At 63.2% G+C, this 55,596-nt stretch carries 58 protein-coding genes and 2 tRNA genes (2 of these 60 running past the window's edge); 45 read left to right on the top strand and 15 right to left on the bottom strand.

The window, feature by feature from the left end; genetic code table 11:
• The 21 genes from rlmE to hemG all read left to right on the top strand — a co-directional run.
• Positions 1-574: the 3' portion of a 23S rRNA (uridine(2552)-2'-O)-methyltransferase RlmE gene (gene rlmE, locus R5R73_RS17505; RefSeq protein WP_322528186.1), read on the top strand. Its footprint begins 104 nt before the window's first position; only the last 574 of its 678 coding nucleotides appear in the window; its start codon lies beyond the left edge, outside the window; it ends in the stop codon at positions 572-574.
• 90 nt (positions 575-664) lie between these two features.
• Positions 665-2,632 carry an ATP-dependent zinc metalloprotease FtsH gene (gene ftsH / locus R5R73_RS17500; RefSeq protein WP_071230943.1) on the top strand — a complete coding sequence of 656 codons (1,968 nt, stop codon included), beginning with the start codon at positions 665-667 and terminating at the stop codon, positions 2,630-2,632.
• Positions 2,633-2,762: 130 nt separating this feature from the next.
• Complete coding sequence (folP, locus tag R5R73_RS17495) at positions 2,763-3,644, top strand: dihydropteroate synthase (protein ID WP_322528185.1); 882 nt, start codon at positions 2,763-2,765, stop codon at positions 3,642-3,644.
• Positions 3,641-5,026 carry a phosphoglucosamine mutase gene (gene glmM / locus R5R73_RS17490; RefSeq protein ID WP_322528184.1) on the top strand — a complete coding sequence of 462 codons (1,386 nt, stop codon included), beginning with the start codon at positions 3,641-3,643 and terminating at the stop codon, positions 5,024-5,026. The genes folP and glmM overlap by 4 nt, the downstream gene beginning before the upstream one ends.
• A gap of 79 nt (positions 5,027-5,105) precedes the next feature.
• Complete coding sequence (gene tpiA / locus R5R73_RS17485) at positions 5,106-5,855, top strand: triose-phosphate isomerase (RefSeq protein WP_071230940.1); 750 nt, start codon at positions 5,106-5,108, stop codon at positions 5,853-5,855.
• 4 nt (positions 5,856-5,859) lie between these two features.
• Entirely contained in the window at positions 5,860-6,240 is a 381-nt protein-coding gene (secG, locus tag R5R73_RS17480; protein WP_071230939.1) for a preprotein translocase subunit SecG, read from the top strand.
• A gap of 82 nt (positions 6,241-6,322) precedes the next feature.
• Positions 6,323-6,409, top strand: a tRNA-Leu gene (locus R5R73_RS17475).
• 134 nt (positions 6,410-6,543) lie between these two features.
• Positions 6,544-6,620 (top strand) — tRNA-Met (locus tag R5R73_RS17470).
• A 176-nt stretch (positions 6,621-6,796) separates the two neighbouring features.
• A complete protein-coding gene (gene rimP, locus R5R73_RS17465) occupies positions 6,797-7,258 on the top strand; it encodes a ribosome maturation factor RimP (protein WP_322528183.1) in 462 nt (153 codons plus the stop codon).
• 106 nt (positions 7,259-7,364) lie between these two features.
• A complete protein-coding gene (nusA, locus tag R5R73_RS17460; RefSeq protein ID WP_322528182.1) occupies positions 7,365-8,858 on the top strand; it encodes a transcription termination factor NusA in 1,494 nt (497 codons plus the stop codon).
• Between the two features lie 27 nt (positions 8,859-8,885).
• A complete protein-coding gene (gene infB, locus R5R73_RS17455) occupies positions 8,886-11,417 on the top strand; it encodes a translation initiation factor IF-2 (RefSeq protein WP_071230936.1) in 2,532 nt (843 codons plus the stop codon).
• Between the two features lie 67 nt (positions 11,418-11,484).
• Positions 11,485-11,922, top strand: coding sequence for a 30S ribosome-binding factor RbfA (rbfA, locus tag R5R73_RS17450; protein WP_071230935.1), 438 nt, complete (start codon positions 11,485-11,487; stop codon positions 11,920-11,922).
• Positions 11,922-12,854 carry a tRNA pseudouridine(55) synthase TruB gene (gene truB, locus R5R73_RS17445; protein WP_322528181.1) on the top strand — a complete coding sequence of 311 codons (933 nt, stop codon included), beginning with the start codon at positions 11,922-11,924 and terminating at the stop codon, positions 12,852-12,854. The genes rbfA and truB overlap by 1 nt, the downstream gene beginning before the upstream one ends.
• A 150-nt stretch (positions 12,855-13,004) precedes the next feature.
• Positions 13,005-13,274, top strand: coding sequence for a 30S ribosomal protein S15 (gene rpsO / locus R5R73_RS17440; RefSeq protein ID WP_071230933.1), 270 nt, complete (start codon positions 13,005-13,007; stop codon positions 13,272-13,274).
• 200 nt (positions 13,275-13,474) lie between these two features.
• A complete protein-coding gene (locus R5R73_RS17435) occupies positions 13,475-14,911 on the top strand; it encodes an ethanolamine ammonia-lyase subunit EutB (protein ID WP_322528180.1) in 1,437 nt (478 codons plus the stop codon).
• On the top strand, positions 14,908-15,726 hold the full coding sequence (gene eutC / locus R5R73_RS17430; RefSeq protein ID WP_322528179.1) for an ethanolamine ammonia-lyase subunit EutC: 819 nt from the start codon (positions 14,908-14,910) through the stop codon (positions 15,724-15,726). The genes R5R73_RS17435 and eutC overlap by 4 nt, the downstream gene beginning before the upstream one ends.
• A gap of 129 nt (positions 15,727-15,855) precedes the next feature.
• The gene (betC, locus tag R5R73_RS17425; RefSeq protein WP_322528178.1) at positions 15,856-17,370 is read left to right on the top strand and encodes a choline-sulfatase; all 1,515 of its coding nucleotides are present in this window, start codon (positions 15,856-15,858) and stop codon (positions 17,368-17,370) included.
• Between the two features lie 184 nt (positions 17,371-17,554).
• Positions 17,555-19,144 (top strand): ABC-F family ATPase, encoded by a 1,590-nt coding sequence (locus tag R5R73_RS17420; RefSeq protein WP_322528177.1) that lies wholly within the window; start codon positions 17,555-17,557, stop codon positions 19,142-19,144.
• 179 nt (positions 19,145-19,323) lie between these two features.
• On the top strand, positions 19,324-19,737 hold the full coding sequence (gene rnk, locus R5R73_RS17415; protein WP_071230928.1) for a nucleoside diphosphate kinase regulator: 414 nt from the start codon (positions 19,324-19,326) through the stop codon (positions 19,735-19,737).
• 292 nt (positions 19,738-20,029) lie between these two features.
• Positions 20,030-21,373, top strand: a complete 1,344-nt coding sequence (locus tag R5R73_RS17410) for an aryl-sulfate sulfotransferase (RefSeq protein WP_322528176.1) — start codon at positions 20,030-20,032, stop codon at positions 21,371-21,373.
• 105 nt (positions 21,374-21,478) lie between these two features.
• Complete coding sequence (gene hemG, locus R5R73_RS17405; RefSeq protein WP_322528175.1) at positions 21,479-22,906, top strand: protoporphyrinogen oxidase; 1,428 nt, start codon at positions 21,479-21,481, stop codon at positions 22,904-22,906.
• A gap of 44 nt (positions 22,907-22,950) precedes the next feature.
• Here the strand turns inward: hemG and R5R73_RS17400 are convergent, their stop codons facing one another.
• The 5 genes from R5R73_RS17400 to R5R73_RS17380 form a co-directional block, all read right to left on the bottom strand.
• Entirely contained in the window at positions 22,951-23,748 is a 798-nt protein-coding gene (locus R5R73_RS17400; RefSeq protein ID WP_071230925.1) for an HAD-IIA family hydrolase, read from the bottom strand.
• Between the two features lie 125 nt (positions 23,749-23,873).
• Positions 23,874-24,806: a glyoxylate/hydroxypyruvate reductase A gene (locus R5R73_RS17395; protein WP_322528174.1), complete on the bottom strand. Its 933-nt coding sequence runs from the start codon at positions 24,804-24,806 to the stop codon at positions 23,874-23,876.
• A gap of 20 nt (positions 24,807-24,826) precedes the next feature.
• A complete protein-coding gene (locus tag R5R73_RS17390; RefSeq protein WP_322528173.1) occupies positions 24,827-26,464 on the bottom strand; it encodes a gamma-glutamyltransferase family protein in 1,638 nt (545 codons plus the stop codon).
• Positions 26,461-27,564, bottom strand: a complete 1,104-nt coding sequence (locus tag R5R73_RS17385; RefSeq protein ID WP_322528172.1) for a serine hydrolase — start codon at positions 27,562-27,564, stop codon at positions 26,461-26,463. The genes R5R73_RS17390 and R5R73_RS17385 overlap by 4 nt, the downstream gene beginning before the upstream one ends.
• Positions 27,565-27,617: 53 nt before the next feature.
• Positions 27,618-28,082 (bottom strand): DUF2501 domain-containing protein, encoded by a 465-nt coding sequence (locus tag R5R73_RS17380; protein ID WP_071230922.1) that lies wholly within the window; start codon positions 28,080-28,082, stop codon positions 27,618-27,620.
• Positions 28,083-28,363: 281 nt separating this feature from the next.
• Between R5R73_RS17380 and R5R73_RS17375 the strand changes: the two genes are divergently transcribed.
• The 10 genes from R5R73_RS17375 to R5R73_RS17330 all read left to right on the top strand — a co-directional run bounded on the left by R5R73_RS17375 (position 28,364) and on the right by R5R73_RS17330 (position 37,959).
• Positions 28,364-28,552 (top strand): hypothetical protein, encoded by a 189-nt coding sequence (locus tag R5R73_RS17375; RefSeq protein WP_071230921.1) that lies wholly within the window; start codon positions 28,364-28,366, stop codon positions 28,550-28,552.
• Between the two features lie 208 nt (positions 28,553-28,760).
• Entirely contained in the window at positions 28,761-29,969 is a 1,209-nt protein-coding gene (gene ubiM, locus R5R73_RS17370) for a 5-demethoxyubiquinol-8 5-hydroxylase UbiM (protein WP_210766251.1), read from the top strand.
• A 79-nt stretch (positions 29,970-30,048) separates the two neighbouring features.
• A complete protein-coding gene (gene gnd / locus R5R73_RS17365) occupies positions 30,049-30,951 on the top strand; it encodes a phosphogluconate dehydrogenase (NAD(+)-dependent, decarboxylating) (protein ID WP_322528171.1) in 903 nt (300 codons plus the stop codon).
• Between the two features lie 347 nt (positions 30,952-31,298).
• Entirely contained in the window at positions 31,299-31,523 is a 225-nt protein-coding gene (gene nrdH / locus R5R73_RS17360; RefSeq protein ID WP_071230919.1) for a glutaredoxin-like protein NrdH, read from the top strand.
• Positions 31,524-31,618: 95 nt separating this feature from the next.
• Positions 31,619-32,023: a class Ib ribonucleoside-diphosphate reductase assembly flavoprotein NrdI gene (nrdI, locus tag R5R73_RS17355; protein ID WP_071230918.1), complete on the top strand. Its 405-nt coding sequence runs from the start codon at positions 31,619-31,621 to the stop codon at positions 32,021-32,023.
• Positions 32,005-34,182: a class 1b ribonucleoside-diphosphate reductase subunit alpha gene (nrdE, locus tag R5R73_RS17350; protein ID WP_139284247.1), complete on the top strand. Its 2,178-nt coding sequence runs from the start codon at positions 32,005-32,007 to the stop codon at positions 34,180-34,182. Before nrdI ends, nrdE begins: the two co-directional genes overlap by 19 nt.
• Before the next feature lie 107 nt (positions 34,183-34,289).
• Complete coding sequence (gene nrdF, locus R5R73_RS17345) at positions 34,290-35,270, top strand: class 1b ribonucleoside-diphosphate reductase subunit beta (protein ID WP_071231161.1); 981 nt, start codon at positions 34,290-34,292, stop codon at positions 35,268-35,270.
• A gap of 342 nt (positions 35,271-35,612) precedes the next feature.
• Positions 35,613-36,374, top strand: a complete 762-nt coding sequence (locus R5R73_RS17340) for a hypothetical protein (RefSeq protein ID WP_071230917.1) — start codon at positions 35,613-35,615, stop codon at positions 36,372-36,374.
• Positions 36,375-36,540: 166 nt separating this feature from the next.
• Positions 36,541-37,161, top strand: coding sequence for an NUDIX hydrolase (locus R5R73_RS17335; protein WP_071230916.1), 621 nt, complete (start codon positions 36,541-36,543; stop codon positions 37,159-37,161).
• Positions 37,162-37,269: 108 nt separating this feature from the next.
• Positions 37,270-37,959, top strand: coding sequence for a tellurite resistance TerB family protein (locus R5R73_RS17330; RefSeq protein ID WP_322528170.1), 690 nt, complete (start codon positions 37,270-37,272; stop codon positions 37,957-37,959).
• A 124-nt stretch (positions 37,960-38,083) separates the two neighbouring features.
• Here the strand turns inward: R5R73_RS17330 and R5R73_RS17325 are convergent, their stop codons facing one another.
• Positions 38,084-39,337 (bottom strand): methyl-accepting chemotaxis protein, encoded by a 1,254-nt coding sequence (locus tag R5R73_RS17325; protein ID WP_071230914.1) that lies wholly within the window; start codon positions 39,335-39,337, stop codon positions 38,084-38,086.
• Positions 39,338-39,430: 93 nt separating this feature from the next.
• On the opposite strand from R5R73_RS17325, the gene R5R73_RS17320 reads away from it, so the two are divergent.
• The gene (locus R5R73_RS17320) at positions 39,431-39,664 is read left to right on the top strand and encodes a hypothetical protein (RefSeq protein ID WP_139284246.1); all 234 of its coding nucleotides are present in this window, start codon (positions 39,431-39,433) and stop codon (positions 39,662-39,664) included.
• Here R5R73_RS17320 and R5R73_RS17315 read toward each other — a convergent pair.
• On the bottom strand, positions 39,661-40,896 hold the full coding sequence (locus tag R5R73_RS17315; RefSeq protein ID WP_071230913.1) for an MFS transporter: 1,236 nt from the start codon (positions 40,894-40,896) through the stop codon (positions 39,661-39,663). The two genes, R5R73_RS17320 and R5R73_RS17315, sit on opposite strands and share 4 nt — an antisense overlap.
• A gap of 129 nt (positions 40,897-41,025) precedes the next feature.
• Between R5R73_RS17315 and R5R73_RS17310 the strand changes: the two genes are divergently transcribed.
• Positions 41,026-41,586: a TetR/AcrR family transcriptional regulator gene (locus R5R73_RS17310; RefSeq protein ID WP_071230912.1), complete on the top strand. Its 561-nt coding sequence runs from the start codon at positions 41,026-41,028 to the stop codon at positions 41,584-41,586.
• Between the two features lie 177 nt (positions 41,587-41,763).
• On the opposite strand, the gene R5R73_RS17305 is transcribed toward R5R73_RS17310, so the two are convergent.
• A complete protein-coding gene (locus tag R5R73_RS17305; protein ID WP_110633982.1) occupies positions 41,764-41,982 on the bottom strand; it encodes a hypothetical protein in 219 nt (72 codons plus the stop codon).
• On the opposite strand from R5R73_RS17305, the gene mntP reads away from it, so the two are divergent.
• From mntP to R5R73_RS17290, 3 genes are all read left to right on the top strand, one after another.
• Complete coding sequence (gene mntP / locus R5R73_RS17300) at positions 41,981-42,562, top strand: manganese efflux pump MntP (RefSeq protein ID WP_071230911.1); 582 nt, start codon at positions 41,981-41,983, stop codon at positions 42,560-42,562. The two genes, R5R73_RS17305 and mntP, sit on opposite strands and share 2 nt — an antisense overlap.
• Positions 42,563-42,662: 100 nt before the next feature.
• Positions 42,663-42,815, top strand: coding sequence for an alternative ribosome rescue factor ArfA (arfA, locus tag R5R73_RS17295; protein WP_083387240.1), 153 nt, complete (start codon positions 42,663-42,665; stop codon positions 42,813-42,815).
• Positions 42,816-43,011: 196 nt separating this feature from the next.
• Positions 43,012-43,623 (top strand): cyclodeaminase/cyclohydrolase family protein, encoded by a 612-nt coding sequence (locus tag R5R73_RS17290; RefSeq protein WP_071230909.1) that lies wholly within the window; start codon positions 43,012-43,014, stop codon positions 43,621-43,623.
• Positions 43,624-43,652: 29 nt separating this feature from the next.
• Here R5R73_RS17290 and R5R73_RS17285 read toward each other — a convergent pair whose 3' ends face one another.
• The 3 genes from R5R73_RS17285 to rhtA form a co-directional block, all read right to left on the bottom strand.
• Positions 43,653-44,258, bottom strand: a complete 606-nt coding sequence (locus tag R5R73_RS17285; protein ID WP_071230908.1) for a LysE family translocator — start codon at positions 44,256-44,258, stop codon at positions 43,653-43,655.
• Positions 44,259-44,374: 116 nt separating this feature from the next.
• Positions 44,375-45,211, bottom strand: a complete 837-nt coding sequence (locus R5R73_RS17280; protein ID WP_071230907.1) for an AraC family transcriptional regulator — start codon at positions 45,209-45,211, stop codon at positions 44,375-44,377.
• Positions 45,212-45,331: 120 nt separating this feature from the next.
• Complete coding sequence (rhtA, locus tag R5R73_RS17275; protein ID WP_071230906.1) at positions 45,332-46,225, bottom strand: threonine/homoserine exporter RhtA; 894 nt, start codon at positions 46,223-46,225, stop codon at positions 45,332-45,334.
• On the opposite strand from rhtA, the gene R5R73_RS17270 reads away from it, so the two are divergent.
• Positions 46,224-46,895: a helix-turn-helix domain-containing protein gene (locus R5R73_RS17270; RefSeq protein WP_247643230.1), complete on the top strand. Its 672-nt coding sequence runs from the start codon at positions 46,224-46,226 to the stop codon at positions 46,893-46,895. The two genes, rhtA and R5R73_RS17270, sit on opposite strands and share 2 nt — an antisense overlap.
• Before the next feature lie 142 nt (positions 46,896-47,037).
• Positions 47,038-48,210, top strand: coding sequence for a class C beta-lactamase (ampC, locus tag R5R73_RS17265; protein WP_071230904.1), 1,173 nt, complete (start codon positions 47,038-47,040; stop codon positions 48,208-48,210).
• 122 nt (positions 48,211-48,332) lie between these two features.
• On the opposite strand, the gene mqo is transcribed toward ampC, so the two are convergent.
• Entirely contained in the window at positions 48,333-49,937 is a 1,605-nt protein-coding gene (mqo, locus tag R5R73_RS17260) for a malate dehydrogenase (quinone) (protein WP_071230903.1), read from the bottom strand.
• A gap of 196 nt (positions 49,938-50,133) precedes the next feature.
• Between mqo and R5R73_RS17255 the strand changes: the two genes are divergently transcribed.
• The 6 genes from R5R73_RS17255 (at position 50,134) to R5R73_RS17230 (ending at position 53,349) form a co-directional block, all read left to right on the top strand.
• Positions 50,134-50,274 (top strand): hypothetical protein, encoded by a 141-nt coding sequence (locus R5R73_RS17255; protein WP_170835850.1) that lies wholly within the window; start codon positions 50,134-50,136, stop codon positions 50,272-50,274.
• Positions 50,271-50,795 (top strand): DUF6438 domain-containing protein, encoded by a 525-nt coding sequence (locus R5R73_RS17250; RefSeq protein ID WP_071230902.1) that lies wholly within the window; start codon positions 50,271-50,273, stop codon positions 50,793-50,795. Before R5R73_RS17255 ends, R5R73_RS17250 begins: the two co-directional genes overlap by 4 nt.
• Positions 50,796-50,926: 131 nt before the next feature.
• Positions 50,927-51,100 carry a hypothetical protein gene (locus R5R73_RS17245; protein ID WP_157957066.1) on the top strand — a complete coding sequence of 58 codons (174 nt, stop codon included), beginning with the start codon at positions 50,927-50,929 and terminating at the stop codon, positions 51,098-51,100.
• Positions 51,101-51,298: 198 nt separating this feature from the next.
• Complete coding sequence (locus tag R5R73_RS17240) at positions 51,299-51,835, top strand: gamma carbonic anhydrase family protein (protein WP_071230901.1); 537 nt, start codon at positions 51,299-51,301, stop codon at positions 51,833-51,835.
• A gap of 203 nt (positions 51,836-52,038) precedes the next feature.
• Positions 52,039-52,365, top strand: coding sequence for a thioredoxin family protein (locus tag R5R73_RS17235; protein WP_071230900.1), 327 nt, complete (start codon positions 52,039-52,041; stop codon positions 52,363-52,365).
• A gap of 51 nt (positions 52,366-52,416) precedes the next feature.
• Positions 52,417-53,349 carry a DUF808 domain-containing protein gene (locus tag R5R73_RS17230; RefSeq protein WP_322528169.1) on the top strand — a complete coding sequence of 311 codons (933 nt, stop codon included), beginning with the start codon at positions 52,417-52,419 and terminating at the stop codon, positions 53,347-53,349.
• Positions 53,350-53,391: 42 nt separating this feature from the next.
• Here the strand turns inward: R5R73_RS17230 and R5R73_RS17225 are convergent, their stop codons facing one another.
• Entirely contained in the window at positions 53,392-53,967 is a 576-nt protein-coding gene (locus tag R5R73_RS17225) for a gamma-glutamylcyclotransferase (protein ID WP_322528168.1), read from the bottom strand.
• A gap of 206 nt (positions 53,968-54,173) precedes the next feature.
• On the opposite strand from R5R73_RS17225, the gene R5R73_RS17220 reads away from it, so the two are divergent.
• On the top strand, positions 54,174-54,824 hold the full coding sequence (locus R5R73_RS17220; RefSeq protein WP_322528167.1) for a hypothetical protein: 651 nt from the start codon (positions 54,174-54,176) through the stop codon (positions 54,822-54,824).
• Between the two features lie 4 nt (positions 54,825-54,828).
• Here the strand turns inward: R5R73_RS17220 and R5R73_RS17215 are convergent, their stop codons facing one another.
• The gene (locus tag R5R73_RS17215) at positions 54,829-55,101 is read right to left on the bottom strand and encodes a hypothetical protein (protein ID WP_071230896.1); all 273 of its coding nucleotides are present in this window, start codon (positions 55,099-55,101) and stop codon (positions 54,829-54,831) included.
• Positions 55,102-55,201: 100 nt separating this feature from the next.
• Positions 55,202-55,596, bottom strand: partial view of a nucleobase:cation symporter-2 family protein gene (locus tag R5R73_RS17210; RefSeq protein WP_322528166.1) — the end only. The gene runs 991 nt beyond the window's last position; only the last 395 of its 1,386 coding nucleotides appear in the window; the start codon falls outside the window, past its right edge; its stop codon occupies positions 55,202-55,204.

Below are 55,596 nucleotides of genomic sequence, written 5' to 3'. Positions count from 1 at the left end.
CGATCGCTACGTGCAGCAGTCATGGAAAGACGGTTATCGTTCGCGTGCAAGCTATAAGTTGCTGGAACTGGACGAGCGTGACAAGTTATTACGCACAGGCATGACGGTGATCGATCTAGGTGCTGCTCCTGGCGGCTGGAGCCAGATTGCCGCGGAAAAGGTCGGCAGCGAAGGTCTGGTGATCGCCTCCGATATCCTGGAAATGGATGCGCTGGCGGGCGTCAGCTTCATCCACGGCGATTTCACCGAAGAAAGCGTACTGGAATCGATTCTGGCAGAGCTTGGCGGACGCCCCGTCGATCTGGTGCTTTCCGACATGGCGCCGAACATGAGCGGCATGGCGGCGATCGACCAGCCACAGGCGATGTATCTGGTCGAGCTGGCGCTCGATCTCGCGAAACAGACATTGTCGCCCGGTGGCTATTTTCTGGCCAAGGTATTTCAGGGCGAAGGATTCGATGACTACCTGCGTGATCTGCGAGGCAGCTTCCGCAAGGTGGTAACGCGCAAGCCGGAGGCATCACGGGCCCGTTCTCGCGAAGTCTATCTGCTGGCGCAAGGATTTCAGGGCTAGGCTTGCAAGCGTGGTTGAACGCCCCCATCTGGTGTAGTGTCAGATCACGGCAAGCGCAGGCAGCAAGATTCGTACTACGAGGGTGGTGTCTTGAACGACATGGCGAAGAATTTAATTCTCTGGTTGGTCATCGCGGCTGTGCTGCTGACGGTGTTCAACAACTTTAGCGTCGATAGCTCGCCGCAGACGACGAGCTATTCACAGTTCGTGCAGCAGGTCCAGAACGACCAGGTGCGCAGCGTGACCATCGATGGCTACACCATCAATGGCGAGCGCAAGGACGGCACGCAGTTCCAGACGATCAGACCGGCGGCGCAGGATCCCAAGCTGATGGACGATCTGCTGGCGCATGACGTCACCGTGGTCGGCCAGAAGCCCGAAGAGCAGAGCCTGTGGACGCGCTTGCTGATCGCCAGCTTCCCGATCCTGCTGATTCTGGGCATCTTTATCTTCTTCATGCGCCAGATGCAGGGTGGCGGCAGTGGCCGAGGCGGCCCGATGAGCTTCGGCAAGTCGAAAGCCAAGCTGCTGAGCCAGGATCAGATCAAGTCTACCTTCGCCGACGTCGCGGGCTGTGACGAAGCCAAGGAAGAGGTCGTCGAGCTGGTCGACTTCCTCAAGGATCCGTCGAAATTCCAGCGTCTGGGCGGTCAGATTCCGCGCGGCGTGCTGATGGTGGGGCCGCCGGGTACGGGCAAGACGTTGCTGGCCAAGGCGATCGCTGGCGAGGCCAAGGTGCCGTTCTTCAGCATCTCCGGCTCCGATTTCGTCGAAATGTTCGTTGGCGTGGGCGCTTCCCGCGTTCGTGACATGTTCGAACAGGCCAAGAAGCAGGCGCCGTGCATCATCTTCATCGACGAGATCGATGCCGTCGGTCGCCATCGTGGTTCCGGCATGGGCGGCGGTCACGACGAGCGCGAGCAGACGCTGAACCAGTTGCTGGTCGAAATGGACGGCTTCGAGGCCAACGACGGCATCATCGTCATTGCCGCCACCAACCGTCCGGACGTTCTGGATCCGGCGCTGCTGCGTCCCGGTCGTTTCGACCGTCAGGTCACCGTGCCGCTTCCCGACATTCGGGGGCGTGAGCATATTCTCAACGTTCATCTGCGCAAGGTGCCGATGGCCGATGGCGTGCAGGCGAGCATCATCGCCCGCGGTACGCCGGGCTTCTCCGGCGCCGACCTGGCCAATCTGGTCAACGAGGCAGCGCTGTTCGCGGCTCGCCGCAATCGCCGCACCGTCGGCATGGAGGAGCTGGAGCTGGCCAAGGACAAGATCATGATGGGCGCCGAACGTCGCTCCATGGTCATGTCGGAGAAGGATAAGCTGAATACCGCTTATCACGAGTCAGGGCATGCCATCATTGGCCTGATCATGCCGGAGCATGATCCGGTCTATAAGGTCACCATCATTCCCCGTGGCCGAGCGCTGGGCGTGACCATGTTCCTTCCCGAGGAGGATCGTTACAGCTACTCGCGCCAGCAGATCATCAGCCAGCTCTGCTCCCTGTTCGGCGGTCGTATCGCGGAAGAGATGACGCTGGGGCCGAATGGAGTGACCACCGGTGCTTCCAACGACATCAAGCGTGCTACCGAGCTGGCGCACAGCATGGTCGCCAAGTGGGGGCTGTCCGAAGAGATGGGGCCGTTGATGTACGACGAGGACGAGTCCCATCAGTTCCTCGGCGGGCCGGGCCAGGGCGGCGGCAAGCTGACCTCCGGCGAGACATCGACCCGTCTCGATAAGGAAGTGCGTCGCATCATCGACGAGTGCTACGCGATGGCGCGCAAGATCCTCGAGGACAACCGCGACAAGCTCGATCTGATGGCCGAGGCGCTGATGCAGTACGAGACCATCGATGCCGCGCAGCTCAAGGACATCATGGAAGGCCGCAAGCCGCGTCCGCCGAAGGATTGGGGCGACGACGGGCCGACTTCGGGTTCCGGTCGTCCTGTCGATGACCCGGAGCCGCAGCCGAGCGGTGAAGGTTCGCCGGATGACGAGTCGGGAAATCGACGGCCTTCGGATCCGCTGGGCGGGTCATCGGGGCTCTGATGTGGCCCATTGACGAAATGAAATGACAGACTTGCAGCGGGGCGTCAGAGATGGCGCCCCGCTGTATTTCGGACGGTTGCACAACACTCTCGGCCTGCCTAGAGTGAACGCTTTTTGAGCGACGACTCCCATGACAGATTCGGTATCCACTGGCGTCCAATTACGCTGTGGTCATCATCATCTCGACCTTTCACGCCCCCGCGTCATGGGCATTCTCAATGTGACGCCGGATTCTTTTTCGGATGGCGGTCGACACGACCGGCTGGATGCTGCTCGCCGTCATGCCGAGCGTCTGCTGCAGGAAGGTGCGACCATCATCGACGTGGGCGGCGAGTCGACACGGCCGGGGGCCGAGCCGGTGACGCTGGAAACCGAACGGGAGCGCGTGTTGCCCGTGGTCGAGATGCTGGTGTCGGAGTTCGATGCGCTGGTTTCGGTCGACACCAGTGCGCCCGAACTGATGCGGGAAGTCGCCGAAGCCGGTGCCGGCATGATCAATGACGTGCGCTCGCTGATGCGCCCAGGCGCGCTCGAGGCGGCGGCGGACACTGGTCTGCCCGTGTGTCTGATGCACATGCTGGGAGAGCCGCAGACGATGCAGCAGGCGCCGCACTACGATCGCCCCGTCGAAGCGGCCGTCGCCGATTTCCTGCGCGAGCGTGTCGCGGTTTGCGAGGCGGCGGGCATTGCGCGGGAGCGGCTGCTGCTGGACCCGGGTTTCGGCTTTGCCAAGACTCTGGAGCACAACCTGCGGTTGCTCAATCGCATGGATACGCTGGAAGCGCTGGGACTGCCGTTGCTCGTGGGAATGTCGCGCAAGAGCATGATCGGACAGGTACTGGAGCGCCCCGTCGATCAGCGCTTGCCTGGCGGGCTGGCGTTGAGCGTGATGGCGGTCGAGCGGGGCGCTAGAATCATCAGAGTGCATGATGTTGCGCCCACGGTCGATGCCATCAATATGGCTTGGGCAGTACTTCAGGAACGACCAGCTTCAGGAGCGAGGCGATCATGAGTAGACGTTATTTCGGTACCGACGGGATTCGCGGCACCGTTGGAGAGTATCCTATCACCGCCGACTTCATGCTGAAGCTGGGCTGGGCCATGGGCCGAGTGCTGGCGCGCAAACTGAGCAGCCATCAGGTTCGGCAGAAGTCCGCCCAGTCGACGCGGCCCAAGGTGATCATCGGTAAGGACACGCGCATTTCCGGGTACATGTTCGAATCGGCGCTGGAAGCGGGGCTTTCGGCTGCCGGGGCCGATGTCTCGTTGCTGGGGCCGATGCCGACACCGGGCATTGCCTATCTGACACGCACGTTCCGAGCCGATGCCGGGATCGTGATTTCGGCATCGCATAATCCCTATCAGGATAACGGCATCAAGTTTTTCTCGGCGGAAGGGCTGAAGCTCGCCGACGAGGTCGAGACCGAGATCGAGAACGAGCTCGACAAGCCGCTGGAGACCATGGCGCCGAACCAGCTCGGCAAGGCGGTCCGTATCAATGACGCCGCCGGACGCTACATCGAGTTCTGCAAGTCCACGGTTCACAATCGCCTCGAGCTGCACGGTTTGCGAATCGTGCTGGACTGCGCCCATGGCGCGACCTATCACATCGCACCCAACGTCTTTCGCGAGCTCGGTGCCGATGTCAGCGTGATCGGCGGCGAGCCCGACGGTCTCAACATCAATCAGAACGTGGGCTCGACGCATACCGAACGCTTGAGCGAGGCGGTTCTGGCGCGCCAGGCCGACCTGGGTATCGCGTTCGACGGCGATGGCGATCGCGTCCTGATGATTGATCGGCACGGAAAGCTGGTAGACGGCGACGAGATCCTCTATATCATCGCTCGTGACCTGCACGCTCGCGGTAAATTGAATGGCGGCGTCGTGGGCACGCTCATGACCAATTTCGGCCTGGCGGCAGCCTTCGAGAAGCAGGGGATTCCCTTCGAGCGGGCCAAGGTGGGGGATCGTTATGTCGTCGAACGTCTGCTCGCCAACGACTGGCTGCTGGGAGGCGAGGCCTCCGGTCATATCGTCTGCCGCAACGTGCAGACCACTGGCGACGGCATCGTTTCCGCGCTACAGGTGCTGGCAGTGATGGTGCGGGAAGAGGTGCCGCTGGAGCAGTTGCTGGAAGGCTTCGAAAAGGCACCGCAGTCGCTGGTCAACGTGCGCCTGCCGAGCAACTATGATGCCAGAACCTTGCTGGACAGCGAGGCGCTGCGCCAGACGGTGAGCTCGGTCGAGGATGAGCTTGGCGGCAGTGGTCGAGTGCTGTTGCGTCCTTCGGGCACCGAGCCGCTGATCCGAGTCATGGTAGAGGGGCGGCCGCGCTTCGACGTCCAGGCCATGGCGCAGCGAATTGCTGATAGTGTCGAAACTCTGATTGCCTGAGCCGACCAGATAGCCAAGAGCACTTGTTGTCTTGCTGTCAAGGCTCTTATACCATGTCGCACCACCGACAGGAGGTTGCATGCGCAAGCCGCTGATCGCGGGTAACTGGAAGATGAATGGCTCGGCGGAATTGATCGAGACGTTTGGCCGAGCATTCGCCGAGACGGATCTGGCGTCGTCGGTCGATGTCGTGATCCATCCTCCGTTTCCCTATCTCGATGCTGCACGCCGCGCCTTTGCGGATACGTTCGTCGGCCTGGGAGCGCAGACGCTCAATCCGTTGCATTCCGGTGCCCGGACCGGGGAAGTCAGCGGGCAGATGCTCAGCGAGTTCGGGGTCGAGTACGTATTGGTCGGCCATTCCGAGCGTCGCCAGCTCTATCATGAGAGTGATGAACAGGTTTACGAGCGCGTGATAGCGGCGCTCGGCGCAGGGCTCAAGCCGATTCTCTGCGTGGGTGAAACCCTTGAAGAGCGTGATGCCGGCCGATCCGAGGATGTCGTGCTGCGCCAGGTGGGGTACGTCATGGCCCGGCTCGAGCCGGGGCAGCGCCAGCAGATGACGATCGCCTACGAGCCCGTCTGGGCCATCGGCACCGGGCGTACGGCGACGCCAGAGCAGGCTCAGCAGATGATGGCTGCGATTCGCGGCTATCAGGCCGGTTTCGATCGTGAACTGGCCGATGCATTGCGTCTGCTCTATGGCGGCAGCATGAACGCGGGTAACGCCCAGGAGTTGCTCGCGCAGCAGGATATCGACGGCGGCCTGATCGGCGGTGCGTCGCTCAAGGTCGACGATTTCATAGCGATTTGTCAGTCAGCAGGTTGATTTCATGCAGATAGCGATTTTGTTGGTTCACGTTCTGGCCGCCATTGCACTGGTGGTGCTGGTCCTGTTGCAGCAGGGCAAGGGTGCCGAGGCCGGTGCAGCTTTTGGTGGCGGATCCTCGCAGACCGTCTTCGGCTCACGCGGCAGTGGCGGGTTCCTGTCCAAGCTGACCGGCGGCCTAGCGGCGCTCTTTTTCGTCACCTCTCTGGGGTTGGCCTATTTCGCGACCAGCGCCAGCAGCGCGCCGCAGAGCGGTATTCCCGATGCGCAAGTGATCGAACAGCAACATAATGGTGCGCCGACCCTTGACGACGGCGACCAAAGCGGGAATAATGCTGCGCCAGCACTCGAGGAAGATGGCGGTCAGAAATCGTCAAATCCTTGAGTGGAAAGGAAATTCACAGCCTTCGATGAAACGGTTGAAAGCAGTGAATTGGTGTGGCGCCTAGGCGCTGCACGCCCCTGATGCCGAAGTGGTGGAATTGGTAGACACGCTATCTTGAGGGGGTAGTGACCTTACGGTCGTGCGGGTTCAAGTCCCGCCTTCGGCACCATCGTCAAGTCTTCCGGTCGAGCTGATTCGGACCTCTTAACGATACGCAAGACGATTCTTGTGAAAAGAATCAGGCGATATCGCGGCCTTCCTTGACCCATCCCAAGGTCGTTCCTATAATCGCCAACCTGATGTTGCGGGGTGGAGCAGTCTGGTAGCTCGTCGGGCTCATAACCCGAAGGTCGTCGGTTCAAATCCGGCCCCCGCTACCAAGTTTTTATGAAAGGCCCCTTCCTGAGAAGGGGCTTTTTGTTAGCAGCTTTGTCATTGTCAGCGCATTGTCGTTGTTAACGGCGCTGCTGACGTCATTGCCAGTCAGCCACCTAGCACCTTGCATTTCTCTCAACTCCCGGTCAGGTGCCTGATGCAACTGCTGTAGGAGTCGTTTGTGGTCACCAAGGACGCAGCACTGTATGCGATCATCGAGCCGGTGGTAACTGCCATGGGCTTTGAGTTGTGGGGCCTCGACTATCTGGCTCAGGGCAAGCATTCCAAGCTGATGATCTATATCGACAGCCCCAACGGGATCTCGGTTGACGATTGCGCCGACGTCAGCCGCCAGGTCAGTGGTGTCATGGATGTCGAAGATCCGATCTCGGGCAACTACAACCTGGAGGTGTCTTCTCCGGGACTCGATCGCCCACTCTATACGCTCGATCATTTTTCGCGCTTCAGCGGTCACGTGGTGCAGCTCAAGTTGCGCACGGCGTTTGACGGTCGACGCAAGTTCCAGGGGCGCCTGGCCGGCATCGACGGCGACGAAGTGCTGCTGCATATCGACTCGGAAGAGTACTGCTTTCCGATAGAAAGCATCGATCAGGCTCGTGTCGTCCCGCAGTTCGACGATTGATTCGACCACCTATCATTTGGTGACCCAGTTATTCGTGGCTGACTCAGGATTCGACACCGATTCAGTTATTCGAGATCAAGAACCGGTTTTTCGGCGAGGCATAGGCATGAGCAAAGAGATACTGCTGGTCGTTGACGCCATCTCCAACGAGAAGAGCGTGCCCCGAGACGTCATTTTCGAGGCTGTCGAAGCGGCGTTGGCCAGCGCGTCGCGCAAGCGTTTCGAAGGTCAGGACGTCAGTATTCGCGTCCAGATTGATCGCCGCACCGGCGAGTACGATACTTTCCGTCGCTGGGTCGTGGTCGAGGACGAAGAGTACCTCAGCGAAGATCGTGAAATTCCGCTCTCCGAGGCAGAAAAGCGCGAGCCGCCGCTGGTGGTGGGCGATGTCGTCGAAGAACAGATCGAATCGGTGGCTTTCGGGCGTATCGCGGCGCAGACAGCCAAGCAGGTCATCGTGCAGAAGGTGCGCGAAGCCGAGCGTGCCCAGATCGTCAGGCATTACGCCGAGCGAGAAGGCGAACTGGTCGCGGGTATCGTCAAGAAAACGACACGTGACGGCCTGATCATCGACCTCGGCGAGAACGCAGAGGGCTTCTTGCCGCGGGGCGAGATGATCCCCGGCGAGCGCTACCGCATGAACGAGCGGGTACGGGCCCTGTTGTGGAAAGTCGATGCGGAAGCGCGCGGTTCCCAGCTCATCCTGTCCCGGACCAAACCGGGCATGCTGGTCGAGCTTTTCAAGATCGAAGTGCCGGAAATTGCCGAACAGCTGATCGAGATCAAGGGGGCCGCCCGCGATCCGGGGGCGCGCGCCAAGATCGCGGTCAAGACCAATGACAGGCGCATCGACCCGGTCGGTGCCTGTGTCGGCATGCGTGGTTCACGCGTGCAGGCGGTATCCAACGAGCTGCGTAACGAGCGCGTGGATATCATTTTATGGGACGACAACCCTGCGCAGTTGGTGATCAACGCCATGGCGCCGGCGGAAGTCGCTTCTATTCTCGTCGATGAAGATGCCCATTCGATGGACGTCGCCGTCGGCGAAGACAACCTCGCTCAGGCCATCGGTCGTAGCGGCCAGAACGTCAGACTCGCCAGCGAGTTGACGGGGTGGACGCTCAACGTGATGACCGTTGACGAAGCCGAGGGCAAACGCGAGCAGGAAGTCGACAGCCTGGTCGAATATTTCATCAACCATCTCGAGATCGACGAAGACGTCGCCCGTATCCTGGTCGAGGAAGGGTTCACGACGATCGAAGAGCTGGCCTACGTGCCGCTCGAAGAGATGCTGGAGATCGAAGAGTTCGATGAGGATCTGGTCGAGGAACTTCGTGCAAGAGCCAAGGATGAGCTTCTCAACTTGGCCATCGCGACGGAAGAGCAATTGGATGGCGCTCAGCCCGCCGAAGACCTTCTCACGATGGACGGCATGGACCGCCACCTGGCTTTCATTCTTGCCAGCCGTGGCATCGTCACCATGGAGGACCTCGCAGAACAGTCCATCGAGGATCTGAAGGATATCGACGACGTGGACGAGGAGCGCGCAGCGGCACTGATCATGACTGCCCGTGCGCCTTGGTTTCAGAGCGAAGAGTAACGTGGTCACGGGTTCAGGAGGGTCGTAATGTCAGACATGACCGTAAAAGAGTTTGCCGGCAAGGTGGGACGCGATGTGTCCCGCCTGCTTGAACAGATGAAGGATGCGGGTCTGCCGCATCAGAAGGAAAGCGACGCCGTCTCCGAAGAGGACAAGCAGCGTCTGCTCGATCACCTGACCAAGAGTCACGGTGGGGGACGCGGTCCGCGTAACCGCATCACATTGACGCGCAACACCCGCAGCAAGATCCGCTCGGGCGATCGCGGTAAGACCATTGAAGTGCAGGTGCGCAAGAAGCGTACCTATGTCAAGCGGGAAGAACCGGCCGAAGAAGCGCCGGTCGAAGAGACTGGTCCGCGTCAGTTGGTTGGCGACATGGCCGATCAGGCGCAACAGCAGGCCGCCGAGCAGGCCAGTGCCCAGGCTGCGGCGGCGAGCGAAGCGGCTCAGAATCAGACCGCAGGTCAGGAAAGCTCCAACAAGGCTGCCGCGCCGGCGCCTCAGCCCCAGGCACCCGGGGATGACATTCCCGATGAGCCGCAGGTCGAGGACGACGAGCCGACTTCCAACAGTCAGCCGTTCGTCGAGCCGCCGCCCAAGGAGCCGCGCACCGAAAATCGTCGCGCCCATCCGAAGAAGGACAAGGAGCGTGATCAGGGTCGCCGTGGGCGCCGTGATGACGACGACGACCGTTCCGAGCGTCGCCGTGGCGGCGGGGCCAAGAAGGTCAAGCGTGCCGAGCGTCGCGGTAGCCGTCGTGGTCGTGGCGACAACCAGCACGGCTTCCAGAAGCCGACCCAGCCGATCGTACGCGAAGTCGCGCTGCCGGAATCGATCAGCGTTGCCGAACTGGCCGACAAGATGTCGATCAAGGCCAACGAAGTGATCAAGGCCATGTTCAGCATGGGTGCGGCGGTGACCATCAACCAGACCATCGATCAGGATACTGCCGCGATCGTGGTCGAGGAGATGGGTCACAAGCCGAAGCTGGTCAAGGAAGATGCGCTCGAGACCGAAGTGCTCGAAGGCATCTCCTACGAAGGTGACGAAATCACCCGCTCGCCGGTCGTCACCGTCATGGGTCACGTCGACCACGGCAAGACCTCGCTGCTCGACTTCATCCGTCGCACCAAGGTCGCGACTGGCGAAGCCGGTGGCATCACCCAGCATATCGGTGCCTACCACGTCGAAGGCGAACATGGTGGCGTCACCTTCCTGGATACGCCGGGTCACGCAGCGTTTACCGCCATGCGTGCTCGTGGTGCCCAGGCGACCGATGTCGTCATCCTGGTGGTGGCCGCCGACGACGGTGTCATGCCGCAGACGATCGAGGCGATCGAGCATGCCAAGGCTGCCGGCGTACAGCTGGTCGTCGCGATCAACAAGATCGACAAGGAAGGTGCCGACCTCGACCGGATTCGCAACGAGCTGTCACAGCACGGCGTGATCTCCGAAGAGTGGGGCGGCGACACCCAGTTCGTTCCGGTCTCGGCGAAGACCGGCGAAGGCATCGATCAACTGCTGGAGTCGGTGCTGCTGGTCTCCGAAGTGCTTGAGCTCAAGGCCGTTCCGGAAGCGCCGGGTAAAGGCGTGGTGGTCGAGTCTCGCCTCGACAAGGGGCGCGGTCCGGTTGCTACCGTGCTGGTCCAGAACGGTACGCTCAAGCGTGGCGACATCGTCCTTGCCGGCCTGCACTACGGCCGTGTGCGGGCGCTGACCAACGAACTCGGCAAGCAGGTCGAGTCGGTCGGCCCGTCCATGCCGGTCGAGATCCAGGGTCTCGACGGCACGCCGGAAGCCGGTGAAGACTTCATGGTCCTGGCCGACGAGAAGAAGGCGCGTGAAATCGCCAACTTCCGTCAGGGCAAATACCGTGAAGTTCGCCTGGCGCGTCAGCAGAAGGCCAAGCTGGAGAACATGTTCAGCCAGATGGGCCAGGACGAAGTGGCCAAGGTCAATGTCGTCCTCAAGGCCGACGTCCAGGGCTCGCTCGAGGCGATTCGCGGTGCGCTGGAAGAACTTTCCACCGATGAAGTGCAGGTGGCGGTCGTCTCTTCCGGGGTCGGCGGTATCACCGGTACCGACGCCAACCTGGCGCTGGCCAGTGAAGCGATTCTGGTCGGCTTCAACGTCCGTGCCGATGCTTCCGCCCGTGAGATCGTCGAGCGTGAAGGGCTGGATCTGCGCTACTACAGCGTCATCTACCAGCTGATCGACGAGGTCAAGCAGGCCATGAGCGGCATGCTGGCGCCGGAGTGGAAGGAAGAGATCGTCGGTGTCGCCGAAGTGCGCGACGTGTTCAAGGCGCCGAAGATCGGTGCCATCGCTGGCTGTATGGTCATCGAGGGCTCCGTCCACCGCAACAAGAAGATCCGCGTCCTGCGCGACAACGTGGTCATCTACGAAGGCGAGCTGGAATCCCTGCGCCGCTTCAAGGATGACGTCAACGAAGTCCGCAACGGCATGGAGTGCGGTATCGGCGTCAAGAACTACAACGACGTTCAGGTCGGCGACAAGATCGAGGTCTTCGACCAGGTCAAGGTCGAGCGTACCCTGTAAGCGACAGGATCCCGCCGGCGTCTAGGTTTTCACGAAATAGGCGCCTGCGGGATCTCGAGAGGCAACGATGCGCGAATTCAAACGAACCGATCGGGTCGCCGACCAGCTGCAGCAGGAACTGGCCGTGCTGATCCAGCGCGAGATCAAGGATCCGCGTCTGGGGATGGTCACGGTCAGCTCGGTCACGGTCAGTCGGGATCTCGGCTACGCCGATATCTACGTGACGCTGCTGGGCGAGAACGATCCGGCTCGGGTCAAGGAAAACCTGGCCGTGCTCAAGCGGGCTGCCGGCTTTCTGCGTTCGCAGATCGCGCGCCGCATCAAGCTTCGTCACGTACCCGAGCTGCGTTTTCACTACGATGAAAGCGTGGTACGCGGGCACAAGCTGTCGGCACTGATCGACGAGGCCGTCGCCAGCAACCGCCCGCAGGAGAGTGACGAAGCGGCGCCGCAGGATGAAGCGCGGGAAAGCGATCCTCGAAAAGAGGATGGAGAGCCACGCTGATGGCACGCCGTCGCAAGGGGTTGCCCATCAACGGCGTGCTGCTGCTCGACAAGCCCAAGGGCGTATCGAGCAATCATGCACTCCAGCGTGCCCGGCGGCTGTTTCAGGCGCGCAAGGCGGGCCATACCGGGACGCTGGACCCGATGGCGACCGGGCTGTTGCCGGTCTGCCTGGGCGAGGCGACCAAGTTCTCCGCCCATCTGCTCGAAGCCGACAAGGTCTACCGCACCCGGATCCAGTTTGGTGCAGTGACCGATACCGGAGACGCCGAAGGCGAAGTGGTGGAGCGTCGTCCGTTGCCCGAGACGCTGGATCGTGACGCCGTCGAAGCCGTGCTCGAACGCTTTCGCGGCGAGATCGAGCAGGTGCCGCCGATGTACTCGGCGCTCAAGCATCAGGGCCGCAAGCTCTACGAGCTCGCGCGCCAGGGTGAAACGGTAACGCGTGCGCCTAGGCGCGTGACGATATATGATATGCGCCCGCTCCAGTGGGAGTCCGATGGTGTCTGGTTGCAGGTTCGCTGCAGCAAGGGCACCTATATACGGACGCTGGCCGAAGATATCGGCGCAGCACTCGGCTTCGGCGCGCATATCACGGCATTGGAGCGCCTGGAAACGGGTCCCTTCGACAGTGCAACGCGGCTCTCTTTCGAGACGCTCGAGGCGATGAGCGACGAAGAACGGCTGGCACAGCTGTTGCCGGTCGATGTCATGCTCGATCATCTGCCGACGCTCAGCGTGGCGGAGACGGTGGCCCAGCGCTTGCTGCTGGGGCAGCGGGCGTCGGTAGCGGATACCGAGCTGGCGCCGGGCACGACGGCAAGATTGTATCGCGACGAATCCTTTCTGGGATTGGTCGAACTGACCGCGCCGGGGGAAGTCACGCCCCGGCGTCTGGTCGACACGACAGCATTGAATGCGGTCCAAACCTGAGCCGGGATCGAAACCCGACAGGTGAAGCCGATCGATCTGTCAGCATCGATTCGATGCACCCCGTCCCCGTGACGGTCAACCGGGAGGCTGCAAATATGCGTGGTCTCCGACATTCATCATTCAGGCATATTGCTTGCTGGAGAGTTTTTCATGGCATTGACTGCTGAAAAGAAAGCCGAGATCGTCAAAGAGTTTGGTCAGGGCGAAAGCGACACCGGTTCCCCGGAAGTCCAGGTTGCACTGCTGAGCGCCAACATCGACGGTCTGCAGAGCCACTTCAAGGATCACAAGCAGGATCACCACTCTCGTCGTGGCCTGATCCGCATGGTCAACCAGCGCCGTAAGCTGCTGGACTACCTCAAGGGCAAGGACTTCGATCGCTATCAGTCGCTGATCAAGAAGCTCGGCCTGCGTCGCTAAATCGCTCGGCCGTCGAATCCGGCGGCTCATGCATCCGCGACAACCGATGGCCTCGTGCCATCGGTGACAAAAGCCCTACCGACCCCGTTCGGTAGGGCTTTTTCTTTGTCTGGAACTCCGCATTTCCTGTCTCGAGCGAAGTCTTGCTCATGGCATAAACTGAGACGACCGTATAAAGACAACGATCACGGGGTTTCTCCATGGCCGAACATGCAATCGACATCGGCGGTCGTCGCTACCGCTTCGACAGCCTGGGCACGTTGATGGCCGCCGCTTCGCCGCGCCGTTCCGGTGACGAGTTGGCCGGCATCGCTGCCAGCAGCGCGGAAGAGCGGGTCGCCGCCCAGATGGCGCTGGCGGAACTGCCATTGACCACCTTTCTGGAAGAGCCGCTGATCCCCTACGAGGAAGACGAGGTCACGCGGCTGATTCTCGATCGTCATGATCGTGCCGCGTTCGCGCCGGTTGCCTCGCTGAGCGTCGGCGAATTCCGCAACTGGCTGCTCTCCGAGCACGCCGATGGTGAATCGCTGAAGGCGCTGGCCTCCGGCCTGACGCCGGAGATGGCCGCAGCGGTCTCCAAGCTGATGCGCGTGCAGGATCTGGTGCTGGTAGGCCGAAAGTGCGAGGTCATCACGCGCTTTCGCAACACCATCGGCCTGCCCGGACGGCTGTCGACGCGGCTGCAGCCCAATCATCCCACCGACGACGCTTCCGGCATCGCGGCCAGCATCCTCGATGGCCTGCTTTACGCCAGCGGCGACGCCGTGATCGGCATCAACCCCGCCACCGACAATACCTCCACGGTGGTGACGCTGTTGAAGATGCTCGACGAGATCATCTCCCGCTACGAAATCCCCACCCAGAGCTGCGTGTTGGCCCATGTCACCACCGCCATCGAGGCGATCGAGCGCGGCGCACCCACCGATCTGGTATTCCAGTCGATCGCCGGCACCGAGGCTGCCAACCGGGGTTTCGGCATCGACCTGGCCCTGCTGCGGGAGGGGCGCGAGGCGGCACTGTCGCTCGGTCGCGGAGGTCTGGACAGCAACGGCCTGAACAATAACGTGATGTACTTCGAGACCGGCCAGGGCAGCGCGCTCTCCGCCAATGCCCACCACGGTCTCGACCAGCAGACGCTGGAGGCGCGCGCCTACGCGGTCGCGCGGGAGTTCGAGCCGCTGCTGGTCAACACCGTGGTCGGCTTCATCGGCCCCGAGTATCTGTTCGATGGCAAGCAGATCATCCGCGCCGGGCTGGAAGATCACTTCTGCGGCAAGCTGCTCGGCGTGCCGATGGGCTGCGATATCTGCTACACCAATCATGCCGAGGCCGACCAGGACGACATGGACATGCTGCTCACCTTGCTGGGGGCGGCGGGCTGCAACTACATCATGGGCATTCCCGGCTCCGACGACATCATGCTCAACTACCAGACCACCTCGTTCCACGACGCGCTCTATCTGCGCCAGGTACTCGGTCTGCGCCCGGCGCCGGAGTTCGAGGCCTGGCTCGAGGCCAGCGGCATCTACCGTCACGGCCAGGGCATCGCCTTCGATCGAGACTTGCCGTCACGCTTCCAGCACGTGTTGGGGTCAATGGGCTTGGGCACGGTTGATACGGGAGCAGCACGATGAACGACGAGGATTTCCACGATGGCGATGGGGGTATCACCGTCACCAACCCCTGGCAGCGGCTGCGTGAACTCACCGACGCCCGGATCGGATTGGGTCGAGCCGGCGGCAGCCTGCCGACGTCAGCCCAGCTGGCCTTTCAACTCGACCATGCCCGGGCCCGGGATGCCGTACACATGGCGCTGGATACCGAACGCCTGATGCCGGAGCTGGACGCGCGCTTCCCGCTGGCGCTGCGTCTGCACAGCCGCGCCATTGACCGCGACGAGTACCTGCGCCGGCCGGATCTCGGCCGGCAGCTGTCCGAACAAGCGAAGCAGGAGCTTGCCCAGCTCTCGCTCGAACCCTGCGATGTCTCGATCTGCATAGTCGACGGCCTTTCCGCGCGGGCGATTCACGAGCAGGCCATCCCGTTTCTCGACGCCGCGCTACCGGAGATCGAACGGCTGGAGCTGTCGCTGGGGCCGGTCGCGCTGGTGGAGCAGGGCCGGGTCGCGATCGGCGACCCCATCGGCGAGGCGTTGGGCGCCCGCATGAGCGTGGTGCTGATCGGCGAGCGTCCCGGACTCAGCTCGCCGGACAGTCTCGGGCTCTATTTTACCTGGGCACCCCGGTCGGGCCGGCGCGACAGCGAGCGGAACTGCATCTCCAACATTCGCCCGCGCGGTCTGAGTTACGCCAATGCCGCCAGGCTGCTGGCTTATCTGATGCGCGAGGCACAGGTGCTGGGCGCCTCCGGCGTTGCATTGAAAGACGACAGCGAAGTCGACTCCCACCTCGGCGATGGCCGGCAGGGCAACTTCCTGCTGCCGCCCTAGACTTGGCCCACGTTCAGCCCAAGCCTGCCTTGGCCTCAGGCGTCGAATTGATCGTTTGTGCTAATCCATGCGTGGCGCGCAAGCTGGGCGTATCTCGAATGTCCAATACAACGACGCAGGGAGGGGAGCATGACGCGACCGAATATTCTGGTGCTGATGGCGGATCAGGTGAACGGCACGCTGTTCAAGGATGGGCCGGCGGATTTTCTGCACGCGCCCAACCTGAAGAAGCTGGCCAGGCGGGCGGTCAATTTCAACAACACCTACACGCCGAGCTATCTGTGCGCGCCGGGTCGGGCGGCCTTCATGTCGGGACAGTTGCCCTCGCGTACCGGCGTCTACGACAATGCCGCCGAATTTCGCTCCGCCGTGCCGACCTGGGCTCATCATCTGCGTCGCGCCGGCTACTCCACCTGCCTCTCGGGCAAGATGCACTTCGTGGGGCCGGACCAGTTGCACGGTTTCGAGACCCGGCTGACCACCGACGTCTATCCTGCCGACTTCGGCTGGACGCCGGACTATCGCAAACCCGGCGAGCGCATCGACTGGTGGTATCACAATCTGGGCTCGGTCACCGGCGCCGGCGTCGCCGAGATCTCCAACCAGATGGAGTACGATGACGAAGTCGCCTTTCATGCCGAGCAGAAACTGTTCGACCTCTCCCGCGGGCACGATTCGCGGCCGTGGGCGATGTGCGTGAGCTTCACCCACCCGCACGACCCGTATGTGGCGCGGCGCAAGTTCTGGGATCTCTACGAGGATTGCGAGCATCTCGAGCCGGAACAGGACGTGGTGCCGTTCGGCGAGCTCGATCCGCACAGCCAGCGGATCTTCGAGGCCAACGACTACACCAAGTTCGACATCCAGCCGGAAGACGTACGCCGGGCGCGGCGGGGGTATTTCGCCAACATCTCCTACATCGACGACAAGGTCGGCTCTATTCTGGACGTGCTCGAGCGCACCCGGATGCTTGACGACACCATCATCGTGGTGACGTCCGATCACGGCGACATGATTGGCGAGAAGGGGCTGTGGTTCAAGATGAGCCCGTTCGAAGGCTCGTCGCGCGTACCGCTGATGATCGCCGCGCCGGGGCTGGAGCCGCGCTCGGTGGAGACGCCGGTGTCGACCATCGACATCAACGCGACGCTGGCCGACCTGGTGGGCATCGATCTCTCCGAGATCGAACCCTGGACCGACGGCGAGTCGCTACTGCCCCTGGCTCGCGGCGGTACGCGCGAGGCGCCGGTCTACATGGAGTACGCCGCCGAAGGCACGCAGGCACCGCTGGTGACGATTCGCGAAGGCAAGTGGAAGTTCAATCACTGCGAGATCGACCCGCCGCAGCTGTTCGATCTCGAGACCGATCCCCACGAGACCCGCAATCTGGCCGAGGACCCGGACTACGCCGAGACACTGGCGGAATTCCAGGCCAAGGTTCGCGAGCGCTGGGACATGCAGCGCTTCGATGCCGAGGTCCGCGAAAGCCAGGCGCAGCGGCTGATCGTCTACCAGGCGCTGCGTAATGGTCACTACTATCCGTGGGATCACCAGCCGTTGCAGGACGCCTCCCAGCGCTACATGCGCAACCATATGGATCTCAATATCGTCGAGGCGTCCCAGCGCTTCCCGCGTGGCGAGTGACATCGTGGCCGCTGGGTGCCGCGGCGTGAATCATTTCGCTCGCGGCGTATGAGCGGCCACCGCATCCGCGTATAATCCAGCTAATACGAACGTCCAAGACGGAAGTCGAGTTCGCCTCGGCTTTCGTCGTTGTATCGATACTGTCGTCGCTCCATTCACGCCGTTTCCCGCGAGATTCCCCGCTGTGCTCTCTACTGCCAACATCACCATGCAGTTTGGCCCCAAGCCGCTGTTCGAGAACGTATCCGTCAAATTCGGCGGTGGCCATCGCTACGGCCTGATCGGCGCCAACGGCTGTGGCAAGTCCACCTTCATGAAGATTCTGGGCGGTGACCTGGAGCCGACCGGCGGTCAGGTGATGAAGGACGTCACCACGCGGCTGGGCAAGCTGCGCCAGGATCAGTTCGCGTTCGAGAACGAGCGCGTGATCGATACCGTGATCATGGGCCACGAGGAGCTGTGGGAAGTCACGGCGGAGCGTGAGCGCATCTATTCCCAGGCGGAGATGAGCGACGAGGACGGCATGAAGGTCGCCGACCTGGAAGTGCGCTTCGCCGAGCTCGAGGGCTACACCGCCGAATCCCGCGCCGGCGAGTTGCTGCTGGGGCTGGGCATTCCGCTGGAGCAGCATTATGAGCCGATGAGCGTGGTGGCGCCGGGCTGGAAACTGCGCGTGCTGCTGGCCCAGGCGCTGTTCTCGGACCCCGACGTGCTGCTGCTCGACGAGCCCACCAACCACCTGGATATCAACACCATCCGCTGGCTGGAAGAGATCCTGCGGGCGCGCAGCTCGACGATGATCATCATCTCCCATGATCGCCACTTCCTGAACAGCGTCTGCACCCACATGGCGGATCTCGACTACGGCGAGCTGCGGCTGTTCCCGGGCAACTACGACGAGTACATGATCGCCGCGACCCAGGCCCGCGAGCGCCTGCACGCCGACAACGCCAAGAAGAAGGCGGAGATCGCCGAGCTGCAGCAGTTCGTCAGCCGCTTCTCGGCCAATGCGTCCAAGGCCAAGCAGGCCACCTCGCGCCAGCGCAAGATCGACAAGATCCAGCTCGAGGAGGTCAAGCCCTCCTCGCGTGTCAGCCCGTTCATCCGCTTCGAGCAGAGCAAGAAGATCCACCGTCACGCGCTGACGGCGGACAAGCTCTCCAAGGCGTGGGGCGACAACGTGCTGTTCGAGCGTTTCGGCCTACAGGTCGAAGCCGGGGAACGGGTGGCGATCATCGGCCCCAACGGCATCGGCAAGACCACGCTGCTCAACTGTCTGGTCGGCACGATGACGCCGGATGCAGGCGAGGTGAAGTGGACCGATGCGGCGGAAGTGGGCTACTTCGCCCAGGATCACGCGGCCGACTTCGAGGGCGGCGAGACGCTGTTCGACTGGATGCGCCAGTGGACCACCGAAGGCGAGCAGACCGTGCGCGGCGCGCTGGGGCGGATGCTGTTCTCCAACGACGATATCGGCAAGTCGGTGAAGGTGATCTCCGGTGGCGAGCAGGGGCGGATGCTGTTCGGCAAGCTGATCCTGCAGAAGCCCAACGTGCTGGTGATGGACGAACCCACCAACCACCTCGACATGGAGTCGATCGAGGCGCTCAACCTGGCGCTGGACAACTACCCGGGCACGTTGATCTTCGTCAGTCACGACCGGGAATTCGTCGGCTCGCTGGCCACACGCATCATCGAAATGAAAGAGGATGGTATCGTCGACTTCAGCGGCAGCTACGACGACTATCTGCGCAGCCAGGGTGTTTACGGCTAGGGGACGGGCCCTGGTGACAATGCTTTTGTAGACTTGACCAGCCGAGTCTTGCGGCATAGCTTCAAGTCAATTTGACACGTAACGGTCCTCCGCTTTCGGGCGGAGGGCCTTTTTTATGGAACAAGGCCCTGCCCGTGACGAGGCCTTGATTCTGGCGCCGAAAGCAATGAGGTTTGCATATGTCGAGCGAGACTTATCTCATCATCAACCGGCTTGATGCCGAACGTTTGCGACGTTTGATAGAGCATGCCGATGACAAGGATCTCGAGGTGGCCGAATATCTCGATGCCGAGATCGAGCGGGGCGACGTGGTCGAACCGGAGGACGTGCCCCATGATGTGACGAGCATGAACAGCAGGATAAGCTTCACCGATCTCAGCCGCGGTACTCAATTGACCAGAACACTGGTTTATCCTCAATCGGTCGCCAAGCATGAGGATGGTCTGTCAGTGTTCGCCTCGATCGGCGCCGCGCTACTCGGGGTGCGGGTCGGTGATACCACCAAGGGGCCCCTGCCGGGTGGCCGCGAAGTTGAGCTACGGGTGGACGAGCTGCTTTACCAACCCGAGCGGGCAGGGGAATTTCACCGTTGAGCGAGCCAGGGGCGAGTCGTCGCAAGTATGGTTTCCAGCGGTGACTGGATCGCGAATCGACTATGTTGAGGCTTGATCGAAGCACTGACGCTGCAGGCCGGCTTTCTGCCCAACTGCTGCGTGGAATCGACCATGCGCACCGGCTACGAGAAAGGCCGTTAGCGATAGTTTGCTATCATCATCATCGGCCAAGCTGATATCGCCGACACACCGAAGTGTCGGCCAAACCCGCGCATGGCGGGACTCGACGAAGGAGCGACGAGCGATGATGTCACGGACAGGATCCGTTTCGATGTTACTGGGTGCCCTGTTGACGGCAACGGCAACCGCAGCGGTCGCCTTGCCCAGCAGCTTTCCCACCGGAACGACCTACTATGATCCCGAGCGGGCCTACAACGGCTTCGTGCTGTTCCCCGGCGGCGACGGTAAGACCCACCTGATCGACATGAACGGCAACGAGGTCCACCGCTGGGACTACGAAAGCTTCCCGCCGGTGGCCTTGAGTGCCGACCAGGCCAACGGCGAGAAAGGCCACCTGCTGGTGCAACTGGCACGGGCGAAAGAACTTCCGGAACACGCCAGCCCCGGCAACGGGTTGACCAATGCCACGGTCGCCGAGGTGGATTGGGACGGCGAAGTGCAGTGGCAGTGGGGCAGCCAGCAGAGCCCGGTCTATCAGCACCATGACATGCGTCGCCTGCCCAACGGCAACAACCTGGTGATGACCGCCGAGATGCGCGAACTCAACGGGTTCGACTATCCGATCATCGAGAACGGCATCGAGGAGGTCGACGACGACGGCCGGGTAGTGTGGGAATGGATGGCGGGCGACCATCTCGGCGAGATGGGGTTTTCCGACGCCGGCCTGCGGTCGCTCAAGGACTCCGAGGATCCCGACTTCCTGCATCTGAACACGGCGGTGCCCGTCGGGCCCAATCACTGGTACGACGCCGGCGACGAACGTTTCGCGCCGGACAATATCCTGGTCAACTCCCGCAACGCCAACGTCACGTTCATCGTCGACCGGCAGAGCGGCGAGATCGTCTGGCGCATCGGCCCCGACCTGCCGGCACTACAGCTCAACGGCAAGCTCGGACGCCCCGTGGACCAGACCGTGGGCTCCCACGATGTTCATCTGATTCCCGAAGGGTTGCCGGGCGCGGGCAACATGCTGATCTTCGACAATCAGGGCAATGCCGGCTTTCCGCCTGCCAAGCAGGGGTTCTTCTCGTCCTCCCGCGTGATCGAGGTCGATCCGAGCAGCGGCAAGATCGTCTGGCAATACACCGGCAACATGTCGGGAGGTTCGCCGTATACCTTCTACAGCTCGTTCATCTCGAGCGCGCGGCGACTGCCCAACGGCAATACGCTGATCGATGAAGGCCAGAACGGCCGCCTGTTCCAGGTCACCCCGGAAGGCGAGATCGTCTGGGAGTACGTGAGCCCGTTCTTCGGCAAGTCGATGCCGAGCGACGACTACGTCACCAACCAGGTCTACCGTGCGCAGCTGGTCGATTACGACTGGGCGCCGGACGGCACGCCGCACGAGAAAACCGCGGTGAAGGCGGACTGCAGCCTCTATCCGGCGGCGCCGGGCTGCCATCCGGGCGAGTCCGACGATTCGTCCCACGGCTGAGCCGCGCGATCGGCCGGCGTGGCGGCAAGTCGTCGCATGCCGGCCGGATGCAGGTTGCGTGGTGTCTGCGTAGACTGCCAATGACATTTTCTCGTGCGAGTCATCATGGACAGTCAGGCTGCAGACGTTTCGACCGCGACGCCTCGTTCCCCCAGCGAGGCCCTTTCCGATACCTTGATCGTCGGCGCTGGCGCTACCGGGCTGGCGGCGGCCTGGGCGCTGGCCAGCCGTGGCCGGCGTGTCACCCTGCTGGAGGGCAACTCCCAGGTCGGCGGTAACCTTCGCACCGAGCGCGACGGCGAGTGGCAGATCGAACACGGGCCCAACACCGTCATCATGAAGCCACCGCTCTACGCGCTGCTGGACGAGCTCGATCTGCTCGACGAGGCGCAACCCGCCAATGCCGTTGCCAACAAGCGTTATGTCGTGATGAACGGCGAGCCGGTGGCGCTGCCGATGAAACCGCTCGACGCCCTGACCAGCCCGCTCATCGGCTGGCGTGGCTGGGCACGGCTGGCTCGCGAGCCGTTCATCGGCCGTTCGAGCGCGCCGGAGGAAACCCTGGCCGCCTTTGTCGAGCGGCGGCTCGGTCCACGGGTTCTCGCGCGGATGGTCGATCCCTTCGTCTCCGGCGTCTACGCGGGCGATCCGCGCAGACTGTCCGTCCAGGCCGCCATGCCGCGCCTGGCCGCTATCGAGAAGGAAGATCGCTCGCTGATCCTCGGCGGGGTGAAGCGTCTGCGCCAGGCGCGTCGCGACCCCGCGGGCGTTCCCGCCGAATGGCGCGGCAAGCTGGTGAGCTTCCCGCAGGGGCTGCAGCATCTGGCCGATAGGTTGGCGGAGCGCATCGCCGCGCAGCCGACGGCCGCCATTCATACCGGCTGCTCCGTGCAGAGCATTCGTCGCGACGACGAGCAGTGGATCGTCACGGATGGTCAGGGTGGCGAGTGGCGAGCCAGATCACTGGTGCTGGCGGTGCCCGCACCGGTCGCGGCCCGGCTCCTGCAGCCGCTGGACCCGGCGTTGGCGGAGCCGCTTCAGCGCATCGTCTATCCGCCGGTCAACGCCATCGCGCTGGGCTTTCGCGAGCAGGACATCGCCCATCCGCTGGACGGCTTCGGCGTGCTGATCCCTCGCGCCGAAAAGCGGCGCACGCTGGGTGCGCTATTCTCGTCGACGCTGTTTCCGAACCGCGCGCCGGCAGGACACAAGCTGCTCAACGTCTTCATCGGCGGGCGGCAGGATCCGCCAGCGGCGGACGGCGACGACGACACGCAGGTCGCGCGGGTGCTCGATGAGCTGCGCGCTCTGCTGGGCATTCGCGGCGAACCGGTATGGCAGAAGGTGACGCGCTGGCCGCAGGCGATTCCGCAGTACGAGGTCGGCCATCTAGCCCGAATCGAGGCCTTGGACGATGCGCTGCGGGCGCATCCCGGCTTGCATCTGGCGGGCAACTGGCGCGGCGGTATCGCGGTGGGGGACTGCCTGGAGAATGGCCGACTGCTGGGTGAGCGTCTGCTGTCGGAGGCTTGAGCCGAGGCGGCGCGGGAAACGCCGCCTCGACTAGACAGCTAGCGTTACTTGTCCACCAGCTCCGCCACCGACGACAGGATCTCCTTGGGCCGGAACGGATAGCGCTCGATATCGGCCTTGTCGGCGATGCCGCTCAGCACCAGCACCGTGTGCATGCCTGCCTCGATACCGGCGACGATATCGGTATCCATGCGGTCGCCGATCATGCCGGTGCCATCGGAGTGCACGCCCAGCTTGTTGAGCGCCGAACGGAACATCATCGGATTGGGCTTGCCGACGATATACGGCTTGCGCCCCGTCGCTTCGGTGATCAGCGCGGCGACCGCCCCGGTGGCCGGCAGCACGCCTTCCTGGCTGGGCCCGGTGGCGTCCGGATTGGTGCAGATGAAGCGCGCACCCTGATTGATCAGGCGGATCGCCTTGGTGATCGCCTCGAACGAGTAGGAGCGGGTTTCGCCGATCACCACGTAGTCCGGCTTGGCATCGGTCATGATGAAGCCGGCTTCATGGATCGCCGTGGTCAACCCGGCCTCGCCGACGACGAAGGCCGAGCCGCCCGGTGCCTGGTCGCGCAGGAACGCTGCCGTGGCCAGCGCCGAGGTCCAGATCTTCTCCTCCGGGACTTCGAGGCCGCTGTGCCGCAGGCGCGCGCTGAGATCCCGCGGCGTGAAGATCGAATTGTTGGTCAGTACCAGGAACGGAATCTCCCGCTCCCGCCATTGGTTGATCAGGTCCGCCGCGCCGGGGATGGCCTTGTTCTCGTGCACCAGCACGCCATCCATATCGGTCAGCCACGATTTGATGTTGTGACGACTCGTGGTGTTGTCCTTTTTGCTAGCCATATGTCCCCTTAGCATGCGCGTGAAAGGTTGGTCGATATCCCGCTCATCTGTGGCGCCAGTTTAGCAAGTTGTCGCCTTGGCGTGCGGCCGAGGTTACTGCCGGCCACCGCTGATCGATGGCGCCATCAATATCCACGTTCGGCGTCGGCCAGATCCTCGACGTGCCCGGTCATCTCGAAGCGTTCGATATTGGCGGCGACGATGCGACTGCCGGTCGGCGCGTCGATCAGCGAGGCGATGTGCGGCGTGACCGTGATGGCGGGATGCGCCCAGAAGGGATGTTCGCTCGGCAGCGGCTCGACGTGGAAGACGTCCAGCGTGGCGTGGCTCAACTGGCCGCTTTCCAGCGCGTCGAGCAGGTCGTCTTCGACCAGGTGAGGCCCGCGACCGGCGTTGATCACGCTGGCGCCACGCGGCAGTCTGGCGAAAAGGTCGGCGTCGAGAATCCCCGTCGTCGCCTCGGTCAACGGCAGCAGGCAGACCAGGATCTCGCAGCGCGCGAGGAAGTCGGCGAACTCGGCTTGACCGGCATAGGTGGTGACCCCGTCAATCTCGCGCTTCGTGCGCGACCAGCCCAGCGTCTCGAAGCCGAGGGAGGCCAGCGTGCGCGCCGCAGTGCCGCCGAGATTGCCCAGACCCATGACGCCCACGCTGCGCTGCGTCGCTGGCGGCACCACCAGCTGTGCCCAGCGCCGTTCGCGCTGATTGGCGCTGATGGCCGGCATGTCGCGGTGGTGGCGCAGCACGTGCAGCGCCACGTACTCGCGCATGCGCTGGGTCAGGTCCGTGCCCACGGTGCGGATGATCGGCACCTGGCGTTGCAGTTCGGCATCGGCCAGCACGTGGTCGATACCAGCGCCCAGCGACACGATCGCCTTGAGATTGGGGAAGGGCAGGAAAGCACCCGTCGCCGGCTTCCACACCACGGCGTAGGTGACGGCCTCGACATCACCCGGGTCGTGAATGGGGCGGATCGTCCAGTTCGGGAGTAGGGCCTGAAGCTGCTCGATCCACCAGTTCGTTTTATCCACATCCGGTATTGATACAACGATAGACATCTCGGAATCCTGGTAGTGAATCAGGGCCGCACGACCGGCTCGTCGTCGAGCGGTTCAATCTGAAACGGCGCCGGTGTGGCACCGCCGCCGATCGGCTGGGTCGGGTCGTTGATGCCGATGCACTCGCCGCTTTGAGGATCTCGCGAAACCGCCGAGACGCAGGCGTAGAGCTTGGGAAAGACCAGTTGCTGGGCGATCTCCAGCTCGAAGCGCTCGCCCAGCTTTGCCAGCGTCTCGGGATCGAAACGCGGATCGACACGTACCGAACCGCGATAGCTGGCGTCCAGGCGCGGATGATGCACGGCGTCTTCCAGGTTCATGTCGAAGTCCATCATCAGCGCGGCCACCTGGGTCACCGCCGGCATGATCAGATTGCCGCCGGAGGCGCCCACCGAGAAACGTGCCTCGCCGCCCTTCACCGCTACCGTCGGACACATGTTCGAGGAGTTGATGCGCTTGCCGCCGGCCATGGTGGTGGGATAGCCGGGGCGCGGATCGAAGTAGCTGACGCTGTCGTTCATCAGCATGCCGGTGGAGGGCAGGGTGACGCCGGAGCCGAAGCGATTGAGCAGGGTGTAGGTGAGCGCCACCATGTTGCCCTCGGCGTCCACCGAGGACATCGACGAGGTACAGGCGCCATTCTCGATATCAATGCCACCGAAACCGCCATCCGTGGGCGACAGCACGCCGTTGCGAATCTTGTGCCGCTTCCAGCAGTGTTCCAGCGCCTCGGCGTAGGCGAGCCAGGTCTCCGGTGTCGGCGTTTCCGGCGGGGTCGGCATCGCCTCCAGCGCGTGCGCCAGCATCTCGCGCTGGCGCAGGCCACCGGAAACCTCGCCCGGCGTATAGAGCGTGTAGCCGCGATGCGCGGCGGCCATGGGGGCGTATTCGAATACCTCGTAGGCGGCAAGATCCTCCCGCGAGATGCGCGAGCCGCCCGCTTGCAGATCGCCAACGATCTTCTCGGCCAGGGCGCCGCGATAGAAGGTGTCGGCGCCGCTCTCGGCGATCTCGCGCAGGGTGTCGGCCAGTTGCGGAATGCGCAGCCGGCTCTCCGGCGTCGCCGGGTGCCCGCCGGGCAGATAGATCGAACGCGATACCGGATCTCGGTCCAGCGTTCTGGCGCAGACACCGATCTGCAGGCTGGTGAACCAGTCGACGTGCAGGCCCCGCTCGGCCAACTGGATCGCCGGTGCCATGACCTCGGCGCGCGGCTTCGAGCCGAAACGGGCGAGCGCATGCTCGAGCCCGGCCACGGCACCGGGGATGGTGATCGAGCGGTAGCCTTCGATATTGGCGTTGTCGACCACCCCAGGAAAACCCATCGGCGTCGCCGGCAGAGCCGGATCGACCGGATAGTCCTCGAGTCGCGTATCGCCGGCGAGCACGCCCTGGAAATCGAGCGCCACGGCGCGCTGCTCCTTCGCCAGCCAGATCACCATGAAGCCGGCGCCGCCGAGACCGCACATCCATGGCTCGACGGCATTGAGCGCATAGGCGGTGGCGACGATGGCATCGACGGCGTTGCCGCCGGCGTCCAGTTGCGCCGCGCCCGCCTGCGCCGCCACACGATGTTGCGAGGCCACCACGCCGCGTATCGATCGGGCGGCGGGTGTGGTGAGGTGCCAATTGTCGCGGTCTCGGTGGGGATGTTTCACGGGGAGGATTCCTGATGGGGACGATTGGTCGCCTCGATCAACTCGGCAATCAGCGCTTCGACGTCGTCCAGATAGTCGCTGCCGCTGGAAGGCGGCGTCGGATCCGAAGTCATCACCACGGTCATGGCGCGAGACGGCACCACGTAGAGCAGCTGGCCGCCGTAGCCCCAGCCATAGTAGACGGGCTGGCCGGCGATGCGGGTGATGAACCAGCCGTAGCCGTAATCGTCGCCGTTGAAGAACGAGCGGGTGCGCGGCTGCCAGGAGCGTTCGATCCAGTCGGCCGAGAGTAACGTGCGATCGTCGCGGGTACCATGCTGGCGGATCATCTCGCCGAAACGCAGTAGCGCCTGCGGTGTCAGGCCCATCTCGTTGCCGCCGAAATAGATGCCCTGCGGGTCCCGTGTCCAGGGAGGAATCGCGATCCCCAGCGGATCGCCCAGCCAGTCGCGTGCCAGTGCCAGGGTGCTGCGGCCGGTCGCTTCGGTGAGCGCCGCCGAGAGCAGGTGGCTGTTACCGGTAGAGTAGAGCATGCGCCCGCCGGGTTCGGCGACGAAGGGGCGTTCCAGCGCATCGGAGACCCAGTTCGAACTCGCCACCCAGGCGCCATAGTTGCCGCCGGAGGTGCTTTCGAGCCCCGCCTGCATCGAGAGCAGGTTGCCGACGGTGATATCGCTCATTCGCGGGTCGATATCCGCGGGAACCCGGTCGCCCAGCAGTTCGACCACCGGCTGATCGACGCTCTCGATCACGCCGCGATCGATCGCGGCGCCCACCAGCGCCGAGATCAGCGCCTTGGAAAGCGACTTGATGTTGGCCGTCTCGTTCGTTTCGTGGCCGCGAAAGCCTTCCTCGATCACGGTGTCGCCATCGACGGCGACCAGCAGGGAGTGACTGCGCGGCAGAGTGCCCGCCTGCTCGGCGATGCTGTCGCGAGCGGCCTCGGGCAGCGGGGCGGCCAGGGCCGGCGACGCCAGCGTCGCCAGCAACAGGAAAACGGCGAAACGCCGCCCGCGGGAACGGGCGGCGACGGTCGGGAATCGAAACGAGGGCAGTATCGGCATGCGTCCAGTCTGGCGCATGCCGTGGCGTTCTTCCATGACGCCAGGGCCGTGGCGCCGGATTGCAGCAGCGTACGATGCGCCGGCGGGCATCAGCCGCCGAGGAAGGAGGACATGGCCTTGTCGGCAATCATGCCGCAGGCGCGCTCGCCGACCTGATCCTTGAGGTTGGTCAGGCTGAAGGTCTGGCCGTTGCCGCTATCGAGCAGCCCGCCCAGCCCCTTTTGGTAGCCGTCGCTCTCCTCGGCCTGGCTCTGGCCGCCGATCTGCTCGAGCAGGCGGTTCTTGACCTTGTCGGTGGTGCTTTCGGTATAGCCCTGTTCCTGGCAATAGCCGAGCACGCCGGCCACGTTCTGCATGCTGCCCAGGTTCAGGGAGCCGGAACTCAGCGCGCCGAGCAGCGAGGCGCCACCGGCGGACTCGGTGTCCTGAGAGGACTGGCCGGACAGCATTTCGCCGGCGCTCTTCTTGACGCTATCGAAGCTCACGGCCGCGGCCATCGGGGAGGCGACGACGGAAGCGGCCATCAAGGCGGCGGAAAGGAAACGAAGATTCATGAGTTAACACTCCTGGCGGAAAAGACACCCTGCAAGCGAGGGTTCGATGAAGCGATCCGCGAATGGTGACGACAGGGCGATGAGGCGCCGCGCTAGCGCCATCCTGCGCTAGGGTGACCATGGTCGGTGGTTCGGGGATGGGTAGCAACGGTCATTCTGTGACCGAATGACACGATGGCGAAACGCCGCCCGGCCTCATGGTCTAGTCTTGGGGTATCGGGAGGCGTTCGACGTTCCCTCGGACGTTTCCTCGAACCGTTCCCTCGAAAAAAGGAGAGGTCATGATCATTACCGTTGGCGAATTCAGGAAACTGCTCGAAGAGTACGATGACCAGCTGGAACTGAGCTTCAGCGGTCTGGAGTACCACCGCCTCCGAGCCAAGGGCGAAAAGCATCTGGAGGTCGAGTTCGAGGAGAAGGTTTTCAAGGACAAGCTGGGCCACGTCAAGGTTCACAGCGAAAAGCAGTGAACGCGCCTGTCGGCCTTGGAATCGCATCGGCTCGAACACCGCTGGCGTGAACACTGCCAGTTCGAACGCCGGTAGAGGCAATATGGGCCATCCGATGCCGAACCGGCGGGATGATGGCGGCGTTGACCCGGGATGCGACGGGTGAGGCTTCGCCGTGGCACCTTTTTCCGTTACCGTTACGCCCCATTGACGCTAGGGAGCGGCACGAATGGATGATTCAACCCCTGTGACGCAGGTCGACGTCGCCATTGTCGGTGCAGGGCCGATCGGCCTGTGTTTTGCCAATGCGCTGTCGCGTCATGGCGTGAGTTCGGTGCTGATCGATCGTCAGCCGCGGTCGGCGATGGTGGAGCCGGCCAGCGACGGGCGGGAGATCGCGCTGCCCCGGGCTTCCCAACAGATTCTCGACAAGCTCGGCGTATGGTCGCGAGTCGAGCCGGACGAACGCGCCCGGATGCGTGCCGCCAAGGTCTTCGATGGTCAGTCGCTGTTCGCGATGGAAATTGCGCCTGGCGCTTCTCGCAACGAGCCCCTCGGCTGCTTGGTGCCCAACCAGGTGATTCGACGTGCCGCCTATGCGGCGTTGCCGGCCGGCTCGGCGGGCGCGGGAGAGATCCTGTGGCGGGATGAACGGCAGATCGAGCGGTTCGAGGCCCGGGACGACGAGGTCGATATCACTCTCGCCGGCGGCGAGCGGCTGCAGGCCTCGCTGCTGGTGGCGGCGGACAGCCGCTTTTCCACCACCCGCCGTGCCATGGGCATCCCCGCCTATACCTACCAGCACGGTCAGCATATGCTGGTCTGCCGGATGCAGCATGAAGAACCGCACGACCAGACGGCCTGGGAGTGGTTCGGCTACGGCCAGACGCTGGCGCTGTTGCCGGTGGATACGCACTGCTCGTCGCTGGTGCTGACGCTGTCACCGGCAGAGATGGAGAAGCAGCTGTCATTGAGCGACGAGGACTTCAACGCCGATATCACGCGGCGCTTCGGTGGCCGGCTGGGCGCCATGCGCCGGGTCGCGGCGCCTCATCGCTATCCGCTGGTCAGTGTCTATGCCGAACGCTTCGTCGGGCACCGCCAGGCGCTGATCGGCGATGCCGCCGTGGGCATGCATCCGGTAACCGCACATGGATTCAATCTCGGGCTGCAGGGGCTGTCGCGACTGGCAGACCTGATCGGCGAGGCGCGAACGCGAGGGCAGGATATCGCCTCGCCAACGCTGCTGGCACGCTATCAGCGCGAGCAGCGTCTGGCGACGGCGCCGCTGTTCGCCGCCACGCTGGCGATCGTCGGCCTCTACACCGATGACCGCACCCCGGCCAGATGGCTGCGCAAGGCGGTACTGCGCGCCGGTGAAGCGGCCTGGCCGGCCAGACGCCTGATCGCGAGTCATCTGACACGCTCGATCGGCTAGCCTCACACGCCAACCGTAGGCGCCGAGCGCGAGGAGCATCTCGGCCAACGACGCCTTTCTCGACTCAGGAGGAGTTCGTATGGATCTTGCAATGGTGGGACTCGGGCGCATGGGCGCCAACATGGCGGAGCGCCTGGTGCGCGGCGGGCACCGAGTGGTGGGGCACGACCCCAGCGCGGAAGCGATGGCGAAGGCGGCGGAGAAAGGGATCGAGCCGTCGGACTCGCTGGCGGCGGCGATCGACGCCCTGCCGTCGCCCAGAATCGTGTGGCTGATGGTGCCGGCCGGCCCTCTGGTCGATACGCTCATCGGCGAGCTCGAACCGCTGCTGTCGAAGGACGACATCGTCATCGACGGCGGCAACTCGATGTACAAGGACACGGTGCGCCGGGCCGAGACACTGCGCGAGCGCCACCTTCATTATGTCGATGTCGGTACCAGCGGCGGTGTCTGGGGCCTGCAGGAGGGCTACAGCATGATGGTCGGCGGCGAGACGCCGATCGTCGAATCGCTCAGGCCGCTGTTCGAGCGTCTGGCGCCGGCCGCCGACAAGGGCTGGGGCCATGTCGGTCCCAGCGGCTCGGGCCACTTTACCAAGATGGTCCACAACGGTATCGAGTACGGCATGATGCAGGCCTATGCCGAAGGTTTCGCGATCATGGAGCGCAAGGATTTCGATCTCGATCTGCATCAGGTCGCCGAGATCTGGCGTCATGGCAGCGTAGTGCGCTCCTGGCTGCTGGATCTGACTGCCAACGCGCTGGAGAAGAATCCGTCGCTGGAGGGCATCGCGCCCTTCGTGTCGGACTCCGGCGAAGGACGCTGGACCGTGGCGGAAGCCATCGAGCTTGACGTCAGCGCACCGGTGATTACCCTGTCGCTGCTCGAGCGCCTGCGCTCCCGCGAGCAGGATTCCTATGGCGACAAGCTGTTGTCTGCCATGCGTAACGAATTTGGCGGACACGCGATCAAGAAGGGGTGATCTGGGCTCTGCTGTCGATACCGGATCACTCCTTTCCTGCTACCACATAGTGTGTTTCGACGCGCCGGTTTGGCACAAGCCACCGGCGCGTTTCCGGTTACGGGGTGGGGCGTTTTTATCCTTGACATGACGGAAAGCGGGCTACCATGCGGGCTCCGCGAGGGTGAAAAGTTGTCTACAGGAAATTAACAGAAAAACAGCACATCTATGCTTGGAAAAAGACGCGGCTACCATATATAGTATTTTGCAGAAGCGGCGGACACGCGCAAAAACGCGTGATTCCCACGTCGCCCCCAAGCCAGCACCATCGATCTCGATGGCGTCTTTCCCAGTCAAGGATGGTTATCATGAGCATCACGATCTATAGCAAACCTGCCTGCGTCCAGTGCAACGCCACCTATCGCGCTCTGGACAAGCAAGGAATCGACTATACCGTGGTCGACCTGACGCAAGACGCCGATGCGATGCAGCGCGTCCAGAACCTGGGCTATCGCCAGGTGCCGGTCGTGGTCGCGGGTGAAGATCACTGGGCCGGGTTCCGCCCGGACAAGATCAGCACGCTGGTTGCCTGATCCGACGATTTCGAATTTTTTGACTCGAATCTTTCCGGCTGGCGCGGCATTCGAATCGCGCTGCCGAGAACCGCGCAGGGCGCAGGAGACTCGTCATGGCCGGGCTGGTCTACTTTTCGACCAAATCAGGCAATACGCGTCGCTTCGTCGAAAAGCTGGGTTTGCCGGCCAGCCGGATTCCATTGAACCGGAGCGACCCACCGCTGCGGGTTGAAACACCCTATATTCTCGTTGTACCGACCTACGGTGATGGCGACCCGCGTTCTGCGGTGCCGTCACCGGTCATTCGCTTTTTGAATGACGAACATAACCGGTCCCTGATTCGCGGCGTCATCGCTGGCGGCAACACCAACTTCGGTGCCTCCTTCGGGCTGGCCGGACGGGTCGTCGCGGAGAAATGTCAGGTACCGCTTCTCTACCGTTTTGAACTGATGGGCACCGTAGACGATGTCCACCGAGTCCTTTCAGGGGTGAACGAATTTTGGAAACGCTCAGCCTAGAGTCAGAGACGTCAGCACGCCCTGCTGCCGGCGCTGAACACAACGCCAAGACGCTCGACTATCACGCGCTCAACGCCATGTTGAACCTGTACGACGCCAATGGCCGTCTACAACTCGACAAGGATCGCGAAGCGGCGCGTCAATATTTCCTGCAGCACGTGAACCAGAATACGGTGTTCTTCCACTCGCTGAAGGAAAAGCTCGATTACCTGGTGGAAGAGGGCTACTACGAGCAGCAGGTGCTCGATCAGTACGACTTCAGCTTCGTCTCGGCGCTGTTCGATCAGGCCTACGCGGCGAAGTTTCGCTTCCAGAGTTTCCTGGGGGCGTTCAAGTACTACACCAGCTACACGCTCAAGACCTTCGATGGCAAGCGCTACCTCGAGCGCTTCGAGGATCGTGTCTGCATGGTCGCGCTGAGCCTGGCGCGAGGCGACGAGGTGCTGGCCAGACAGCTGGTCGACGAGATCATCCACGGCCGTTTCCAGCCGGCGACGCCGACCTTCCTCAACTGCGGCAAGCGTCAGCGCGGTGAGCTGGTGTCGTGCTTCCTGCTGCGCATCGAAGACAACATGGAGTCCATCGGGCGCTCCATCAACTCGGCGCTGCAGCTCTCCAAGCGCGGCGGTGGCGTGGCGTTCTCGCTCTCCAACGTGCGCGAATCCGGTGCTCCGATCAAGCGCATCGAGAACCAGTCCTCTGGCATCATCCCGATCATGAAGATGCTGGAAGACGCCTTCTCCTACGCCAATCAGCTGGGAGCGAGGCAGGGCGCGGGCGCGGTCTATCTCAACGCCCACCATCCGGACATCCTGCGGTTCCTCGATACCAAGCGCGAAAACGCCGACGAGAAGATCCGTATCAAGACGCTGTCGCTGGGCATCGTGATGCCGGACATCACCTTCGAGCTGGCCAAGCGCAACGAGGACATGTATCTGTTCTCGCCCTACGACGTGGAGCGCATCTACGGCGTGCCGTTCGGCGACATCAGCGTGACCGAGAAGTACGAAGAGATGGTCGCCGACGGGCGCATTCGCAAGAAGAAGATCAACGCCCGCGAGCTGTTCCAGACCATCGCCGAGCTGCAGTTCGAATCCGGCTATCCGTACCTGATGTTCGAGGACACGGTCAATCGTGCCAACCCGATCCATGGCCGGATCAACATGTCGAATCTCTGCTCGGAGATCCTGCAGGTCAACACGCCCACCGAATACGACGACGACCTCGGCTATCGTCACATCGGCGAGGACATCTCCTGCAACCTGGGCTCGCTCAACATTGCCAAGACCATGGACTCGCCGGACTTCGGCACCACGGTGGAGGCGGCCATTCGCGGTCTGACCGCGGTCTCCGAGATGAGCAACATCACCTCGGTACCGTCGATCGCCGAAGGCAACGCCAAGTCCCACGCCATCGGCCTGGGGCAGATGAACCTGCACGGCTATCTGGCGCGTGAGCACATTCTCTACGGTAGCGAGGAAGGGTTGGATTTCACCAACATCTACTTCTATACCATCGCGTTCCATGCCATCCGGGCGTCCAACCGCATCGCCATCGAGCGCAACCAGCGCTTCGCCGGCTTCGAAAAGTCGACCTATGCCAGCGGCGAGTACTTCGACAAGTACACCGAAAAGGCGTGGGAGCCGAAGACCGAGAAAGTGCGCGGCCTGTTCGAGAAGAGCGGCATCGAGATCCCGACCCAGGACGACTGGCGCGAGCTGAAGGCCTCGGTCATGGCTCACGGCCTGTTCAACCGTAACCTGCAGGCGATCCCGCCGACCGGTTCGATCTCGTATATCAACAACTCCACCTCGAGCATCCACCCGGTGACGGCCAAGGTCGAGATCCGCAAGGAAGGCAAGCTGGGGCGCGTCTACTACCCGGCGCCATACCTGACCGACGAGAACCAGGAGTACTACCAGGACGCCTACGAACTCGGCCCCGAGAAGATCATCGACACCTACGCCGAGGCGACCCAGCACGTCGACCAGGGGCTGTCGCTGACGCTGTTCTTCCGCGACACGGCGACGACTCGCGACGTCAACAAGGCGCAGATCTACGCCTGGCGCAAGGGCATCAAGACGATCTATTACATTCGTCTGCGGCAGGCCGCGCTGGAAGGCACCGAGGTGGAAGGTTGCGTTTCCTGCACCTTGTGACGCCTGTCTCTCGATAACGACCGACTTTGCGTGAACGCGCCGGGGCCCGATGTCTCATGAGGCATCACCCGCCCCGGCGCCAACCGAACGAGAACACTCTCATGGATATGCCCGCTACCGCCGCCGCCCGCCGTCTGAGCCGGGTCGACGCGATCAACTGGAACCGTCTTCAGGACGACAAGGATCTGGAAGTCTGGAACCGGCTCACCGGCAACTTCTGGCTGCCGGAGAAGATCCCGCTTTCCAACGACATCCCGGCCTGGAACACGCTGACCGAGCACGAACAGCAGCTGACCATTCGCGTCTTCACCGGCCTGACCCTGCTCGACACGATCCAGGGTACGGTGGGCGCGCCGACACTGATCGAAGATGCGGTCACGCCGCACGAAGAGGCGGTGTTTACCAACATCAGCTTCATGGAATCCGTTCACGCCCGCTCCTACAGCTCGATCTTCTCGACGCTGTGCGCGACTCGCGATGTCGACGACGCCTACCGCTGGAGCGAGGAGAACCCGTTCCTGCAGAAGAAGGCGGAACTGATTCTCGAGCGTTACCGCGCCGAGGACCCGCTGATGCGCAAGATCGCCAGCGTGTTCCTGGAATCGTTCCTGTTCTACTCCGGCTTCTACCTGCCGATGTACTGGTCCAGCCGCGCCAAGCTGACCAACACTGCCGACCTGATCCGCCTGATCATTCGTGACGAAGCGATCCACGGCTACTACATCGGCTACAAGTTCCAGCGTCAGCTTGCTCAGCTGCCGGCAGAGCGTCAGGAAGAGATCAAGATCTACGCCTACGAGCTGCTCCACGAGCTCTACGACAACGAGGTCAAGTACACCGAAGCGCTCTACGACGATGTCGGCCTGACCGAAGACGTCAAGAAGTTCCTGCACTACAACGCCAACAAGGCGTTGATGAATCTGGGCTTCGAAGCGCTGTTTCCGGCCAGCGTCACCGACGTCAGCCCGGCGATCCTCGCCGCGCTCTCGCCCGGTTCCGACGAGAACCACGACTTCTTCTCCGGCTCCGGCTCCTCCTACGTGATCGGCAAGACCGTCAGTACCGAGGACGAAGACTGGGCGTTCTGAGACACCTGGACGAACCGAAAATGCTGGCGAGGTCGATCAGGTTGGTTTTGCCACTCTAATGACGCCTGCCAGATGGTGCTGGACGACGGTCACCCGTGCCGGATCTTGCGTCAGGATGACGCAAGAGGCGCGTTGGGCAGGATGCCCTTTCGCGCCGACCCGAGCGCGGGCGATTGACGTTCAGGGTTCCGCTGTCTGTGGCGTTCTGCGCAGGCGGTTCCGTTACCCATCTTTTGACGATTTCGTGATTCAGGCTTCCTTGTTCGCTGCACACTGTCTGCAAGAAACAACGCGATAGTGTTCCTGCACCGCGTCTCGGTGCGCAACCAGGAGCGTGAAGTCATGAATTTTTCGAAAAAGAACCTGTTGGCGCTGGCCGTTGCTGCCTCCATCCTGTCACCGCTCGCTCAGGCCGCGCAGACCGAACAACCCCGACCGCCAGTTGCCCATGGTGAGTACAAGCCGCACGCCGATCCGCTCAAGGATGCCGTGGTCGCCAGCTGGAATCTCGATAAAGACCAACTGGCCAGCCTGGCGCAGGCCGACAGCGATTTCCGTACCGGCCTCCAGCAATTGCGTCATGACAGTGACGACAAGGCAGCGCCCGAACAACGTCGCGCCGCGATGGAGTCGCTGCTCGAGCAGCAGCGCGAGCAACTGGCCGACGTACTGACCGACGAGCAGTTGCACGCCTACCAGATGCTGGAGCGTCCGCGCCCGCCGATGATGCACCATCGCAGTGGCCCGAAGATGGACCCCGAGCGGATGACGGCCGGGTTGGAGGATCGCTACGCGCCGTTGTTCGCCACCTGGAACCTGAGCCAGGAGCAGAGTGCCGCCGTGCTGAATGCCGAGCGCACCTTCTTCGACGGGCTGCATCAGCTGAAGCGTCCCGATGGCAAGTCGGACGAAACGATAACGATGAAGGATTCACGAGGCGCGCAGTTCAAGCAGCTGCTGGAGCAACGTCACAGCGCACTCTCCGAGGTGCTCGACGACGAGCAGCTCGCCGCCTTCGAAGCGCTGACGAAACCGCCTCGCGGCATGCACAAGGGGCCTCGCCACGGTCCGCAGCCGGAAGGCGAAGCGCCCACGGCCGGCTGATACGGTCGAATGCCTCTTGCGTCGATCACACTGTATCGACGCGCACCACACGAGCCCTTCTCCGGAAGGGCTTTTTCGTGCCTGATGCCGCCACTGCCTGACGTTGTCGGCCGCAGTTGTTAGTCTTCAGGTGAACGTTACCTACCCCTGAATCGGAAACCGCCTCATGGAAGATCAATGGCTCGCCTGGGCCAAACGGCTCTCGGCACTCGCCGACACCGGGCTGCACTATTGCCGCGACAAGTTCGACCGCGAGCGCTATGAAGAGGTCGCCGAGATTTCGACGTCGATGATGGCGGTGCTGGGCGATATCCCCATCGGCCGCGTGAATCTGGCGCTGGGTGCCGGCGAAGGGCACGTCACGCCCAAGATCGACGTGCGCGCGGCGATCATCGACGACGGCAGGATCCTGCTGGTCAAGGAGAAGATGGACGGAGGCTGGACGATGCCCGGCGGCTATGCCGAGATCGGGCTGTCGGCGGTCGAAAACACGGTCAAGGAAGTGTGGGAAGAAGCCGGTGTCAGGGTCGAGGCCAGGCGGCTCTATGCCGTTCGCCACAAGGCCAAGCACGCCTACCCGGCGGACGTGCTCGATTTCTACAAGCTGTTCTTCCTCTGCGAGCGGCTCGATACCAAGCCGCTCGACCCCGGTCATGAAGTGCACGATGCGGCCTACTTTTCTCCCGATGAACTGCCGCCGCTCTCCGAGCCTCGAGTCATCGTGCGGGACATCTTTGATGCCTTCGCGTTTCACGCCGATCCCCGGCGCCCGGCACTGATCGATTGAGCGAATCGACGCCAAGCGTTAAACCTCCTCGCCCCGAGACGGTCTATAGCAGTGCGAGACGGTCTATAGCAGTGCGGAACATTCAGGCAACGGGGTAATGGAGGATCGATGAACGCGCAGAAAATTCTTTCGCAGATCATGAAACAGGCTGGCAGCAGCCGGAAAACGTCGTCGAGCGGTGGCGGTTTCGATGCCAAGTCGCTGCTGGGTGGCGGTGCGCTGGGCATGCTGGTTGGCAGCAAGCGGGGTCGCAGCATGGGCGGCAAGGCGATCAAGTACGGTGCGCTGGCCGGACTGGGGGCGTTGGCCTGGAAAGCCTGGCAGGCGCATCAGAATAAATCCGATGCGGCTTCCTCCGCTGGCGAAGCCGATCGGCCGCTGGAGCAGCTCTCCGGCGATCGGCAGGAGAGCCGCAGCCTGGTCATCCTGCGTGCGATGATCGCCGCCGCGCGGGCCGATGGTCATATCGACGCCGCCGAGCGGGCCGCACTGGCCGAGCAGATCGACGCGCTGGGCGCGGACGCCGAGCTGCATGCCTGGGTCGAGCAGCAGATGTCCGCGCCGCTGGACGCCGAGGCGATCGCCCGCGATACCGATTCGCCGCAGGCTGCGCGGGAAGTCTATCTGGCCAGCGTGGCGATCATCGACGAGCAGAACCCGATGGAGCGGGCCTGGCTCGATCAATTGGCGGCGGCGCTCAATCTCGATGGCGATCTCTGCCGTACGTTGGAGCGCCAGGCGGAAGACGCTTCCTACGCTTTGTCTGAAAAATGCCTGCGCTCACCCATACGGCGTTAAAAATCGACTCAAAATGCTCATTTACTCCGCGTAAACTCCGTTTTTTCGCCGATTTTTGCCTTGTCTGGCTATCGCTCGTCGATTTTTTAGACAGAGCTTAGACCCTGGACGGGAAAGGCGGAGGCTAGAACGTCTCCCACTCGTCTTCTTCCTGACGCGCGCTGGCCGGCAGGGGTTGGTTGCCGGATTGGTTGCCGGGCTGGGGTCGTGTCGGCTGCGGCATCGCCGGAATGGCGGCGCCTTTGCTGGCGCTTTCGCTGGCGCTGAGCCGGAAGACCGCCACGGCGGCCTGCAACGCCTCCGACTCCCGCTCCAGCGCGCGGGCATTGTCGGCTGCCTGCTGTACCAGCGCCGCATTCTGTTGCGTGACCTGGTCCATCTGCGTGATCGCCTGGTTCACCTGGTCGATGCCATGGCTCTGCTCCTCCGAAGCCGTGGCGATTTCATGCATGATGGCGTCGACATTGCCAATGGCCGTGACGATCTCCTTCATCGTCGCCCCCGCCTTGTCCACCAGCCGGGCGCCATCCTCGACGCGCTCCGCTGAACGCTGGATCAGTTCGCGAATCTTCTTCGCCGCATCGGCGGAGCGGGTCGCCAGCGTCTGGACTTCATGGGCCACGACGGCGAAGCCGCGCCCCTGCGCTCCGGCCCGGGCGGCTTCCACCGAGGCGTTGAGCGCCAGAATATTGGTCTGGAATGCAATCGAGTCGATCGTATCGAGGATTTCCACCACCTGGCGCGACTGGTCGCTGATGTCATGCATGGTGGTGACCACCTTGCCCACCACATCGCCGCCCTCGCGAGCGACGGCCGAGGCATCGTCGGCCAACTGACTGGCCTGGCGGGCGTTATCGGTATTCTGGCGTACCGTCGAGGTCAGCTGCTCCATGCTTGCCGCGGTCTCTTCCAGCGCCGCCGCCTGCTGTTCGGTGCGCGCCGACAGGTCGGTATTGCCCTGGGCGATTTCTATGGCTCCCTGATGAACGTTGTCGCTGGCATCCCGGGTATTGCCGACGGTGTGCAGTAGATGCGCCTGGGTGCGCTCCAGTGCGGCGAACAGGCGGCCGATCTCGTTGTTGCCCCGGCTTTCGATCTCGCCGGAAAGATCGCCCTCGGCCAAGCGCTCGAAATGCTCGACCAGACGTTTCAGCGGTCGAATGACGTTGACGGCTACGCCCCAGAGAATGATCGCGACCAGAACCAGCGTGAACACGACGGCGGTGCCGATGGCGAGGTTCAACCAGCCCGTCGACACCGTGCGGCCAGCGTTGGCCGCATAGGCGGCAAGCCCGGCAACGCTGAGCACCAGGAAGGTAAAAGCCAATATCACCAGTAGCCAACTGGTTTTAACCGTCAGGTCGTCGAGTCGTTTCATGCGATAACATCCCAAGGAGTGGAAAGCCTGCCAGGCCATGCGTAGCCTGCCGGCACGATCGTTACACGCTGGTTACCTGACGAATTATCGGCATTGCCCGTGAAGACTTGCAACGAGTCTGGCGAGACCGGCGGCTTCGACCGCCTGGAGGGAGAGGGAGAGAGCGGTATTTTCGACGATTTTGGCAGGATATTGGCGCTGAAGAAGAGGATTCGTCGCGATTATGCGGCGCATCCGGGGCGACGAAATGTCACGGCACGGCGACTGATCGATGATTTTCGTCGTGTGCCGCAACGCCAGCGGAAGAGATTTGCAGATGCCGGTTAGGCGGGGGTGCGGCTGCAAGCCCGGGGCCGGGACTCGGGCTGGCGCTGCGTCAACGTGCCGACGAAGGCGGCGAGAGAGAGCAGGGCCACCAGGCTGCCGTAGACGTAGGTGGTGGGGATCAGCCCCAGATGCTGGGTCGCGATACCGCCGCACAACGCCAGCGTGCTCGCGGAGAGATAGCAGATCACGTAGAACGCCGCCATCAACGCCGAACGCTCGGTGGGTGGCGCCAGGGGCATGACGACGCGCATGGCGCCCATGAACGCGGCGCCGAAGCCGATACCAGCGATCGCCGTACCCGCCAGCAGGATCGCGACCGACTGCTGATGGACACCCAGCAGCAGCCCCAGCATGCCGACGATCAGGCAGGCGGTGCCGAGCAATACGGCCAGCCTTGGCGGCCTGGCGCGAAGCGTCAGCACGCTGATACCGCCGATGAAAGGCAGCAGGAAGGTAATCAGGCAACCGACCAGCGGATTGTGAACGCCGCTGATTCTCTCCACCAGCGTCGGCCCCAGCGACAGCGAAAAGCCGCCCAGCGCCCAGGAGGAAACCACCGCCGGGATGACACGAAACAGCGGGCCGCGCACTGCCGGTGGAATATGCGCGCGCGGACGCAACGCCGCCAGCGCACCGGGCCGCGGTGTCACGCTCTCCGGAATCCGCGTGAGCCATAGCCCCATCACGACGAGCAACACCATCAATATCAGATAGACCAGACGCATCGGCGCCGGTGCGTAAGCCACCAGCACGCCGGCGAACAGCGCCCCGATTCCCATGCCCGATAACGGCGCGATGCTTGCCAGTACCGGGCCGCGAGTATGGTCGCTGTCGAGCATCGCCGCTGCCAGCGCGCTGGTCACGATCCCGGTGGCCATGCCTTGCAGGATCCGGGCCGCCAGCACCCATGCCAGCCCGTCGGCAACCAGGAACAGCACCAGCGACAGGAGCTCGCCCACGATCGCCATGGCGACGACCGGCCGCCGGCCGATGTAGTCGGACAGCGAGCCGGTGGTCAGCAACGCCAGCAGCAGCGCGAACACGTAACTGGCGAACACCAGCGTCAACCAGGTGGTCGAGAAATGCCAGGTCGTCTGGTAGAGCTGATACAGCGGCGTGGGTGCGCTGGAGGCCGCAAGAAACGTCACCATCAAAATCGCGTAGTAAACCAGTGAACCGAGACGAGGAGACGGATAGACATTGGTCTTGGGCGCAGACGCGGGCGGTGACATCGAGGAATCCATTAATGCTAAAATTTTGCGTTAGCGGAGTTTGAGCTTAGCAGGCTCATAAAGCAAATATTTTGCGTTTGTGTCTTTCGCAGAGTCCTTTCGTATAGTTCTTTCGTGTAGTGGATAGTCATGCCGATCAAAGAAGCCGTCAGACCGGGCGGCCGCAGCGCCCGGGTGCAGGAAGCCGTTCACCAGGCCGTTCGCGAACTGCAGGCCGTGACGCCACGCGACGAACTGACGGTGCCCCGAATCGCGGAGCGAGCCGGTGTCACGCCATCGACGATCTATCGCCGCTGGGGCAACCTTTCGGAGCTGGTTGCCGATGTCTCGCTGGAGCGGATGCGCCCCGACGACGACCCCGTGGATACCGGTACGCTGGCCGGCGACCTGCAGGCCTGGGGCGAGCAGTATCTCGAGGAGATGACCTCGGTGCCGGGGCAGCGCGCGCTCAACGACGTCATGGCCAGCGCCGACGGCGGGCGCCGGGAGCGTTGCTATCGCTACGGCGAGTCGCTCATGGGCACGCTGCGAGAGCGGGCCCTGGTGCGCGGTGAAGGCGCGCCCTCGGTGGCACGGCTCATCGACGGCATCATCGCGCCGATGACTTATCGGCTGCTTTACGATCCGGAAGCGGCCACGACCGACAACCTGCAGCGATGGATCGCCGGCACGTTGACGAACGAGGAGTGAGTCGGTACCGAGACGGCCATCGCAGCATCCCAAGACCATGGCTCGCGGTCGTCCGGTTGCGCATCGGCGAGCCAGAACTGTCGAGTTGGCAACCCGGCGATCAAAGTCCAACCCGCGTTAACTTGATTAACGTCAACGACACGAATTAACCAGGGTGAATTTTTTCTTTAAATTCAATCATTTATTGATATCTGGCGGGCAGGCGTCTATAGTCTGAACCCTCCTTGGGGAGTAGCCGATCACCGCCGACCAGACCTCGGCGGTGATGTTCGTGTCAACATGCTCGGCGATGCCGTGGCACGAACGCCGGATCCGGTTGGCGAGACCATGGACATTCGCGGTGCAGAGTCGGGCACGGTGGATGTCGTGGTGATACCACCGGCTGGATAAAATCATGAACCCTGCTTCTCTCGTCATACTCGCCTTTGCCATGTCGACCGATGCGTTTGCCGCGTCGATCGGCAAGGGTGCTGCTCTCAGACGTACTCGCTTCCCCGAAGCGCTTCGTATCGGCGTCATCTTCGGCACGGTCGAAGCGATCACACCGGTCATTGGCTGGGCCATCGGGCTGGCGGCGACTCGCTTCGTCTCCGAGTGGGATCACTGGATCGCGTTCGTGCTGCTGGGCGCGCTCGGTACCCACATGATCTGGGAGGGGTTCAAGCCCGTCGAGCCAGAGGCGAACGACGAGCAGGCGCCGGAGCGAAAGTCGGTCTGGCTGCTCGCCGTCACGGCCCTGGCGACCAGTATCGATGCCATGGCGGTGGGAGTGACGCTGGCGTTCGCCGACGTGAATATCGTGGTGGCGGCGGTAGCGATCGGGCTGGCGACGACGCTGATGGTTACCATCGGCATCATGCTTGGCCGTGCGATCGGCTCGCTGATCGGCAAGCGCGCCGAAATCGCGGGTGGCGTGGTGCTGATCGCCATCGGCATCACGGTCGTCTACGAGCATCTGTTCGTCCAAGTGGGTTGAAGCGCCGCTTCCCGGCCCATACCTTCCTGCCACGGCCGCATGACCATGCGGTCGTGTCGTGTCTGATACTTCGACATTCTCCCGCTATTCAGGAGCCGATATGAAACCGCATCCCATCCGGGACAACGCGCTCAAGGCGGCGTTGCGCTCGCCTCAATTCCGTCAGCAGCAACAGAAGCCCAAGAAAGGCAAAGGCAGCTATTCGCGCAAGGGGCGTGCGCCTCGGGGAGGGCACTATCGCCAAGCGGCTTGAGGCAATTTCGGTCTCGGGCTGTTTCGCCATGGTGCCTTCCCCTCTCTCTTTTTCTGCTGCTATCTCTCCGTCCGCTTCCTCGTCATCTGCTACCGCTCCACCCGCGCTCTCCCGGCTCGCATTCACCTCCTCTGGATTTGCCATGCTTCGCGTGGCGGCGTCTATGCTGAGACATCGATCATCTCCGGGAGTCCCCATGTCGACCTCGTCTTCGCTCTGGCAGAGCTCGCTTGCCGATTTTCAGCACGCCGTCGAAACGCGCTCCACCCCGGGCTGTGGCGCCGCTGCGGCGCTGAATGGATGCCTGGGATTATCGTTGATCCTCAAGGGAGTACGGTTGCATCGCGGCGAATCCGACCGCGACCTTCACCGCCAGCGGGTCGCCGAGGGCGATGCGCTTCATAAAGCGTTGGCCAGCGCCGTGGATGACGATGCCGCGGCGTTTGCCGGCTATCTCGACGCGCAGCATCTGCCGCACGATACCGATGCCGAGGCGAGCCGGCGTGATTCGGCGCTGCGCGAGGCCCGCGACGCCTCGATCCGGATTCCGCTGGCTGCCGCCGAGCGGTGTCGTGACGGGCTGGCGCTGGCGGTCGAGGCGTTGCCTCTGACATCCAAGGCGATGCGCAGCGATACCCTGGCCGGCGCCACGATGCTCAGGGCGGCCCTGGAGGCGTTGGTGATCGGCGTGGAGGCCAACCTGGAAGCACTGGCCGACCAGGCGTCGCGCCGGGAGCTGGAGGCGCGCTGTGATGCGCTTCGTGCCGACGCTTGCGCCTACTGTCGGCGGCTGGGCCTGGATGCCTGATCGTGGCGTTGCGCTGTCGGCGATCTGTTTCAGCCCGGTATCGATACGCTCCACCACGCCACGCTCAACAGCAGAAAAGCCAGCCCCCGGTTGAACCATTGCCACTGACGCGAGGTGCGAAACAGCCGGCCGACGCCGCTGCCCATCAGCGCCCAGCACGCCAGACAAGGCACGGCGATGCCGCCGAAGATGAGCGCCAACACGGCAATATGTATCGTGCTGGTGGTGCCATCGGTGAACACGCCGACGACCGAGAACGCCATCATCCAGGTCTTGGGGTTGACCAGTTGCAAGCCGGCGGCCTGCAGGGCACCGAAATGCGGTGCCCGGCCAGATGCCTCGCTCTCCAGCGTCGGTGGCGGGCTGCGATAGAGCTTCCAGGCTAGCCAGCTCAGCCAGGCGACCCCGGCGATTGCCATGACTTGGCGAATGAGAGGGTAGGCAAGCAGGGTCTGCGCCAGGCCGCCGCCGACGACCAGCACGATCATCGCGGCCGCCAGGCTGGCGCCGAATACCGCGGGTAGTGCGCGCTGCCAGCCCCGGCGCGCGCCTTGCGTCAGGATCAACAGGTTGGTCGGCCCCGGCGTGATCGAGGCGACGAAGGCGAAAAGGGTGAAGGGCAACCAGGACGACATGACAACTCCTCGAAAGGCGGGAGCGTCACTATGACGTCGGCGGGCGTTGGCGTCTGGAAGGTTTGAGCAGCCGTGCGGCACGAGCGGGCTGAACGACTCGATCCCGTGAGCCATTGTCAGCGCGATGGCCGGCAACGACGGCGATAGTCGGCCGGCGTCAAACCGTAGGCGCGGCGAAACCAGCGGCCCAGATGGCTCTGGTCGGCGAACCCCAGTTGGCTGGCCACGATGGCGGGTGACTCGCCGGTGGCGAGACGCTGGCGGGCGAGACTCAAGCGCAGCTGGATCAGATAGGCATGGGGCGCCAGGCCGAAGGCAGCCTTGAAGGCGCGGGTCAGGCGGAAACGGTCGACGCCGCACTCTTCGGCGAGCGTCTGCAGACCGATATCGCTGTCACAATGGGCGTGCAGATACGCTTGGGCACGTCGCGCCACGCGGGGCAGGCGCGGGTCGTCGTCCCGGCGTCGCCGGCGCCAGCCCAGATGCGGAAGCATGCCCTGCAGCAGGGTGTCGAGCGCAGCGTCGCGCTGCAGCCGCGTGCCCGGCTCGCGCAGCGTGGTAAAGGCATGGGCGACGGCGGCGATCAATGGCGCGTCGTCGACCAGGGTCGTGGTAAAGCCCGGCTCCCCCGAGGCGAGGCCTGGCGTACCGAACTGGCGCAGTTCGCGTTGCAGCCAGGCCGCATCGATGTAGAGCATGGAGTAGGTGAAGCCGCCGCTGGCCGGTGCGTGTCCATCATGGATCTCCCCCGGCTCGACAAAGAAGAGGCGGCCCGGCGTGCTGTCGTGTCGCGAGTGTCGGCAGTGGAACTGCTGCACGCCCTGTTCGGTGAAGCCGACCAGGTAGCTGTCGTGCCAGTGCGGATCGTAGGCATGGCCCTCGAAATGGGCGCGGATCGTCTCGATGCCCGTATCGCCATCCTGTTGCAGGTCGATCCAGTTCGTCGATGTCATGCTGCCTCCCGCCCCACGGTCGATGCGGTATGCCGTCTCGATCCGTCAGCATGCCAGCACGAGCGATGCTTGTCTGGAACGTTCGTGCAGCTAAACCTTCGAGCCAGCTCCCGAGGCGCCTCAGTCCGGGGCCGGGGTCTCGAAGGTATCGCGTCGGCGCACCGTCAGCGTGGTGCCGATCGAGGCGACGATGATCAGGCCGATGGCCAGCCACTGCAGGCCGCTCAGGAGCTGGCTCAGGAACAGCAGGCCGGAGAGCGCGCCGATCGCCGGCTCCAGGCTCATCAGCGTGCCGAAAGTCTGGGTCGGCAGGCGCGGCAGCGCCACCATTTCGAGCGTGTAGGGCAGGGCCGTGGAGAGCACGGCGACGGCGAATGCCAGCGGGAGGACTTCCGGGGCGAAAATCGCCGGGCCGACGTCGATCAGGCCGACGGGGGCGATCACTATCGCCGCGATGGTGATGCCCAGCGTGGCGCTCTGGGCCCCGTTGATCGAGCCCGCCTTCTGGCCGAACAGGATGTAGAGCGCCCAGCAGACGCCGGCTCCCAGCGCGCAGGCCGCGCCGTAAGGGTCGACCGGGCCGTTGCTGTCATCGCCCAGCAGCAGGAGACACGCCAGGCCGAACACGGCGAATGCCACCCACAGCAGGTCCAGCCAGCGTCGCGAGGAGAGCAGCGCCACGGTGAGCGGCCCGGTAAACTCCAGCGCCACCGCGATCCCCAGCGGCACCGTCTGCAGCGCCTGGTAGAACAGCAGGTTCATGATGCCGAGCGCGACGCCATAGACGAGCGTCGACTTCCAGGCGCGGCGGCTCAGTGGCTGGCGCCAAGGCCGCATCACGATCAGCAGGATCAGCGCAGCGAGAATCAGGCGAATCGAGGTCGTGCCGGTGGCGCCGATGACCGGAAACAGCGATTTGGCGATGGACGCGCCGGTCTGGATCGAACACATCGCCACGATCAGCATGGCCACCGGCCAGGCTCTGGCCACGAATTCACGCATGGCGACTGACATGACACCTCCTGAGGTCTGCGGCATGATGGCTCGCCAGACGTTGCCACTCGCCGAACCGGCGGTCGAGGGGCATTCGACGAGAGCCGCAATTGTACGGATGGGCAATATATTGCACAAGTCTAGCGAGCGCCCCGACGTGCTGGTTCATGTGGCGGCCAACGTCCGGCGCCTGCGTCAGGCCGCGGGGCTGAGCCAGCAGGCGCTGGCGGATCAGGCCGGCGTGAGTCGGCGCATGCTGGTCAATATCGAGAAGGGCGATGTCAACGTCAGCCTGAGCACGCTGGATCGCCTCGCTGAAGCGCTGGGCGTGCTGTTCTATGCGCTGGTCCAGCCGCCGGGCAGCGAGGATTCGGCGCGCATCGACGAAGTCGCCTGGGTGGGACGTTTCCCCGAGAGTCATGCCCGGCTGCTGGCGAGCAAGCCGGCGCGGCAGGAGGTCGAGCTGTGGTCCTGGTCAATGGAGCCGGGGGAGGTCTACGAGTCGGCCGCCGACGACACCGGCTGGCACGAGATGCTGGTGGTGATCGAGGGCACGCTGACCCTGGAGCTGGACGATCGCTGCGTGACGATCGAGGCCGGCGACTTCCATGTCTATCCCAGCGACCAGTCCTACCGCTACCGCAATGAAGGGCCGGGTCGGCTGCGCTTCATCCGCAACGTGGTGCACTGAACAGCCAGCGCGCAGGCCGTGGAGGGTGTCGCTTTAGCAGGCTGGCGGTTCCGGTTCATGGCCTTTTCGCGCATGATGGGCGGCACCGTTTTTTGCGCCCGACGATGCCCGTCGGCGCACAGTGCCGAGGATCGAAATCGTCATGAAAGGAATCGTGCTAGGGGTGTCATTGTTGCTGCTGGGTTCGTCGGCCGCCGTATCGGCACAGAGCGACGGAGCGGATATCCGGGAAGCCGTCGATCCGGTCATCGAGTCGCTGATGCGCCAGCAGAGCATTCCCGGCATGGCGGTGGCGGTGATTCGCCCGCAGGGGACGCAGATCCTGAATTACGGCGTCGCCGACCGCGATGGCAGCACACCGGTCGACGATGACACCCTGTTCGAGCTCGGCTCCATCAGCAAGACCTTTACCGCGACACTGGCTTCGCTCGCCGCCGTCCAAGGCAAGCTCGACCTGGACGCGCCGGTCAGCCGTTATCTGCCCGAGCTCGAGGGCAGCGCCTTCGACGAGACCAGCGGGCGCAACCTGGGCACGCACACCACCGGCGGGCTGCCGCTGTTCGTGCCCGACGAGGTGACGGACCGCGACTCGCTGATGGCCTGGTATCGTCAGTGGCAGCCGACCGAGCCGATCGGCGAAAGCCGCACCTACTCCAACCTGGGCATCGGGCTGTTGGGCCTGGAAGCCGCCGCCAGTCTCGATCAGGCATTCGGGCCGGCGATGCAGGCTCGCGTGCTGGAGCCGCTCGGGTTGGCGCACACCTTCTACGATGTCCCCGAGGCGCAGATGGCGCATTACGCCATGGGCGAGGACAAGCAGGGCGAGCCCATTCGCGTGGCGCCCGGCGTGCTCGATGACGAGGCCTACGGCATCAAGACGACCGCCGGCGATCTGGCCCGATTGGTGCAGGCCAACCTCGGTCTGCTCGAGATCGATGACGATCTGCAGCGAGCGATTGATGCTACGCGCCAGGGTTATTTCCAGGTCGGCGACATGACCCAGGATCTGATCTGGGAGCAGTACCCGCTGCCGGTCTCGCTCGATACGCTGCTGGCGGGCAACGGCTACGACATGATCCTGAAGCCCAACGCGGCCGAGGCGATTCAACCACCGCAAGCGCCGCGCAGCGATGTCTGGATCAACAAGACCGGCTCCACCAATGGCTTCGGCGGCTACGTGGTCCTCGTGCCCGGCAAGCAGGTCGGATTGGTCATGCTGGCCAACCGGAACTATCCCAACGACGCGCGAGTGAAGGCGGCCTACGAGATGCTGTCGAAGCTGAATGTGATCGACGCCAGCAGCGCCATGGAATAGCTAGTCTCGGGACGTTGTGGGGGCGAGCCCGCCCGCAACGGAAACTCAGGTCTGCCAACGCAAACCGCCCGCCTCGGCTTGGCCGAGGCGGGCGGTCGTCGCTGCCGGAGACGCGATCCATATCAGCTGCCGCTGATTTCCGGCTCCGAGGTCGAGGCGGGGGTCGTGGTCAGGTCCGGCTCGCTCAGCTCCAGCAGCTCACGTGACATGGCGCGCACGTCGTAGAGCAACTGAGGATTGTCGGCCAGTGCCTTGCCGTAGGAGGGTATCATCGCCTTCAGCTTGGCCTGCCATTCGTCGCTGGCCACCTGTTCGGGGAAGACTTTCTCGAGCAGCGTCAGCATGATCGAGGGTGCCGTCGAGGCGCCAGGCGAGGCGCCCAGCAGCGCGGCGATGGAACCTTCCGCGCCGCTGACCAGTTCGGTGCCGAACTGGAGCGTGCCACCCTTGCCTTCGATGTCCTTGATCGTCTGCACCCGCTGGCCGGCGGTCCACAGCTTCCAGTCTTCACGGTTGGCTTGTGGATAGTAGTGCTGAAGCTCCTTGAACTGGCCGCTTTCGGACATGCGCAGCTGGCTGATCAGATACCGCACCAGATCCATGTTGTTGATGCCGACCTTGGTCATCGGCCACAGATTGTTGGGCGTGATCGAGCGCATCAGGTCGGTCCAGGAACCGTTCTTGAGAAACTTGCTCGAGAAGGTGGCGAACGGCCCGAACATGATCGCCGGAGTGCCGTCGAGAATGCGCTTGTCGATATGCGGTACCGACATCGGCGGCGAACCGGCGGGCGCCAGACCGTAGACCTTGGCGTCGTGCTTGGCGACGACTTCCGGATTGGTAGTGAAGAGGAACTGACCACCGACCGGAAAACCACCGTACTGCCGGGCTTCCGGAATGCCGGATTTCTGCAGCAGGCGCAGCGCCGCACCGCCCGCGCCGATGAACACGAAGCGGGCATTGACGGTGCGCTCGTTACCACCGTCGCTGGTGTTGGCCACGGTGACTTTCCAGGTGCCGTCCACGTTGCGCTCCAGGTCCTGCACCTGGGTATTGACGGACAGATGGAAGTTATCGCGGCGGGCCAGCGCGTTCATCATCTGGCGAGTAATCTCGCCGAAATTGACCTCGGTGCCGATCGGCATCCGCGTCGCGGCCACGGGCTCGCTGGTATCGCGCCCGGTCATGACCAGCGGTATCCACTCCGCGATCTTCTGGGGATCCTCGGAATATTCCATGCCGGCGTAGAGCGGGTTCTGGCGCATCGCCTCGAAGCGGGTCTTCAAGAACGAGACGCGCTCGCCGCTCCAGACGAAGCTCAGATGCGGTACGGTATTGATGAAGGAGCGCGGATTGGCCAGTACGCCTTCGCGAACCTGGCTCGCCCAGAACTGACGCGACACCTCGAACTGCTCGGTAATCTTGACGGCACGTTGAATGTCCACGCTGCCATCGGGCTGAGGCGAGGTGTAATTCATCTCGGCGAAGGCCGAGTGGCCGGTGCCGGCGTTGTTCCAGACGTTGGAGCTCTCTTCGGCTGCCTTGTCCAGACGCTCGTAGAGGTGGATGGTCCAATCGGGCTGCAGTGACTGGAGCAGGGTTCCCAGGGTGGCACTCATGGTGCCGCCGCCGATGAGGACGACGTCGACGTTTTGGGTGTCGCCGGATTCGGCTCCAGGCTGGGTCTGCAGGCTGGAACAGAATGTCATGCCGTGACGCAATTTCATGAAGGTTCTCTGTCTGATGGATACGGACAGGCGCGAACGCGACTAGGACGACAGTTTAATGAGGTCGTGGCGTTAGTGCCATGATTATGACGGCCCCGGTTTGGCGACGAGCGCGGTGTGAACTCCTTTTTTATCTTATCAATCAATAATCTATTGTTGAATTACGGAATTTTTACAACATTGAAAGGAGCGCGGGATGAAGACGGATCCAGACGGCTGGACGCTGGCGGACCCGGAGACGGCACCGAACGCCCGCATTGCCTCGTCGAATGCTGGCGCCAGCCGGAGCATGTTGATCGGGCTTCACATCATCGAAACGTCGAGGAAAACGCCATGACACGACAAGCGGCACGCTATCTGATGACGGCGATCACGATTCTGCTGGTTGCCGGATGCACCCAGTCGCGAACACTGCCGGACGGCGAAACGGCAGGTAGCCATCCGGCCCGCAGTGGTCAGGCCGTGACCAATATTCGTTACCAGCTCGGCCCCTGTCACGGCATGTGCCCGGTTTACGGCGTCGATATCAGCGAGGATGGCACGACCCGATTCACCGGGGAGCGGTTCACGGCCGTCGCGGGCGAGCGTGTTCGCATCAACGATCCCGAGCGATTCACGCTGGTCGAGAGGCGGCTCGCCCCGTGGCAGCCGGCGATGGGGACGACGACCGCCACGCCGGACTGCGGCCCGCGCGCGACGGATCTGCCCCATTACACCGTGACGTGGACGAATCGCGACGGAGAAACGGCGACCCTCGAGCATGACAGTGGCTGCCATTCGGCGGATGCTCGCGAGTTGACGCAGCAGCTTCGCGCTCTGCCCCAGGCGTTGGGCATCGAGTCCTGGGTCGAGCGCTGACCGACCATCGGGGAACGACGAGGCCAGAGACGCTACGACTATTCTGTGCTTGACGAGGGGATATTCGTTTAGCATGCTAATTAGGCGTCGCGACAAAACGTCGCAGGGAGTCCATTACCGAAGGAGTGGTCATGAAAGCGTTCAATAAATTGTTTTCGATGTTGGCCGCCATCGTCGTCTCCGCCGTGTTGCCGTTTTCCATGGCTGCGGAGAGCGAAGCCAGCCAGCACCAGAGTTCCTACAGCGGCACCAGCGTCAATTCCTCCGTGGTCAGCGAGGACAAGCAGGACGACGAGTCGGCCTGAATATCCCTGGATTCTGAATGCCGCGATGAAGTACCCGAATGACGACAAAGTCCCGATGTCGACACGATATCGGGGCTTTTCGTTTGCGCAGGATATGACGTGTGTCGCTATAAGGCAGATTCTCTGGGCCTAAAGTCGGCTGGCAGCCGATGCGGCCGCAGGCGAGGATGATGTCACCTTTCAGCCGGAGTCATGCCCATGCCTGTCTATGCCTATTTCGATGCAGTGCCGAATCTGCCGGACAAGGGGCGCTACTGGGTCGCGCCTAGCGCTCACGTCATCGGGCAGGTCGAACTGGGAGAGGACGTGGGCGTCTGGTTCAACGTGGTGATCCGGGGCGACAATGACCGGATCCTGATCGGCGAAGGCAGCAATATCCAGGAAGGCTGCATGCTGCACACCGATCCCGGCTTCGTGCTGCGCGTCGGCCGTGGCTGTACCATCGGCCACCACGCGATTCTCCATGGCTGTACCCTGGGCGACAACACGCTGATCGGTATGGGGGCGACCGTGCTCAATGGCGCGCAGATCGGCAATAATTGCCTGGTCGGCGCCAACGCGCTGGTGACCGAAGGCAAGTCTTTCCCCGACAATTCGCTGATCGTCGGCGCGCCGGCAAAGGCGGTGCGCACACTGGACGACAAGGCAATCGAGGGGCTGAAGGCCTCGGCAGCGCATTACGTCGAACGCTGGCAAGCCTTCTCCCGAGGTTTGAAACCGATCGACATCGATTGACATTCGAGGGCTATCCAGCCCCTGATCCAACCCCGATAAGCCTATTCCGCTTTCCTGCTTCTTCCCGAATATCGGCATGAAACCCTTGTCATCGGCGAGGGTTTTGTCATTTGCGACTATCTTGTATTCAACACGGCGAGCTTGTGTTCGACATAGCGAACTTGCGCTCAATATTGCGAGAAACCGGTTCCCAGGAGGATGCCATGACGAGCCAGTACACGACCGACGAACCCGCCCGGGAGGCGCTGTACGACATCGCCGGGCCCGCCGTGATCGAATTCGGCGCGCCCTGGTGTCCGTGGTGTCAGGCGGCCCAGCCGCTGATCGCCGAAGCGTTCGAAGGCGCGCAGGAGCTACCGTACTTCAGGATCGAGGATGGCAAGGGCCGGCCGCTGGGGCGGGCCTTTCGAGTCAAGCTCTGGCCGACGCTGGTCTTTCTGCGTGACGGCGAGGAGGTCGCTCGCTGTGTCCGGCCGGAGTCGACGGCGCCCTTGAAGCAGGCGCTGGCGAAAGTCGTCACGCCATCGTGAGGATTTCCGCTACGCTTGGCGCATTCCTGATTCACCGATAGAGGACTCTTCGTGGCCGCAGGCAGTCTACTGACACTACTCGACGATATCGCCACGTTGCTCGACGACGTTTCCCTCATGACCAAGGTGGCCGCCAAGAAGACGGCGGGCGTGCTGGGTGACGATCTGGCGCTCAACGCCCAACAGGTCACCGGCGTTCGCGCCAGCCGCGAGCTGCCAATCGTGTGGGCCGTGGCGAAAGGGTCGCTGCGCAACAAGCTGATTCTGGTGCCGGCGGCGCTTCTGATCAGCGTGATCGCTCCCTGGCTGATCACCCCGCTGCTGATGCTGGGCGGCGCGTTTCTCTGTTACGAGGGCGCGGAAAAACTGGCTCACAAGTTTCTGCACGGTGGCGCCGAGGCGAGCAAGGAAGATGTCCGCGCCGCCGCGAAGCTGAAGACGAAGGAGGAGCGGCTGGCGTTCGAGAAGGACAAGATCAAGGGCGCCGTGCGGACCGACTTCATCCTCTCGGCGGAAATCATCGCCATTACGCTGGGCACGGTGGCCAGCGCCAGTTTCACCCAGCAGGTCGTGGTCCTGGCGATCATCGCCGTCGCCATTACCGCGGCGGTCTACGGCCTGGTGGCCGGCATCGTCAAGCTCGACGATCTCGGCGTCTATCTCACCGAGCGGTCGGCGAGCTTCGCCCAGTCGATCGGTCGCGGGATTCTGTGGGCGGCGCCCTATCTGATGAAGCTGCTGTCGATCGTCGGCACCATCGCGATGTTCCTGGTCGGCGGTAGTATCCTGACGCATGGCGTTCCCTTCATTCACCATGCCATCGAGAATCTCGCCGAAGCGCCGGCCGATATTCCCGGCGTGGGTGCGATCATCCAGCCGCTGGCTCCCATGCTGCTCAACTTCGCTTGCGGCCTGCTGGCCGGGGCGGTCGTGCTCGGGGCGGTGCAACTGATCAAGAAGCTCCGGTCCGGCGGCGGTCACTGACAAGGCAAAGCGCTGCCCGTGAGAAGCGGGCGAACTCACGGATCAACCCGCGAGCAGGGCGCGCTCCAGGGCGAAGACATGGGCGTCCTCGAATCCCAGCTCGCGCAACGCGGCAGCCAGGTTGAGCAGGTAGTCACGGTTGGAGCCGCTCGGGCCGTGAGACGTGGCGATCTGGCGCGCGATCTCGGCTTCCGAGGCCGGGCCGAGATAGGCAGCGTTGTCCTCTCCCGCCAGGTACACCACACCCTCGGCACGGCTGGCATGACCCGAGGGCGCGTCCTCGAACTTCATCTCGGTAATGACGCGCAGATACCCGTTCTTCTCGCGGATATCCAGCGGCTCGAACACGCGGGGAGAGATGCGATAGGCCATGCCGTGGCAGATCGCATCGGCATCCGGCGTAAGCGTCACCACCCGCCCCGGCGCTTCCGGCGTGCCGCGATGATCGTGGGAGCCTTGCCAGAAGCGCCGCGTCCAGCCGCGGATCGACGCCGGGCGGCGTTCCAGGTAGTCGAAATCCACCTTCCAGATCAGCGAACCGTAACCAAATAGCCATACCGATTCGTGATCGTCGAAGTAGGTCATCCGGCGATTGTGGGCAGTGGTATCGAAAGACATGGGACTCCGGCGTTGAAGACTGGCGAACGGGCGTGTGCCGCGGCGGGGGAATAATATGCGGCGGCGCGCGGTCGATCTCAAGGCCGGAGGGGCGCGCGTTTCCGTCATTCGTCGTGGTGGTCCCTGCCGATTTGACAGTTGGCCCGGCGATGCCATGTTGAAGTTCCATCACCATTGAAATGCCGTCATCGCTCTCGGGAGTCATCATGGCCAGTCAAAAACGGATCATCGCGGCACTGATGCAGCGTCATGGACGCACCTTCGCCAGCGAACTGGGGATCGACCTGCGCAAGAACACGCCGTCGCCACTGTTTCGTCTGCTCTGCTATTCGCTGCTGACCAGTGCGCCGATCAGTGCCGAGCTGGCGATGCGTGGCGCCAGGGCGATGGCCAGGGCCGGCTGGACGACGCCGCAGAAACTGCAGGCGAGCGACTGGGAAACCCGGGCGCGGGTACTCAACGAGTCCGGCTACGCGCGCGTCGACGAAAAGACCGCCACGCAGCTGGCGGACATGAACGCCGCACTGCTGGAAACCTACGATGGCGATCTGCGCAAGTTGCGCGAGGCGGCGGAAGGTAGCCCCAAGGCGTTGCGGAAACGGCTCAAGGCTTTCAAGGGAATCGGCGGCACCGGTGCCGATATCTTTCTGCGCGAGATCCAGTTGGTGTGGGACGAATGCTACCCCTATGCTGACAAGGCCGCGCTCTCCGCGGCCGAGAAACTGGGGCTCAAGGCCGACGCCGACAAGCTGGCCGACAAGGTATCCCGCGAGGATTACCCCAGGCTGATGGCCGCGCTGGTGCGTTGCAAGCTGGAGAAGGATGCCCAGGGCGTGCAGGATGCGGCCAAGGGCTGAGCGTCTACCACTGGCGCTTCGGGTCGCTCAGCCACTTGCCCACCGGCCCGATCCCGTCCGTACACCAGGGCTCGCTCAGCCGGGTGATGAAAAAGCGGGGCTGCTTGCCGAACGCCCGGTTCAACCGCGAACGCAGAAACTCGATCGGATCGGTCGACTCGATCAGCCAGGTCGTGCGAAACAGCGGGATGGATTCGAACCGTCCGAGCATCGACTCCAGGCGATGGCTATCCATTCTTCCCAGCGGTCTGTCGAAGGTCAGGCAGTAAATGCCCATGGCATGCTCCTTGCTGCCGAATTAGCCAACTCTCATCCAGCGTAGACCGACCGGCGACGGCTTGTCCTTGTCCCCGATCGAATCCGTTGGTCATGGGCGCTCAGAATGCCGGATCATCCGCCTTTGCCGATTCGTCAGCGGCCTTTGGCAGGATCAGGTTGAGCACGATCGATACCAGCGCGCCGGGGATCAAGCCGGATTCCAGCAATACGCCGATCTGATCGGGCGCGCCCGCGTAAAGCCCGCTCTGGGCCGGCAAGCCGATGGCGACGGCCAGCGAGACGCCGACGATCAGCATGTTGCGCTTGTTGAACGCAGCATGGGAAAGCATCTTCACCCCCGCGCTGGCGATCATGCCGAACATGATGATCACAGCACCGCCCAGCACCGCAGCGGGAATTGCCGAAACCACCGCGCCGAGCTTGGGAACCAGCCCCGCCAGCACCAGGAAGCCGCCGCCAATGGCGACCACGAAACGGCTGGCGACGCCGGTCA

This window comes from Salinicola sp. LHM (assembly GCF_034479735.1).
Lineage (GTDB): Bacteria > Pseudomonadota > Gammaproteobacteria > Pseudomonadales > Halomonadaceae > Salinicola > Salinicola salarius.
The sequence above is the reverse complement of the archived record's forward strand: the minus strand, read 5'-3'. Positions and strand labels throughout refer to the sequence as shown.

Excerpts from the sequence above, each read along its gene's own strand:
- folP (WP_322528185.1), top strand. The coding sequence starts at position 2,763 with ATGACAGATTCGGTATCCACTGGCGTCCAATTACGCTGTGGTCATCAT.
- glmM (WP_322528184.1), top strand. The coding sequence starts at position 3,641 with ATGAGTAGACGTTATTTCGGTACCGACGGGATTCGCGGCACCGTTGGA.
- tpiA (WP_071230940.1), top strand. The coding sequence starts at position 5,106 with ATGCGCAAGCCGCTGATCGCGGGTAACTGGAAGATGAATGGCTCGGCG.
- secG (WP_071230939.1), top strand. The coding sequence starts at position 5,860 with ATGCAGATAGCGATTTTGTTGGTTCACGTTCTGGCCGCCATTGCACTG.
- nusA (WP_322528182.1), top strand. The coding sequence starts at position 7,365 with ATGAGCAAAGAGATACTGCTGGTCGTTGACGCCATCTCCAACGAGAAG.
- infB (WP_071230936.1), top strand. The coding sequence starts at position 8,886 with ATGTCAGACATGACCGTAAAAGAGTTTGCCGGCAAGGTGGGACGCGAT.
- rbfA (WP_071230935.1), top strand. The coding sequence starts at position 11,485 with ATGCGCGAATTCAAACGAACCGATCGGGTCGCCGACCAGCTGCAGCAG.
- truB (WP_322528181.1), top strand. The coding sequence starts at position 11,922 with ATGGCACGCCGTCGCAAGGGGTTGCCCATCAACGGCGTGCTGCTGCTC.
- rpsO (WP_071230933.1), top strand. The coding sequence starts at position 13,005 with ATGGCATTGACTGCTGAAAAGAAAGCCGAGATCGTCAAAGAGTTTGGT.
- R5R73_RS17435 (WP_322528180.1), top strand. The coding sequence starts at position 13,475 with ATGGCCGAACATGCAATCGACATCGGCGGTCGTCGCTACCGCTTCGAC.
- eutC (WP_322528179.1), top strand. The coding sequence starts at position 14,908 with ATGAACGACGAGGATTTCCACGATGGCGATGGGGGTATCACCGTCACC.
- betC (WP_322528178.1), top strand. The coding sequence starts at position 15,856 with ATGACGCGACCGAATATTCTGGTGCTGATGGCGGATCAGGTGAACGGC.
- rnk (WP_071230928.1), top strand. The coding sequence starts at position 19,324 with ATGTCGAGCGAGACTTATCTCATCATCAACCGGCTTGATGCCGAACGT.
- R5R73_RS17410 (WP_322528176.1), top strand. The coding sequence starts at position 20,030 with ATGTTACTGGGTGCCCTGTTGACGGCAACGGCAACCGCAGCGGTCGCC.
- hemG (WP_322528175.1), top strand. The coding sequence starts at position 21,479 with ATGGACAGTCAGGCTGCAGACGTTTCGACCGCGACGCCTCGTTCCCCC.
- R5R73_RS17400 (WP_071230925.1), bottom strand. The coding sequence starts at position 23,748 with ATGGCTAGCAAAAAGGACAACACCACGAGTCGTCACAACATCAAATCG.
- R5R73_RS17395 (WP_322528174.1), bottom strand. The coding sequence starts at position 24,806 with ATGTCTATCGTTGTATCAATACCGGATGTGGATAAAACGAACTGGTGG.
- R5R73_RS17385 (WP_322528172.1), bottom strand. The coding sequence starts at position 27,564 with ATGGAAGAACGCCACGGCATGCGCCAGACTGGACGCATGCCGATACTG.
- R5R73_RS17380 (WP_071230922.1), bottom strand. The coding sequence starts at position 28,082 with ATGAATCTTCGTTTCCTTTCCGCCGCCTTGATGGCCGCTTCCGTCGTC.
- R5R73_RS17375 (WP_071230921.1), top strand. The coding sequence starts at position 28,364 with ATGATCATTACCGTTGGCGAATTCAGGAAACTGCTCGAAGAGTACGAT.
- ubiM (WP_210766251.1), top strand. The coding sequence starts at position 28,761 with ATGGATGATTCAACCCCTGTGACGCAGGTCGACGTCGCCATTGTCGGT.
- gnd (WP_322528171.1), top strand. The coding sequence starts at position 30,049 with ATGGATCTTGCAATGGTGGGACTCGGGCGCATGGGCGCCAACATGGCG.
- nrdH (WP_071230919.1), top strand. The coding sequence starts at position 31,299 with ATGAGCATCACGATCTATAGCAAACCTGCCTGCGTCCAGTGCAACGCC.
- nrdI (WP_071230918.1), top strand. The coding sequence starts at position 31,619 with ATGGCCGGGCTGGTCTACTTTTCGACCAAATCAGGCAATACGCGTCGC.
- nrdF (WP_071231161.1), top strand. The coding sequence starts at position 34,290 with ATGCCCGCTACCGCCGCCGCCCGCCGTCTGAGCCGGGTCGACGCGATC.
- R5R73_RS17340 (WP_071230917.1), top strand. The coding sequence starts at position 35,613 with ATGAATTTTTCGAAAAAGAACCTGTTGGCGCTGGCCGTTGCTGCCTCC.
- R5R73_RS17335 (WP_071230916.1), top strand. The coding sequence starts at position 36,541 with ATGGAAGATCAATGGCTCGCCTGGGCCAAACGGCTCTCGGCACTCGCC.
- R5R73_RS17330 (WP_322528170.1), top strand. The coding sequence starts at position 37,270 with ATGAACGCGCAGAAAATTCTTTCGCAGATCATGAAACAGGCTGGCAGC.
- R5R73_RS17325 (WP_071230914.1), bottom strand. The coding sequence starts at position 39,337 with ATGAAACGACTCGACGACCTGACGGTTAAAACCAGTTGGCTACTGGTG.
- R5R73_RS17315 (WP_071230913.1), bottom strand. The coding sequence starts at position 40,896 with ATGTCACCGCCCGCGTCTGCGCCCAAGACCAATGTCTATCCGTCTCCT.
- R5R73_RS17310 (WP_071230912.1), top strand. The coding sequence starts at position 41,026 with ATGCCGATCAAAGAAGCCGTCAGACCGGGCGGCCGCAGCGCCCGGGTG.
- mntP (WP_071230911.1), top strand. The coding sequence starts at position 41,981 with ATGAACCCTGCTTCTCTCGTCATACTCGCCTTTGCCATGTCGACCGAT.
- R5R73_RS17305 (WP_110633982.1), bottom strand. The coding sequence starts at position 41,982 with ATGATTTTATCCAGCCGGTGGTATCACCACGACATCCACCGTGCCCGA.
- arfA (WP_083387240.1), top strand. The coding sequence starts at position 42,663 with ATGAAACCGCATCCCATCCGGGACAACGCGCTCAAGGCGGCGTTGCGC.
- R5R73_RS17290 (WP_071230909.1), top strand. The coding sequence starts at position 43,012 with ATGTCGACCTCGTCTTCGCTCTGGCAGAGCTCGCTTGCCGATTTTCAG.
- R5R73_RS17285 (WP_071230908.1), bottom strand. The coding sequence starts at position 44,258 with ATGTCGTCCTGGTTGCCCTTCACCCTTTTCGCCTTCGTCGCCTCGATC.
- R5R73_RS17280 (WP_071230907.1), bottom strand. The coding sequence starts at position 45,211 with ATGACATCGACGAACTGGATCGACCTGCAACAGGATGGCGATACGGGC.
- R5R73_RS17270 (WP_247643230.1), top strand. The coding sequence starts at position 46,224 with ATGACACCTCCTGAGGTCTGCGGCATGATGGCTCGCCAGACGTTGCCA.
- rhtA (WP_071230906.1), bottom strand. The coding sequence starts at position 46,225 with ATGTCAGTCGCCATGCGTGAATTCGTGGCCAGAGCCTGGCCGGTGGCC.
- ampC (WP_071230904.1), top strand. The coding sequence starts at position 47,038 with ATGAAAGGAATCGTGCTAGGGGTGTCATTGTTGCTGCTGGGTTCGTCG.
- mqo (WP_071230903.1), bottom strand. The coding sequence starts at position 49,937 with ATGAAATTGCGTCACGGCATGACATTCTGTTCCAGCCTGCAGACCCAG.
- R5R73_RS17255 (WP_170835850.1), top strand. The coding sequence starts at position 50,134 with ATGAAGACGGATCCAGACGGCTGGACGCTGGCGGACCCGGAGACGGCA.
- R5R73_RS17250 (WP_071230902.1), top strand. The coding sequence starts at position 50,271 with ATGACACGACAAGCGGCACGCTATCTGATGACGGCGATCACGATTCTG.
- R5R73_RS17245 (WP_157957066.1), top strand. The coding sequence starts at position 50,927 with ATGAAAGCGTTCAATAAATTGTTTTCGATGTTGGCCGCCATCGTCGTC.
- R5R73_RS17240 (WP_071230901.1), top strand. The coding sequence starts at position 51,299 with ATGCCTGTCTATGCCTATTTCGATGCAGTGCCGAATCTGCCGGACAAG.
- R5R73_RS17235 (WP_071230900.1), top strand. The coding sequence starts at position 52,039 with ATGACGAGCCAGTACACGACCGACGAACCCGCCCGGGAGGCGCTGTAC.
- R5R73_RS17225 (WP_322528168.1), bottom strand. The coding sequence starts at position 53,967 with ATGTCTTTCGATACCACTGCCCACAATCGCCGGATGACCTACTTCGAC.
- R5R73_RS17220 (WP_322528167.1), top strand. The coding sequence starts at position 54,174 with ATGGCCAGTCAAAAACGGATCATCGCGGCACTGATGCAGCGTCATGGA.
- R5R73_RS17215 (WP_071230896.1), bottom strand. The coding sequence starts at position 55,101 with ATGGGCATTTACTGCCTGACCTTCGACAGACCGCTGGGAAGAATGGAT.